Origin of the sequence: Rheinheimera sp. MM224, assembly GCF_947090785.1 — a bacterium.
GTDB lineage: Bacteria > Pseudomonadota > Gammaproteobacteria > Enterobacterales > Alteromonadaceae > Pararheinheimera.
Window position 1 is genome coordinate 2,594,788 of sequence record NZ_OX352320.1, and the last position, 55,213, is coordinate 2,650,000.

At 46.8% G+C, this 55,213-nt stretch carries 52 protein-coding genes and 2 rRNA genes (1 of these 54 cut by a window edge); 22 read left to right on the plus strand and 32 right to left on the minus strand.

Annotation, left to right across the window (positions count from 1 at the left end; genetic code table 11):
* The first annotated feature begins 18 nt into the window (after window positions 1-18).
* Entirely contained in the window at window positions 19-612 is a 594-nt protein-coding gene (locus OM978_RS12235) for a Maf family protein (RefSeq protein WP_264342492.1), read from the plus strand.
* A gap of 68 nt (window positions 613-680) precedes the next feature.
* Here the strand turns inward: OM978_RS12235 and OM978_RS12240 are convergent, their stop codons facing one another.
* Both OM978_RS12240 and rluC read right to left on the minus strand, forming a co-directional pair.
* The gene (locus tag OM978_RS12240; protein ID WP_233007384.1) at window positions 681-1,328 is read right to left on the minus strand and encodes an HAD family hydrolase; all 648 of its coding nucleotides are present in this window, start codon (window positions 1,326-1,328) and stop codon (window positions 681-683) included.
* Window positions 1,328-2,287 carry a 23S rRNA pseudouridine(955/2504/2580) synthase RluC gene (rluC, locus tag OM978_RS12245; RefSeq protein WP_264342493.1) on the minus strand — a complete coding sequence of 320 codons (960 nt, stop codon included), beginning with the start codon at window positions 2,285-2,287 and terminating at the stop codon, window positions 1,328-1,330. The genes OM978_RS12240 and rluC overlap by 1 nt, the downstream gene beginning before the upstream one ends.
* 617 nt (window positions 2,288-2,904) lie before the next feature.
* On the opposite strand from rluC, the gene rne reads away from it, so the two are divergent.
* Complete coding sequence (gene rne / locus OM978_RS12250; RefSeq protein WP_264342494.1) at window positions 2,905-6,045, plus strand: ribonuclease E; 3,141 nt, start codon at window positions 2,905-2,907, stop codon at window positions 6,043-6,045.
* An 86-nt stretch (window positions 6,046-6,131) separates the two neighbouring features.
* On the opposite strand, the gene OM978_RS12255 is transcribed toward rne, so the two are convergent.
* The 3 genes from OM978_RS12255 to OM978_RS12265 all read right to left on the minus strand — a co-directional run bounded on the left by OM978_RS12255 (window position 6,132) and on the right by OM978_RS12265 (window position 9,296).
* Window positions 6,132-7,175, minus strand: coding sequence for an alpha/beta fold hydrolase (locus tag OM978_RS12255; protein ID WP_264342495.1), 1,044 nt, complete (start codon window positions 7,173-7,175; stop codon window positions 6,132-6,134).
* Window positions 7,176-7,184: 9 nt separating this feature from the next.
* Window positions 7,185-8,195, minus strand: coding sequence for a serine hydrolase domain-containing protein (locus tag OM978_RS12260; RefSeq protein ID WP_264342496.1), 1,011 nt, complete (start codon window positions 8,193-8,195; stop codon window positions 7,185-7,187).
* A gap of 81 nt (window positions 8,196-8,276) precedes the next feature.
* Window positions 8,277-9,296, minus strand: coding sequence for an alpha/beta fold hydrolase (locus tag OM978_RS12265; RefSeq protein WP_264342497.1), 1,020 nt, complete (start codon window positions 9,294-9,296; stop codon window positions 8,277-8,279).
* A gap of 127 nt (window positions 9,297-9,423) precedes the next feature.
* On the opposite strand from OM978_RS12265, the gene OM978_RS12270 reads away from it, so the two are divergent.
* Window positions 9,424-11,541 (plus strand): winged helix-turn-helix domain-containing protein, encoded by a 2,118-nt coding sequence (locus tag OM978_RS12270; protein ID WP_264342498.1) that lies wholly within the window; start codon window positions 9,424-9,426, stop codon window positions 11,539-11,541.
* A 43-nt stretch (window positions 11,542-11,584) separates the two neighbouring features.
* On the opposite strand, the gene OM978_RS12275 is transcribed toward OM978_RS12270, so the two are convergent.
* From OM978_RS12275 to OM978_RS12295, 5 genes are all read right to left on the minus strand, one after another.
* The gene (locus OM978_RS12275; protein WP_264342499.1) at window positions 11,585-11,959 is read right to left on the minus strand and encodes a nuclear transport factor 2 family protein; all 375 of its coding nucleotides are present in this window, start codon (window positions 11,957-11,959) and stop codon (window positions 11,585-11,587) included.
* Window positions 11,960-12,041: 82 nt separating this feature from the next.
* Window positions 12,042-12,629, minus strand: a complete 588-nt coding sequence (locus OM978_RS12280; protein ID WP_264342500.1) for a flavodoxin family protein — start codon at window positions 12,627-12,629, stop codon at window positions 12,042-12,044.
* Entirely contained in the window at window positions 12,626-13,519 is an 894-nt protein-coding gene (locus tag OM978_RS12285) for a DMT family transporter (RefSeq protein ID WP_264342501.1), read from the minus strand. Before OM978_RS12285 ends, OM978_RS12280 begins: the two co-directional genes overlap by 4 nt.
* 110 nt (window positions 13,520-13,629) lie before the next feature.
* Window positions 13,630-14,142: a GNAT family N-acetyltransferase gene (locus OM978_RS12290; RefSeq protein ID WP_264342502.1), complete on the minus strand. Its 513-nt coding sequence runs from the start codon at window positions 14,140-14,142 to the stop codon at window positions 13,630-13,632.
* Complete coding sequence (locus tag OM978_RS12295) at window positions 14,143-14,538, minus strand: DUF4440 domain-containing protein (protein WP_264342503.1); 396 nt, start codon at window positions 14,536-14,538, stop codon at window positions 14,143-14,145.
* A 190-nt stretch (window positions 14,539-14,728) separates the two neighbouring features.
* Here OM978_RS12295 and OM978_RS12300 point away from each other — a divergent pair, with 190 nt between their 5' ends.
* Window positions 14,729-15,100, plus strand: coding sequence for a BON domain-containing protein (locus OM978_RS12300; RefSeq protein ID WP_264342504.1), 372 nt, complete (start codon window positions 14,729-14,731; stop codon window positions 15,098-15,100).
* Between the two features lie 65 nt (window positions 15,101-15,165).
* Here OM978_RS12300 and OM978_RS12305 read toward each other — a convergent pair whose 3' ends face one another.
* From OM978_RS12305 to OM978_RS12320, 4 genes are all read right to left on the minus strand, one after another.
* Entirely contained in the window at window positions 15,166-16,257 is a 1,092-nt protein-coding gene (locus OM978_RS12305; RefSeq protein WP_264342505.1) for a phospholipase A, read from the minus strand.
* A gap of 169 nt (window positions 16,258-16,426) precedes the next feature.
* Window positions 16,427-16,873: a GFA family protein gene (locus OM978_RS12310; protein WP_264342506.1), complete on the minus strand. Its 447-nt coding sequence runs from the start codon at window positions 16,871-16,873 to the stop codon at window positions 16,427-16,429.
* Between the two features lie 54 nt (window positions 16,874-16,927).
* Window positions 16,928-17,722: a PhzF family phenazine biosynthesis protein gene (locus tag OM978_RS12315; RefSeq protein WP_264342507.1), complete on the minus strand. Its 795-nt coding sequence runs from the start codon at window positions 17,720-17,722 to the stop codon at window positions 16,928-16,930.
* A 38-nt stretch (window positions 17,723-17,760) separates the two neighbouring features.
* Window positions 17,761-18,231 carry a DUF1456 family protein gene (locus OM978_RS12320; protein WP_264342508.1) on the minus strand — a complete coding sequence of 157 codons (471 nt, stop codon included), beginning with the start codon at window positions 18,229-18,231 and terminating at the stop codon, window positions 17,761-17,763.
* A 135-nt stretch (window positions 18,232-18,366) separates the two neighbouring features.
* Between OM978_RS12320 and OM978_RS12325 the strand changes: the two genes are divergently transcribed.
* Together OM978_RS12325 and OM978_RS12330 are read left to right on the plus strand one after the other, a co-directional pair.
* Window positions 18,367-18,840 (plus strand): NYN domain-containing protein, encoded by a 474-nt coding sequence (locus tag OM978_RS12325; protein ID WP_264342509.1) that lies wholly within the window; start codon window positions 18,367-18,369, stop codon window positions 18,838-18,840.
* Between the two features lie 94 nt (window positions 18,841-18,934).
* Window positions 18,935-19,276, plus strand: a complete 342-nt coding sequence (locus OM978_RS12330; RefSeq protein WP_264342510.1) for a zinc ribbon domain-containing protein YjdM — start codon at window positions 18,935-18,937, stop codon at window positions 19,274-19,276.
* Between the two features lie 61 nt (window positions 19,277-19,337).
* On the opposite strand, the gene OM978_RS12335 is transcribed toward OM978_RS12330, so the two are convergent.
* Window positions 19,338-19,685 (minus strand): GFA family protein, encoded by a 348-nt coding sequence (locus OM978_RS12335; protein WP_264342511.1) that lies wholly within the window; start codon window positions 19,683-19,685, stop codon window positions 19,338-19,340.
* A 175-nt stretch (window positions 19,686-19,860) separates the two neighbouring features.
* Here OM978_RS12335 and OM978_RS12340 point away from each other — a divergent pair, with 175 nt between their 5' ends.
* A complete protein-coding gene (locus tag OM978_RS12340; protein WP_264342512.1) occupies window positions 19,861-21,603 on the plus strand; it encodes a DUF4153 domain-containing protein in 1,743 nt (580 codons plus the stop codon).
* 33 nt (window positions 21,604-21,636) lie between these two features.
* On the opposite strand, the gene OM978_RS12345 is transcribed toward OM978_RS12340, so the two are convergent.
* From OM978_RS12345 to OM978_RS12395, 11 genes are all read right to left on the minus strand, one after another.
* Window positions 21,637-22,341 carry a polysaccharide deacetylase family protein gene (locus OM978_RS12345; RefSeq protein WP_264342513.1) on the minus strand — a complete coding sequence of 235 codons (705 nt, stop codon included), beginning with the start codon at window positions 22,339-22,341 and terminating at the stop codon, window positions 21,637-21,639.
* A complete protein-coding gene (locus tag OM978_RS12350) occupies window positions 22,334-23,209 on the minus strand; it encodes a sterol desaturase family protein (RefSeq protein ID WP_264342514.1) in 876 nt (291 codons plus the stop codon). The genes OM978_RS12345 and OM978_RS12350 overlap by 8 nt, the downstream gene beginning before the upstream one ends.
* Window positions 23,210-23,233: 24 nt before the next feature.
* Window positions 23,234-23,761 (minus strand): GNAT family N-acetyltransferase, encoded by a 528-nt coding sequence (locus OM978_RS12355; RefSeq protein WP_264342515.1) that lies wholly within the window; start codon window positions 23,759-23,761, stop codon window positions 23,234-23,236.
* Window positions 23,758-24,183 carry a hypothetical protein gene (locus OM978_RS12360; RefSeq protein WP_264342516.1) on the minus strand — a complete coding sequence of 142 codons (426 nt, stop codon included), beginning with the start codon at window positions 24,181-24,183 and terminating at the stop codon, window positions 23,758-23,760. The genes OM978_RS12355 and OM978_RS12360 overlap by 4 nt, the downstream gene beginning before the upstream one ends.
* A gap of 68 nt (window positions 24,184-24,251) precedes the next feature.
* Window positions 24,252-25,013, minus strand: a complete 762-nt coding sequence (locus OM978_RS12365; protein WP_264342517.1) for an SDR family oxidoreductase — start codon at window positions 25,011-25,013, stop codon at window positions 24,252-24,254.
* 38 nt (window positions 25,014-25,051) lie between these two features.
* Window positions 25,052-25,942, minus strand: a complete 891-nt coding sequence (mmsB, locus tag OM978_RS12370) for a 3-hydroxyisobutyrate dehydrogenase (RefSeq protein ID WP_264342518.1) — start codon at window positions 25,940-25,942, stop codon at window positions 25,052-25,054.
* A gap of 1 nt (window position 25,943) precedes the next feature.
* Window positions 25,944-27,095: an enoyl-CoA hydratase/isomerase family protein gene (locus OM978_RS12375; protein ID WP_264342519.1), complete on the minus strand. Its 1,152-nt coding sequence runs from the start codon at window positions 27,093-27,095 to the stop codon at window positions 25,944-25,946.
* 10 nt (window positions 27,096-27,105) lie between these two features.
* On the minus strand, window positions 27,106-27,879 hold the full coding sequence (locus OM978_RS12380) for an enoyl-CoA hydratase (protein WP_264342520.1): 774 nt from the start codon (window positions 27,877-27,879) through the stop codon (window positions 27,106-27,108).
* A 202-nt stretch (window positions 27,880-28,081) separates the two neighbouring features.
* Entirely contained in the window at window positions 28,082-29,239 is a 1,158-nt protein-coding gene (locus OM978_RS12385; protein WP_264342521.1) for an acyl-CoA dehydrogenase family protein, read from the minus strand.
* Between the two features lie 181 nt (window positions 29,240-29,420).
* Complete coding sequence (locus OM978_RS12390) at window positions 29,421-30,917, minus strand: CoA-acylating methylmalonate-semialdehyde dehydrogenase (RefSeq protein ID WP_264342522.1); 1,497 nt, start codon at window positions 30,915-30,917, stop codon at window positions 29,421-29,423.
* A 250-nt stretch (window positions 30,918-31,167) separates the two neighbouring features.
* Window positions 31,168-32,352 carry a thiolase family protein gene (locus OM978_RS12395; protein ID WP_264342523.1) on the minus strand — a complete coding sequence of 395 codons (1,185 nt, stop codon included), beginning with the start codon at window positions 32,350-32,352 and terminating at the stop codon, window positions 31,168-31,170.
* Between the two features lie 269 nt (window positions 32,353-32,621).
* On the opposite strand from OM978_RS12395, the gene OM978_RS12400 reads away from it, so the two are divergent.
* The 8 genes from OM978_RS12400 to OM978_RS12435 all read left to right on the plus strand — a co-directional run bounded on the left by OM978_RS12400 (window position 32,622) and on the right by OM978_RS12435 (window position 41,271).
* Window positions 32,622-33,041 carry a MerR family transcriptional regulator gene (locus tag OM978_RS12400; RefSeq protein WP_269822751.1) on the plus strand — a complete coding sequence of 140 codons (420 nt, stop codon included), beginning with the start codon at window positions 32,622-32,624 and terminating at the stop codon, window positions 33,039-33,041.
* 175 nt (window positions 33,042-33,216) lie between these two features.
* Complete coding sequence (locus tag OM978_RS12405; RefSeq protein WP_127687413.1) at window positions 33,217-34,386, plus strand: isovaleryl-CoA dehydrogenase; 1,170 nt, start codon at window positions 33,217-33,219, stop codon at window positions 34,384-34,386.
* A gap of 101 nt (window positions 34,387-34,487) precedes the next feature.
* Window positions 34,488-36,101 carry a carboxyl transferase domain-containing protein gene (locus tag OM978_RS12410; protein WP_413690683.1) on the plus strand — a complete coding sequence of 538 codons (1,614 nt, stop codon included), beginning with the start codon at window positions 34,488-34,490 and terminating at the stop codon, window positions 36,099-36,101.
* An 18-nt stretch (window positions 36,102-36,119) separates the two neighbouring features.
* On the plus strand, window positions 36,120-36,917 hold the full coding sequence (locus tag OM978_RS12415; protein ID WP_264342525.1) for an enoyl-CoA hydratase-related protein: 798 nt from the start codon (window positions 36,120-36,122) through the stop codon (window positions 36,915-36,917).
* Between the two features lie 14 nt (window positions 36,918-36,931).
* Window positions 36,932-38,908, plus strand: coding sequence for an acetyl/propionyl/methylcrotonyl-CoA carboxylase subunit alpha (locus OM978_RS12420; RefSeq protein ID WP_264342526.1), 1,977 nt, complete (start codon window positions 36,932-36,934; stop codon window positions 38,906-38,908).
* A gap of 24 nt (window positions 38,909-38,932) precedes the next feature.
* On the plus strand, window positions 38,933-39,871 hold the full coding sequence (locus OM978_RS12425) for a hydroxymethylglutaryl-CoA lyase (RefSeq protein ID WP_264342527.1): 939 nt from the start codon (window positions 38,933-38,935) through the stop codon (window positions 39,869-39,871).
* A gap of 29 nt (window positions 39,872-39,900) precedes the next feature.
* Entirely contained in the window at window positions 39,901-40,602 is a 702-nt protein-coding gene (locus OM978_RS12430; protein ID WP_233007421.1) for a CoA transferase subunit A, read from the plus strand.
* Between the two features lie 12 nt (window positions 40,603-40,614).
* The gene (locus OM978_RS12435) at window positions 40,615-41,271 is read left to right on the plus strand and encodes a CoA transferase subunit B (protein ID WP_233080310.1); all 657 of its coding nucleotides are present in this window, start codon (window positions 40,615-40,617) and stop codon (window positions 41,269-41,271) included.
* Window positions 41,272-41,309: 38 nt separating this feature from the next.
* Here the strand turns inward: OM978_RS12435 and OM978_RS12440 are convergent, their stop codons facing one another.
* Entirely contained in the window at window positions 41,310-41,825 is a 516-nt protein-coding gene (locus tag OM978_RS12440) for a hypothetical protein (RefSeq protein WP_264342528.1), read from the minus strand.
* A 102-nt stretch (window positions 41,826-41,927) separates the two neighbouring features.
* A complete protein-coding gene (locus tag OM978_RS12445; RefSeq protein WP_264342529.1) occupies window positions 41,928-42,953 on the minus strand; it encodes a GlxA family transcriptional regulator in 1,026 nt (341 codons plus the stop codon).
* A gap of 93 nt (window positions 42,954-43,046) precedes the next feature.
* On the opposite strand from OM978_RS12445, the gene OM978_RS12450 reads away from it, so the two are divergent.
* Complete coding sequence (locus OM978_RS12450) at window positions 43,047-43,217, plus strand: hypothetical protein (protein ID WP_233007425.1); 171 nt, start codon at window positions 43,047-43,049, stop codon at window positions 43,215-43,217.
* A gap of 8 nt (window positions 43,218-43,225) precedes the next feature.
* Here OM978_RS12450 and OM978_RS12455 read toward each other — a convergent pair whose 3' ends face one another.
* On the minus strand, window positions 43,226-44,113 hold the full coding sequence (locus OM978_RS12455; RefSeq protein ID WP_264342530.1) for an NAD(P)-dependent oxidoreductase: 888 nt from the start codon (window positions 44,111-44,113) through the stop codon (window positions 43,226-43,228).
* Between the two features lie 101 nt (window positions 44,114-44,214).
* On the opposite strand from OM978_RS12455, the gene OM978_RS12460 reads away from it, so the two are divergent.
* Window positions 44,215-44,700 carry a glutathione peroxidase gene (locus tag OM978_RS12460; RefSeq protein WP_264342531.1) on the plus strand — a complete coding sequence of 162 codons (486 nt, stop codon included), beginning with the start codon at window positions 44,215-44,217 and terminating at the stop codon, window positions 44,698-44,700.
* An 88-nt stretch (window positions 44,701-44,788) separates the two neighbouring features.
* Complete coding sequence (locus tag OM978_RS12465; RefSeq protein ID WP_264342532.1) at window positions 44,789-45,772, plus strand: 2-hydroxyacid dehydrogenase; 984 nt, start codon at window positions 44,789-44,791, stop codon at window positions 45,770-45,772.
* A 33-nt stretch (window positions 45,773-45,805) separates the two neighbouring features.
* Here OM978_RS12465 and OM978_RS12470 read toward each other — a convergent pair whose 3' ends face one another.
* Window positions 45,806-48,022: a S9 family peptidase gene (locus OM978_RS12470; protein WP_264342533.1), complete on the minus strand. Its 2,217-nt coding sequence runs from the start codon at window positions 48,020-48,022 to the stop codon at window positions 45,806-45,808.
* A gap of 292 nt (window positions 48,023-48,314) precedes the next feature.
* Here OM978_RS12470 and OM978_RS12475 point away from each other — a divergent pair, with 292 nt between their 5' ends.
* The 4 genes from OM978_RS12475 (at window position 48,315) to OM978_RS12490 (ending at window position 53,085) form a co-directional block, all read left to right on the plus strand.
* Complete coding sequence (locus OM978_RS12475) at window positions 48,315-50,900, plus strand: TonB-dependent receptor plug domain-containing protein (protein WP_264342534.1); 2,586 nt, start codon at window positions 48,315-48,317, stop codon at window positions 50,898-50,900.
* Window positions 50,901-51,004: 104 nt separating this feature from the next.
* Complete coding sequence (locus tag OM978_RS12480) at window positions 51,005-51,472, plus strand: alpha/beta hydrolase (RefSeq protein WP_264342535.1); 468 nt, start codon at window positions 51,005-51,007, stop codon at window positions 51,470-51,472.
* Window positions 51,466-51,897, plus strand: a complete 432-nt coding sequence (locus OM978_RS12485) for an alpha/beta fold hydrolase (protein WP_264342536.1) — start codon at window positions 51,466-51,468, stop codon at window positions 51,895-51,897. Before OM978_RS12480 ends, OM978_RS12485 begins: the two co-directional genes overlap by 7 nt.
* Window positions 51,898-51,972: 75 nt before the next feature.
* A complete protein-coding gene (locus tag OM978_RS12490) occupies window positions 51,973-53,085 on the plus strand; it encodes an META domain-containing protein (RefSeq protein ID WP_264342537.1) in 1,113 nt (370 codons plus the stop codon).
* A gap of 701 nt (window positions 53,086-53,786) precedes the next feature.
* On the opposite strand, the gene rrf is transcribed toward OM978_RS12490, so the two are convergent.
* Both rrf and OM978_RS12500 read right to left on the minus strand, forming a co-directional pair.
* Window positions 53,787-53,901: ribosomal RNA gene (rrf, locus tag OM978_RS12495) — 5S ribosomal RNA — on the minus strand.
* A 79-nt stretch (window positions 53,902-53,980) separates the two neighbouring features.
* A 23S ribosomal RNA gene (locus OM978_RS12500) occupies window positions 53,981-55,213 on the minus strand; it runs 1,650 nt beyond the window's last position.

A 55,213-nucleotide genomic window follows, 5' to 3' on the forward strand; every position in this document is an offset into this window, starting at 1 on the left:
TCCCAACGAGGTGCTTTTATGTCAACTCAAGCTTTATATTTAGCCTCTACTTCTGTGTATCGTAAGGCTTTATTGGAAAAACTTACACCGAACTTTTCTACCGCAAAACCTGATGTAGACGAAACTGCTCTGCACGATGAAACACCGGAACAACTGGTTAGCCGCTTAGCTGTATTAAAAGCACAAGCTGTGGCCAATAACCTGACTGAAGGTTTAGTTATAGGTTCAGACCAGGTGGCTGTGTTTAACGGTCAAATCCTCGGTAAACCTCATACCGCTGAAAATGCCTATAAACAATTAAAAAGCTTCAGCGGCCATTGTGTCACCTTTTTAACCGGCCTGGCTCTGGTCAATGCACAAACCAAACAGCATCAGCTTTGTGTTGAGCCTTTTAAAGTGCATTTTCGTGAATTAACAGACGCCGAAATTCTTACCTATATAGAGAGAGAGCAACCACTGAACTCCGCTGGTAGTTTTAAAAGCGAAGGTTTGGGTATCAGTTTATTTGAAAAGCTCGAAGGCGACGACCCAAACAGCTTAATAGGCCTGCCGTTAATTCGTTTACTTGGCATGTTAAGAAATGAAGGGCGGGATTTGCTGACGCAACCTTGATTTGAGTCTGCGGTATCAATAGACGGGCGGGTACAAGACCCGCCCCTACAATTTACTATAAACAGAAATCAGAGTGCTGTTAACAGCTCTGGCAGCGAATCAATTATCGCTTTAGGCTGATAACGGCTTAGCTCTTCCCTGCCGTGCACACCATGAGTAACCCCAATACGTGGCATCTCTATAGCTTGCGCCATCGCCATATCGTGAATAGTGTCTCCGACCATAATAGCGCGGTGAGCGGGTAAGTTCAGTTCAGCCAGAATTTGCTTTAGCATATCAGGGCTGGGTTTAGATTCTGCTTCATCGGCGCAGCGGCTGGTGGTGAAGTACGGTTCTAATCCGGTTTCTTCAAACATCCGCTTTAAGCCTTTGCGTGCTTTGCCTGTCGCTACAGCTAACAACATGCCTTGTTGTTTCAGCTCCTGCATCACCTGCTCTGCACCTTCGAATAAAGGTGTCGGCGGATGTTCATGCGATAAATACTGGTCGCGGTAATGTTCAAACACAGTCTGGCGCTGCGTGCCATTGATACCAGGAAATAAAATATCAAACACAGGGTCCAGGCTCAGACCAATAATTTGTTTCACCTGATGTTCTGTTGGCACCACTAACCCAGACAGCTCTGCAGCAGAACGCATCGAAGACACAATACGGCCCACTGAGTCCATCACTGTGCCGTCCCAGTCAAATACTACTAAAGCGATATCCGAACTCATTATTTTCTCTTTAACTTTTCCAGCACGCTGCTTAACGCCTTATCCAAAGGCGCTTCGCAGGTTAATAAATTGCCAGTGCCCGGATGGGTAAAGGTCAGGGTTTTAGCATGCAAATACAAACGGTTTAAACCAAGTTTCTGCATTTGTGAGGTAAATTCGTTATCACCGTATTTATCATCACAGGCAATGGCATGACCTTTACAGGCGGTATGTACACGAATTTGGTGAGTACGGCCTGTGACAGGGAAAGCTTCAACTAAAGTGCCTTCCTCATAGCGCTGCAAAATTTTAAAGCGGGTTTCTGAAGGTTTACCTAAAGCTTCGTCCACTTTCACCACACGCTCGCCACTTTGTAAGGTGTTTTTACGCAGCGGATCTGTGACTTTTTTGATTTTGCTGTCCCACTGACCTGCCACTAAAGCCCAGTATTTTTTTTCCACTGTTTTTAAGCGCAGCTGTTCGTGCAGATTGGTCAGCACAGAACGTTTTTTTGCAATCAATAAACAACCTGACGTATCACGGTCTAACCTGTGTACCAGTTCAAGATGACGGGCGGTTGGACGTAAAGCCCGTAAAGCCTCAATCACACCAAAAGATAAACCGCTACCGCCATGCACAGCCATGCCTGTAGGTTTGTTCAGTACAATTAAATCGTTGTCTTCAAAAAGAATATGGCTTTCGAGGTTTTTCACCATCGCAAGACCAGTCGACACCGGTTCTTTTTCTGGCTCGTCATGAACCACCAGTGGCGGTACCCGCACCTGATCACCGGCTTGCAGTTTGTACTCAGGTTTTATTCTTTTTTTATTAACCCGCACTTCACCTTTGCGCAAAACCCGATAAATCACACTCTTTGGTACGCTCTTCAGCCGTGCCATTAAGAAGTTATCTATGCGTTGACCGGAATAATCGTCTTCTACATCAATATATTGCACCGGAGTTTTGATATTTTCAGTCATGCGTTTCAGTTACTCTGCTAAGCTTAAATTAAGTTGCTATTGGTCGCTAATTAGTGGGATAATTATCGGGCTAATTATGCCAAAAATGGCAATTAGGGCGCTCAAAGTGACGTAAGAGAAAATGTGAGGCACCGTTCGGGAGGCAGATCATACCGAATTCGTTGGGAAAACCAACGTATTTATACTCTGCGGGCGAGAATAACGCTAATTTGTCTGAAGTAATGCTGCGTAATTTATTACTGACAGAGACAAAACACAGCTTCCGGTCACTTAGGCAAAAAAAAATTGCGACAACGCAGCGCGGTATCGCGCGATCTCTGTGTCAGATCACAGCAAAAAACATTTAAGTGCGGCCCTGACAAGGCGGTACAAAATATACTGAAGCAGGTTTAAGTTAGAGTAAGTCGACAAGCGCGCAAACCAGGTTGGGCCTAGATCCAGCTAAATATGGCAGAGCAAATGCAGTCAACTCCAGGTAATGGTAGCCAGCAAAAGTATAAAATGAGTTAGCTCAAGCATTCCCAGTCGAGAGACTGCAGCATTGATATGTTTGACCATCTGAAACGCGGACGCAGGATGTCGTTGCGTTGTGGCCTATGTAATAGAGTCACAAAACAATGAAAAGAATGTTAATTAACGCCACGCAGGAAGAAGAAATCCGCGTAGCACTTGTCGATGGACAAAAATTATACGACCTGGATATTGAAAGCCCAGGACACGAACAGAAAAAAGCAAACATCTACAAAGGAAGAATCACCCGGGTTGAGCCCAGTCTGGAAGCCGCTTTTGTTGATTATGGCTCTGAACGCCATGGCTTTTTACCTCTGAAAGAAATCTCCCGCGAATATTTCCCTGCCGGTTATACCTTTGATGGTCGCCCAAATATTAAAGAAGTGGTCAAAGAAGGTCAGGAAGTTATTATCCAGATCGACAAAGAAGAACGTGGTCAAAAAGGCGCAGCCTTAACGACGTTTATCTCTTTAGCTGGTTCTTATTTAGTACTGATGCCTAACAATCCTCGCGCCGGTGGTATTTCCCGTCGTATTGAAGGTGACGAGCGTCAGGATTTAAAAGACTCGCTGGATCAATTACAACTGCCAGACGGCATGGGTTTAATAGTTCGTACCGCTGGTGTGGGTAAATCTCACGAAGAGCTGGATTACGACTTAAAAGCCTTATTAAAGCACTGGTCTGCTATTACTCACGAAGCCCAAAACCGCCCTGCTCCATTCCTGATCCATCAGGAAAGCAACGTGGTCTTCCGTGCTATTCGTGATTACCTGCGCCGTGACGTCGGTGAAATACTGATCGACAACCCACGTATTTTCGAAGAAGCCAAAGTTTATATTCAACAGTTCCGTCCTGATTTTGCCCACCGCGTCAAAATGTATCAGGGCGAAGTGCCGCTGTTTATGCACTTCCAGATTGAAACTCAGATTGAATCCGCCTTCCGCCGTGAAGTGCGTTTACCTTCTGGTGGCTCTATCGTCATCGACAGCACTGAAGCCTTAACTGCTATTGACATCAACTCGTCAAAAGCAACTAAAGGCGGTGACATCGAAGAAACAGCCTTTAACACCAACTTAGAAGCAGCCGATGAAATTGCCCGTCAGTTACGTTTACGTGACTTAGGTGGTTTGATTGTGATCGACTTCATCGATATGACGCCAGTGCGTCATCAACGTGAAGTAGAAAACCGCTTAAAAGACGCCGTAAAACAAGACCGTGCCCGCGTTCAGATTGGCCGTATTTCACGTTTTGGTTTACTGGAAATGTCACGTCAGCGTTTACGTCCTTCGTTGGGCGAATCTGCTACTCACGTTTGTCCACGTTGTCATGGCCGCGGCACTATCCGCAGCACTGAGTCTTCAGCTCTGTCGATTTTACGTTTAATCGAAGAAGAAGCCATTAAAGACAACACCAGTCAAATTCATGCTCAGGTGCCGGTTTCTGTAGCCACTTACCTGATGAATGAAAAACGTGATTCAGTACGCCGTATTGAAAGCCGTCATGGTATCCGGATTTACATCATTCCTAACGAGCATATGGAAACGCCAAACTATGAAGTGACGCGCATCCGTATCGACGAAGAGATTGAAGAGTCCAGCTACAACATGGTGAAAGCTCCTGCTATCGGCAGTGCTGTCTATCACCCAATCGGCGAAAACGTCAAAGAAAAACCAGCAGTATCCGCCATTAATATGGCTGAAGCTTCTGCCTCTGCGGCTGCATCACCAGCTCCAACAGCCCGTAAAGTTGAAGTAGCTGAAGTAAAAGATGCAGGCCCTGGTCTGGTCGATTCTGTGGTTGGTTGGTTTAAATCCCTATTCGCTGCTGCACCTGCGCCAGAGAAAAAAGTGGAAGAAGCGCCACGCCGCACGAATAACCGTGATAACAACAGACGTCGTAACAACAAGAATCGCCGCCGTCAGGAAGGGGATGAAAAAGTTGCAAAAGACGACAACGCAGCTCCAGCGAAAGCTGAGCGCACTACTGAGCGTAACCAGGAACAACGAGCTCCAAGACAGGATAAACCTCGTCAGGAACGTGGTGAACGCCCGGAACGTGGAGAGCGCACAGAGCGAGCTGAACGTGGTGAACGACCAGAGCGCACTGAAAGACCAGAACGTACTGAACGTCCGGAACAGAAGAAACCTGTATCAGAACGTCCAGCTCCGGTCAAAGCCGTAGAACAAGACGAAGAGCACAGCACTAAGATTGTTGAACGCCGTCAACGCCGTCAGATGCGCAAGTCTGTACGTCATGAAAAAGAAGGCGTTGAAGCAGTTGCAGTTGAAGTCGCTGTTGTAGCTACACCTGTTATTGAAACCGCTGTAGTTGCACCTGTCGCCATCGACACTGCTGTAGCGGAAATTGCCGCAACAGTACCAGTCAACGAAGCTGTTGCTGTCACTGAAGCGCCTGTTCAGACAGATGCTGTTGAAGCTGAAACTGTTGATACTGATGCTGTTGAAAGCACTGATGCGGAAAAAGAAGCAGCTGAAGGCCGTAGCCGCAGCCGTCGTTCTCCTCGTCATTTACGTGCTGCTGGTCAGAAACGTAAAAAAGAGCAACAGGACCAGGAAGCTGAAGAAGCTTTAGCTGCCCGTTACCCTGAAGATCAGGACACTGCGGTCAGCACTGAACAGCAACTGGATCTGCCTATCGCAGAAGAAGTGAAAGAAGCTGCTGTTGTTGAAGCTAAACCAGCTCCAGTCGTTGAAGCTGCACCTGTTGCTGTTGAAGCAGCTCCGGTCGCTGAAGCTGCACCTGTTGCTGTTGAACCAGCTCCGGTCGTTGAAACTGCACCTGTTGCTGTTGAACCAGCCCCGGTCGTTGAAGCTGCACCTGTTGCTGCTGAACCAACTCCGGTCGTTGAAGCTGCACCTGTTGCTGAAGAAGCTCCTGTAGTGGAAGCTGCATCAGTTGCTGTTGAACCAGCTCCTGCCGTTGAAACTGCTCCAGTTGCTGAAGAAGCTCCAAAAGCCAAAACACGTAAAGCGCCTGCGAAAAAAGTAGTAGCTGAAGTGAAAGCTCCGGTTGCTGCTGGTAACAGATACGCAAAAATGGTGACTGCGGATATGACTAAACCTGTGGCCAAAGCTGAAGCTCCGGCTACTGTTGAAGCAGCACCTCAGACAACCAGCATGGATAACAGCGAACGACCACTGGTCATCAGCTCTGAACGTCCTGGTGGCTCTGCCTCTGCCCGTCAGATGAGTGTTGCTCCTATGACCAAACCTGGTTCAGCTGAATAAGCTGGTTTAAAACCCAAAAGAAAGGCCACCGCAAGGTGGCCTTTTTGTTTAGATTGTCGCAGCGATAGCTCAATCGCTAAGCGTTTTTACTCCGATGCAAAATGCGTCAGTACCTTCTCAAGCACCTGCTGACGAATTTCATCCTGCTCAAACAAGAGTTCATGTTTTGCGCCTTTAATGACCTGCAAACCACCCACACAACCTGAGTTTGGATTATTTGCCAGTACAGTACAAAACTCTTGCTGCGCTGTAGCTGACACTAGCGTATCCAGCTCTGCCTGCATCACCAGCACAGGCATTTTGATCTTGTCTGACTGTTGTTGCATATCAGGTAATACGGCGCAAGCCTGATCCAACCAGCCCCAGGTTGCGCCACCTAATTGCAGCTGCGGATTGTCCTGATACAAAGTTTGCATCCACTGATAACGCTCTCTCGATCCGGTCAGCTCATTACCTTCAAAAGGCCCTGCGGCATAAGGCTTGTCCGCAAAACCTGCGTAACCTTCTGTGGAAAACAGTGTCACTGTTGATGCCAGACGACAGGCATCCCACTCGTCATAGGCCAGCTTGCCATTGATGCCATGCATAGGTGCAGACAAAGCGGCTTTTTGAAATACATCAGGGTGCTGCTGCAAATACAAGGTACTGATAGCTCCACCCATAGAATGGCCTAGCAGATACAAAGGCAGCTTCTGATCAGCCTGCACTTTTTCAGCCAGTACAACCCGACTTATCAACTGATGCATATCGTCAATATACTGTTGGAAATCTTCGATATGACCTTTGTGTGGATTCTCTGTTAAACGAGTCGACAGCCCCTGGCCTCTGTGATCAAACATCAGCACCTGATAGCCCTGCTGCGTCAGCTCATAAGCGAGTTCCTGATACTTCAGATAAGATTCAGTGCGGCCATTAACCACTACTACAGTGGCTTTCACCACAGTGGGTGTGATGACTACATAATGTAAGGTGTTGCCATCTGACAACTTCAGTTGCTGTGGTACAACGCCTCGCCAGAAAGGCGCAATCTGCTGTTGATACAAAACAGCGAAGTTATCTGTGGCCTTTGCCGGGGCTGTATACACGCCACAGAAGAGTGCGGCAGTCAGCAGTGAATAACTCAATTTCATAAATGGTCCTTATTTGTTCCTGCTCAGCAAGCCGATCACTGAATATCTTATTTTGTCATGGTAATACATTGCTCTGGCTAAATCCTTTGGATCCAGCGATTGATTTTCCAGCACAACTAAGGTCAGTTGATGCTGAGGGAAATGATTAAAAACTGAGACATAACCAGGAATATAACCGCTATGATTCCATTCAACTCCTGCTGCAGTTTGCGAAATTTGCAGCCCATAACTGTAATAGACTTCACCCCATCGGTGCGGACGTAACAGCCGTGGTGTTGTCATTTGTTGCAGGCTGGTTTTATTCAGCTGTTGCTGCATGCATAAAGGCAATACTGCAACATCAGCGGCAGATGAAATTAAACCACCACTGGGTTCTGCTTCAACCGGCATAAAACCTTTAATGGCTTTTAGTTGCCCCTGCTCTTCATGCCAGCCCTGATTTACCACGTCAGCCTTGTTGGCAAAACCAGAGCTGTGCATCTGGCATTGCTGCAATAATTGCTCAGCCAACTCAGCATACGGGCGCTTTGTGACAGCAGTCAGAATTTGCCCCAACAACTGGAAATTTAAATTGTTATAACGAAACTGACCATAGCTCTGCTGGGTACTGATATCCACCAGTCCAGAACTATGGCTCAGCAAATCAGCAACTCGTACTGACGCAGTCCAAGGCTGTTTAAGTTCAGGTAAATAGCGTTTTACCTGTGCCTGTAAATCCAGAGTACCATTCTGCACCTGCTGCATCACTAACAGAGCAGCCAGAGTTTTACTGATGGAGCCAACAAAAAATGCGCTGTGTTGATCAAAAGGCTTACCCTGTGAAGTACTGCCTTGCTGATAGTGCCATAAAACTTCTGTCCCTTGCATCAGCAAGGCTGAGCCCTGAAACGCGGGGCGACCTTCCATTTTTTCTTGTATTTGTTTAGTTAAAATTTCTGCATCAGAGGCTGAAAGTGGCACATCTGCACCCACTGTATAACCGGAGAAAAATAAAAAAGGGATTAAGCTGGCCTTGAACATAAGCTATTGAACTCAAAAAAGATCATAAAGACAAATGCCAAGTTTACCTTGAGCCTTTGACCTTGTAACCAGAGTCAGAGGTTATTTATTCACAGGGAACGCTATTAACCAATCCACAGCCTCTGTGATCGCAGCAGGCTGCTGAAAAAGCACCAGATGGTCAGACTGTTTAAGCTCTATATACTGACCACCAGAGCGCTCTGCTTGCTGTTTACTCCAACCATCCCCCTCCTGTTGCCAGGCCAGCAACTGCGTTTTTTGCTCAGGGTTTTGGTTGATTTTTTGTAGCTCAAAATCTGAATTGATCACAGACACTGGCCGCTTAGTGTAGAAAGGCTGAGCCTGATAGGCATCCAAATCGTCAGCGTAGCTGGCAATTTCTTTCGCCCTGTTTTGTTGACGTTCAATCCGAAGTCGCTGCTGTGCCATAAAATCAAAATAGGCCCAGTCCATTTGGTCGGCATAGTCTGTCGGAACCAGCTTTTGCACCAGTTGGCGTTCTTGCTGCAGCTTTTTAGCAGTACGATCTGTCCAGACACCCGTTTTTAACTCAGGTAGAAGTTGTGCCAGATTCGCCTTATACCAGTCGGCTGGATAACCTTTGTACAAAGTAATGAAACCTGGCAGAGGAATATCCGGGTCAATCAGCAGCAGCCCCTGGAGCTTTAGTGCAGAATTCTGATGAGCAAATAACAAACTGGATACAGAACTACTGGCAAAACTTAGCAGCAGGATTTCCGTTTCATTCAACTCAGTCAAAACTAAGGTTAAGTCTTCTGCAAAACGCCTATAGGACGGATTATTTACCTCTGAACTCAGGCCCTGACCCAATCTGTCTATGGCATAAGTTCGGTATTTTGCGGCCAACACCGGTTGCAGTAAAGCAAACCAGCCACTGTCACTATGCCAGTGCTCATTGGGGCCAGACAGCAATACGACGGCTGGCCCTTTGTGTTCCAGCCCTGCAGAGCGCAGCTGAAACTCTGCGCCGTCAGCTTTAATGATCCTCACGCCTTCAGGTAAGGTTTCTGCAGCTTTTACTTCTGCCGTGTTTATCCAGCCTATCACAGCGTAAAACAACAGCCACTTCAACAGTGTCATTAGGGTGCTCCATCTATAAAACTCTGATGTTGCATCAGAAAAAGACAGTAAGAACACAAGTGTGAAGGACATTTTTATGATAAAAAGCTTACCCTTGGCCAAAGCATCTTTCCGGACTTTTTGATCTATGCCTGCACACCACACTCATCAGCGATTTTTGATTGGTCAACTGACCTTTGACTCCGGCAGCCGGGAGCTAAGCTCTGCGACAGAAACCTTGTATCTGGAGCCTCAGGCCTATCAGCTGTTATCTCTTTTTATAGCAGCCGAACAAGGCCAACTGAGCCGCGACCAAATGATTGAGCAGCTGTGGGCTGGTCGGGTGGTCAGCGAAAGTGCGATTAATAAATCAGTGTCTTTATTACGCAAAGCCTTTGCTCAGTTAGACCCGGCAACGACTTATATTGAAACTCTGCCTAAAGTCGGTTATCGGCTTTGCCAGAGTGTGACGCCAGAAGTGACAGAGATGTCTGAAAAGGCAGAGACTGTACAACAAGAAATAAATTCACCAGCCGAACCTGCCATAGCGGTTGAGACCACCACTGCAGTGCACACAGCTGTAGTAAAAAGCTCTGGCCTCAAAACCAAACTGATACTGGGTGTGCTCTGGACTGCCCCTCTGCTGTTTTTTGTGTTGTGGTTTTTTATTACGCTGGCACCCGAACCAGAAAAACTGCCAACGCCTTATATCAATGAACCCGTGCCCGTCAGTCATGCCCAAGGGGTCGAATATAATTTAAGCCTGAGTAAAGATGGCTCTAAGTTACTGTATTTCTCTGCAGAAGCTGAAAAGCTCCAGCTAATTTTGCAGCAACAGGCAGGCAAAAAGCAGTTGTTGTCCGAAGACAAAAACCTTATAACAGCGGCCTTAAGCCCGGATGGTTTACAAATACTGTGGGCAAAACAACAGCAGCAAGGCTGTGTTGTTGAGTGGTTTTTAATCGAAGCACCGGATCAGAAGAAAACAGTGGCACAGTGCAACACTGATTCAGTGATGAAAGTCGGCTGGCAAAATGATAGCAAAGGCTTTTACCTACGAGACAGAGCAGACAAAACCCAGCCTTATGCCTTAAGCCGTTACCGTTTGGATACTATGGCCAAAGAGCAGATCACCAACCCACTTACCGCAGAAAGTCCGACCGGAGAGCTGGCTTTTGCCGAATCTGATGACGGTAAAAAACTGGCCGTATTGCGTTATCTGGAAAACCAACAAACGCTGTTATTAATACTCGATAGCAGCAGCTTTGCCGTTTTAAAGCAGAAGACCTTGCCACTGCAGGCAACGAATATCGACTGGTTAGCCGGTCAGTTACTGCTAAGTAAAGGTGCAGAACTGCTGCAATACAATGCTGACACAGATCAGCTGGAGTTCTTGTTTTACACAGGCCGCTTTGTGCAATCGCTTGCTGTGGTGAATCAACAAATTTATTACGCGGACTATGAACTGGACGCAGATATCTGGCAGCACGATTTAAACGCCAATACCGCCAGAATTCGTATAGGCAGCAGTAAGGTCGACCGCATGCCACGCGTGAACCATAAAGGCGACCTGGCTTTTTTAAGCCAGCGCAGTGATAAAGAGCAAATTTGGTTACAACCTGCAGGTCAAAACGAGTACCAACTGGCTGACTTACCAGGTACCCCTGCTTTTGTGCGACTGCAATGGTCACCGGATGGCGAGTCGCTGCTTTTTAGCAAAGACGGTGCTTTATGGCAGCTGATGGTCGCTTCAGGTCAAAGCAGAGTGTTAGTTGCGCCGGATAAACAGGTGGAAGTGGCCAACTGGATGGAAGATGGCACAGGCATTATTTACAGCAGTAAACAAAGCGGCGACTGGCAGTTGTGGCAACTGGATTTGAAAACAACAGCAAGCAAGCAACTGACACAACAAGGTGGCTACAGCGGTTATCTGGTGAAGGACCAGCTGTATTTCAGCAAGTTTCATCAGGATGGCTTATTTGTACTGAATCTAACCTCTGGCGAGGAACAGCAGCTGATCACTGATTTTAACAAAATCAACTGGCTGAACTGGAGCTTGTCCGACGGCCAGATTTATTACTATCAGCCTGATCAGGGTATCCGTCAGTATCAGCTACAAAACAAAGACAACAGTCTGCTGCTGGCCACGCCGGAGCGTTTTGTTCATCATTACGATATTCAGAACCAGCAGCTGTTTTATGTCAAAGCAGGTGTGCCTAAAGGCGATATTTATAAGCTGGAACCTGTCATCGACAAAACAAAGTGACAGCCATGCCAACGAAGAACAATGCTCCTTCGAACTGCATTGGCTAAAACAGCACTGGCTCCCCCAACTGAAACAGGGCTTTGACAATCAGGCCCTGTTTCACCTGATAACTACATAACATCTCCACCTGACCACGGCCTTGTGGGAAGTTACGCTGGATCATTTCATGGTCTATCACCCAATCCCCCATCACCATGCGGTTTAATAGTTTTGCATGCAGGTCAGGTTCGGAAAAACGCAGACTGATACGCTGCTGCATTTCATCGTGGCCTCTGGCTAATACAGCACCGTGAAAATCCAGCTGTACCGCATCCGGATGGTAACAAGAGAGCCAAGCTGTGATGTTTTTACTGTTGTACGCATCCAGTTGCTGCTGGACCAGCTGCACTGGCTCCATCTGTTTTATTGTGTTTGTCATCAGAGTTTTACCTTGTGATAAAACTCTGATGATCGGCAAAAGCCGTGCAAAACACCAGCTCTGCTTTGGAAACTCAGAGTTGCTAGATTAGCTCTGTTTTATGCTCCGCCCGTTTTAATAGACCGGCGACACGAACAACACGCTGCCCCAGATAAAAAGCGGTCTGCAAATCAGGTTCTTCTATAGCACCATCCACGGCTCTGACTATCACGCCGGCCTGAGCTCCAAGCCGGTTGGGCGCCTTCACATCACCAGCTCCAGCTAAATCCAGACCTGCCCAGAGCATACCGTGCTGTGCCGCCAGAATTTGTAAGTAATGCAGGCTATGTAATGTATCTCCACAGTAGCCCGTGCCTACAGTAAAACCAGCAGCCACTTTATCGGACCAGAGCTGTTCACCCCAGTGATCGCCCGCCGTGGCATCAGCAAAGGCTTTAAACTGCGCCGATACGGAACCCATAAAAGTAGGAGAGCCAAAAATCACTGCATCCGCCTGATCGATGGCCTCAAGCACGGCGCTATTTTTGTAACGCCCTTGTGTTATGTCTTCCCCTTCAATTCGAAGTAACTGCAGATCAACCGCAGTTACTGAACGACAACCTGCGGCTATAGCTTTAGCCAACTGCGCTGTAGTGCCTGTGACTGAGTGATACACAATGACAATCTTCATTGGCTGGCCTCCGCTTTTACTGGCATCACAGCTGCTGCGGTTTTATGTTGGCCTAGCCAGACGCCAGTCAGCACCAATACCATGCCCAGGCTTTGCACCAAGGTCAGATGCTGGTCCAACACCACCAAACCAAGCACTGTGGCACTTAATGGGCTTAGCAAGCTAAAACCTGTGACTGCACTAGCCGACATTCGCATCACGCCTCGCAGCCAGAACACATAAGTCAGGCCGGTACCAATCAGACCCAGCCACAGATAACCCAGAATATGAGTCAGGCTGAGACTTTGCGGCAGAGTTTCCACACTAAAAGCGAGCGGTAATAAAAATAAGCCGCCGACACTAAGCTGCCAGCTGGTGAGCACCAGCGCACTGACCGGAGGTTGCCACCTTTTCGTTAATAAGGTGCCACAAGCCATTGCCAAAGCACCGGCCGCAGCCGCCATTACACCTATGCTATCCAATTGGGCGGCTGGCCCCAGCACCAACAGAGCAACCCCAAGCAAACCTGAGAAAGCTGCAATCCAGCTGAGCCACGAAGTGCGACCACCCAGCACTGCGCAGCTCAACATCACCACGACTAAAGGCTGAATAGCCCCCACTGTCGCTGCTACACCACCGGGTAAACGATAAGCGGCGACAAAGAGCAGTGCCTGAAATACACCAATATTTAAAAAACCTAACAAAAATATTTTCCCCCACCAGCCTGCTGCTGGTAACTGACGTAACCATAGCAACATCAAAAGTCCAACCGGCAAGGTACGTAAAGCAGCAGATAATAGAGGTACATCAGGAGGTAAAAACTCTGTGGTGACTAAGTAAGTACTGCCCCAAATCAGCGGGGCTAAAGCGGTTAACCAGGGATCATACCAACGGGATACAACTGAACTCATTACAGAACACTCCTTTTACAGTGCTTAGTGCACAGATTTAAAATCTGCCGCCACTGTAAAAGCTCAGGTTAACTTGAGGTCAAGAAGAATTTAAATGATTTTTTAATAGCTTAGAGTTTCAGCCACATCAGATAACCAGCAACAGCTTTGCCCTGCACTATGGCCACGTGCGGTATCGTTTCCATCTGTTGAAAACCAGCTTTTTTTAGCACCTGCATAGAGGCCTTATTTTCTGTCGCAACACAGGCAAACAAAATAGCTAATCCCATCTGCTTAGCCTGTTGGATTAACTCATACAAAGCGAAACTGGCGACGCCTTTGCCTGACCAATGTTCAGCGATGCGATAGCCGACATAAGCAGATTTTGTCACCTGGTCGATGTCTTTGATATTGGCTCGGCCAATCAGCTCCTTGTCTGTATTAAAAATCAGTGTCGGCAAGGCCAGAGCCTGCTGTTTTAACAGCAAAAACTCCGCAATATGCTGCCGTACGGCTTCTGGCTGATAAAATTCGTCCGGTCTTGCTTCAATTTTTTGTTCAAAAAAGCTTTTGTGGGTCAACTCAAATTGAAGCACAACCTCAACATCCTCTGGCTGTAAAGCCCGGATAGAATAACCAGACATTTAAACAGGCCCACTCGCTGGCAGCACCGCTGTACCCTGATGGAACACCATTTGCCAGCCCAAGCTATTGAGTTGCCATAAAGAGCTGCGCAGCGACAGTTTAGTTTGCATCTCGCCCGCTTTACGTAATTTGGCTTTGTAGAGCACCTGAGCCAAATCTTTAGATAATAAACGCACTTCAAAATCAAAGGCCTCTACCGAAGGAGCTTGTTCTTCCGGTAAGCGTTGCAACACATGGGCTTTACCAAAACGCACACCGGAGGCTGCGATCTCTTCAAAATCCTTGGCGATCAACAGATTTAACAGCGCTTTACTCCGTCTGGTTTCGGGTTGCTGTAACTGTAATTCCAGTGTAATCAGATGTTCTGTTAACGCTTTATATTGTTCGGATCTCACAATAGCCCATCCTGTCATTGATGCGAATTCGCCGTTTTACCTTAGTTGGCCGAACAGACGCAAGTAACAGCTGCAAGTTTTTCTGAAAACATGACAAATCAGGTTCGGTAGCGCACAGACCCCAAAGCGAGGCAAGTTCAGTATCAAGCTATCCGACCTCCACACAGTTCGGCCCAACGGAGACTTTGTTATGCGCTTATCTACTGGTTTTACATCATCTTTGATACTGCTTGCGGTTTTTACATTGGCCGCCTGTGATAAATCAACACCAACCTATCCTACCTCTACTACAGCGGAGGATGACAAAAGTGCAGTCGCAACAGTAGCCGACAGCCCGGTTCCGGTCGCCATTTCAGACGCAAACATCAGTAATGATGTCAAAACAGCTTTATTGCGTGATGAAGATTTAAAGAACTTCGTAATTACTGTGGTATCCACCAAAGGTGATGTGCTTTTGACTGGTGTCTTAAACAGTCAAAGCCAAATAAATCAGGCCATCCTGATCACCGAGGGTGTTATTGGGGTTAAAACTGTCCATGACGAATTAACAATACGCCCTTAACTTAAGCGGTGTTTTTAAGCAAAGCCCGCTAACGCGGGCTTTTGTGTTCAGCAGGTCCTGTTTTATCAGAAGTTAAACAACATCACCCCTATACCCATACTATTTTGCCTGAAGTTATAATCCAGTAAGGTTTCACCATAACCGGAAAACATCTGCAAGTGCCAGCGCAGGCCATCCATCTTAGTGCTGTCAACCGGATAGGTTAGATCCAGTTGCCATGACCCACGGCTTAAATATGAAAAATCGTTGCGCCAGGTCAACATCGCAGTTGCATCTCCGGGTAACCAGTTGGCGCTGATTTCATGGCTGCCGATATAGTCTATTAAATCCGGGTTATCGTCTTCATCGCCATTTTCTGAGATGCGCTGGTTATAACGCCAGTTCAGGCCAAACTCGCCTTTGTCGATTGCTAAACCTGCGTACACTTTATTCCAGCTCCGCGACAACGGCTTCGCCTGGCCATTGGACTGATGGGCTATACCAAACTGCAACATACGGACTTGCCAGTCGCCAGGTAAATCGCCCCATTGTTCAGTCACGGGTACTACATAAATCAGCTCGGGCTGATAATCTGTATTTCGAAAAGGGGCCGAATCCTGATTATTCCACAATTGCCACATAGAGCGTTGGCTAAAAGCAAACCATAAGTCAGCACCAGGCAATAAAAACTCTGTCATCAGCTTGGCCCGTAACGAAATTTGCAGCTTACTTTCCATCTGCTTGTAGTTTTCGCTGGCTTCAGCCTGACCCCGGGTTGGACTTTGGGGCGCTTTATTTATATTGGACGTGATATGAGCAGGCAAAAAGAAGTTAGGCTGGTAGGTGCGAAAGATAAACCGATCGCGTTTTTCTTCTGGAGTTAACTCCCAGTATTTTTGCATCACAGTCGCCACAGCGACAGGCTCTGACACCACATCGGTTTCAGCCACGACCGCAGGTTTGACTTCAACATCAGCCTCCACAGCAGCTTTTGTTGTCGTTTTAGTCTCTGTTAGCACCGTTGCTGTAGTGCCAAAGATCCGGTCATAACACGCCAAACGCTCGTTGTTATCAAGAGTGCCCTGACAAACGCTGACATCCTGGGCTGAGACAGCAGCACTGACCGAACTCAGCAGTAGAAATCCAGTCAGTTTTGATTTTTTGTGTCCTTTATTCACGCCAACTCCCGTAGCCAAAAATGATGTTCCACTAGTATAAGACTTAAATATAAACAAGGACTTAATGACAAAGCTTTTATCGTCGAACCTTGAACAAAATTCCGGCATGGATCAGGCCCTATCTGCAGACTGGGCCACAAAAATCTATGCCACTATTTTTTGCTGAGTTCTATTCGGAGCCAAACAAAGCAAAGACCTCAGCCCCTGTCAGTTCCGTTGTCTTATTGGCAAAACAATACCAACCAGGTTTTTGTTCAATAAAAATCTGATGATCGAACATCACATCCTTTAACTGCTCAAATAAACCCACGGGCATAAAATACTGGCTATTTTGTTTCAACCGGTAAAACAGATGGGTACCGCAGTTATTGCAAAAACCTCGTTCGGCCCAGTCCGATGAGTTAAAAGTGGAGACAAAACAGGCACCATCCAATTTGACTTCAGTACCGCAATCCACAGTAAAAAGTGGTCCGCCAGACCATTTTTGACAATGCTGGCAATGGCAAACGCCTGCCCTCAGTGCCACGTGTTCTGCTTTAACTTTGACTTTTCCGCATAAACAACGGCCATGAACTACATGCTGAGTGAGCTGAACTTGCGGGCTTGACGCTGACATAAGAAGGCTCCTTATGGATACACAATCCCAGCCTACTGGATTTAACTTTAGATGTTAAGCAATTGTTGCGTTAACTCTGGTCAGATGCGGTAAATAAACAGCCTGCGTCTTTAGATGCAGTTGTTGCGCTTTAATCACTACTGAAAAACTGGCTGGTGTTGCAGAAAGTTGTTTCACTTTAAGCTCTGTAAGACCGCTTTTTGCGGCCCAATAAGGTGCCAGCGAACACTGTGCAGAACCTGTGGCTATGTCTTCGTCTATAGAAATAGCAGGAGCAAAATAACGCAGCACATAAGTATCAGGAGCGCAGAAGGCGGTAATAATTAACGCATGTTGAGACAACTGGCGTATCAAGTCAAAATCAGGCTGATACTGCTGCACGGCCTGCTCATCGGCCAGCACCAGCACTAAATCGCGGGTTTGAAAATATTCGACAGGCTGACAAGCCAATAATGCTGTGGGTAATTCAACGAGAGTTTCAACATCAGAAGGCCATTGCGGCAGGCTCATTTGTAGATAGTGAGTATTGGCTTGTACTGTTAACTCACCATACTCACTTAAAAAGCTATAACTGCCCTCACCTTTTAACTGACGCACTAAAGCTGCTGCAGCTAAAGTGCCATGACCACATAAGTTGATTTCCTGTGTACGGGAAAACCAGCGAATATGGTACTGATAAGGACTATCTGCAGCGGGTATGATAAAAGCCGTTACCACTTGATCAGCTTCGCGGGCTATATGCTGCAACACCTTGCTGTCAGGCCATTGACTGAATAAGGCGCAGGCTGCGGGATTTCCGCTTTTTGCTTCATCGGTAAAGACTTTAAAAAAATACAGCGGCGCTTCCATGCCTTTCACCCTGTCCGTAGCTTTTAACTTTGAGAGCTTTAGTCTTCAGAGCTTTCGCGGTATTTGATCTGCACAGCTTTAATAAAATTACGCAGAATTTGATCCTGACACTGACGGAAATGGTGGTGATCAGCACGGCGGAAAAATGCACTTAATTCAGGTTTACTGATACGAAAGCCAATATCCGTCATCATTTGCACTATGTCATCGTCTTTTAAATCCAGCGCAATTTTTAACTTACGGAAAATAATATTGTTGTTTAAACGGCTTTCCGGCACTGGCTGCTCGCCATCTTTACGACCACGTTTTTCAATGATCAGGCCATTCAAGAAATTGGCTAACGTCTCGTCATCACAAGGCTGGAAGGCTTCGTCTTCATCTTTTTTCAGCCAGTCACTGACCTGGGCCCGGCTGGCAGTTAAACCGGCATGGGCAAATAAATTCATCATTTGTTGATCGCCAAAATCAAAGGCGTAACGTAAACGGCGTAAAACATCGTTGTTATTCATAAAAATTCGCAAAGCGCTCCAGTCAAGTTGCAGACATTTTAACAGACACAAAGCGATGCCTGCTGATTTTCTTTCGCGGTTTCAAACAGATGCCATGCTATAGTCCATTCAGTCTTCATTTTGGCTTTGCTTTCTATGGAAAAAATCGCAGTTTTTGTCGATGTACAAAACATCTACTACACCACCAAACAGGCCTATGGCCGCTCTTTTAACTACCGTAAGTTCTGGCAACTGCTGCAGCTTAGGGGCGAGATTAGTTACGCCTACGCTTATGCCATTGATAAAAAAGATGATCAGCAGATTAAATTTCAGGATGCTTTGCGCCATATAGGTTTTGAAGTGAAACTCAAACCTTTTATTCAACGCGCCGATGGCTCAGCTAAAGGCGACTGGGATGTAGGTATAACCATTGATGTGCTGACTTTAGCCGCAGAAGTTGACACTGTGGTACTGCTGTCTGGCGATGGCGATTTTGATTTACTGTTGCAGGCTGTTTACAAGCAACATGGTGTCGATACTGTGGTCTATAGCGTACCAGGTTTAACTGCTCAATCCTTGCAACAAAGCTGTGCAGTATGGCGACCTATTGAAACGGACTTATTACTCTAAGCCCTATAAAACCCATCAAAACCCTGTAAAAAGTAGGGCCTTTCGGCTACAATGCCGGCCTTTTCAAGCCCTACAGCAATTAATCAGGAACACCATGAGCCAGTTACCCGCCTGCCCACAATGCAGCTCTGCATACGCCTACGAAGACAATAACCTGTTGATATGCCCTGAATGTGGTCATGAATGGTCAGCAAACGCCAGCACAGATGCAACAGAAGGCGACAAAGTGATCCGTGATTCAGCAGGCAATGTATTGCAGGATGGCGACACAGTGACTGTCATTAAAGACTTAAAAGTCAAAGGCTCTTCTTTGGTAGTCAAAATTGGCACTAAGGTGAAAGGCATACGTCTGGTCGAAGGCGATCATGATATCGATTGTAAAATTGATGGTTTTGGCGCTATGAAGTTAAAGTCTGAATTTGTCAAAAAGCAGTGATTTAACCACCAAAGGGGCCGAATCCGGCCCCTGACTCTTAGTTTTGAAGCCTTACCATTGTTTAGCTATGCTTACCATCGTGTTTATGGATCTCTAATGCATCCAAATCTATATCCTCCAAACAACGCAGATTAATAGCGGCCACTTCATTGCCTTCAGGATCTGTGCCTAAAGCAAAAGGTGAACAACCGCAGACAGGACAAGTCTGGTGTTTGATGGTATGAGTATGAAAGGTGTAAACGGTGAGTGGATGATCGGTTTTAAGCATAGTCAGATTGCTGCCTGGCACAAAGCTCAACAAATAGCCTTTTCTGCTGCAAATCGAACAGTTACAGCTTAAAGCGGAGCTGATCTCTGCTTCCACCTGATAAGCTACAGCACCACAATGACAACTGCCCTGATAAAGCATAATGATCCCTTGTTTGTGTGTTTTACTCTGTACACTATGACGCAATTCATTTATTTTTCAACCTGTAGCCGGGCGGGATCTGACGCAGTATTTGTTTTAAATTTATTCAAAATAACAACAGGCTAAACTAACCTCGGCGCACTCGGCCCTTTGCGCCTAACTTCAGGGACGATTTATGTCAAACCCACACCAATTGCCAACTCCTATTATGCTGTTGCTTGCTTTAGTGCAAGGCTTGTCACTTTATCTTTTGCATCAATCGATCAGCTTTGATTTTTGGCCATCGAACCAGCCGCAGTGGCTATTTTGTTTTTATACTCTGGTTGTCGTGGCGCCTGTGACTTTATTACTATCACTGGAAAAAGGACATGAGCTAAAGTTAGCCCTACGCTTAGGTGCTTTTGCACTTGTTGCTGCTGTTTTGGGTTTTTATGCCGGTTTACAGGCGATACCACTGGAACAGATCAGTTATCAGCCTGTGCTTTTTGCCTTTATTTTCTCTATGTTACTCGCCAGTTTTAAAGCCTTGTTGTATATCCAGCAACTGAGTTCTGGCTCCGCTCTGAGCTACAGCGCGCTATTCCTGTATTCATGGCGTAATTTTTTAACCCTGAGCTTATCCTTACTTTTCACCCTGGCCCTATGGGCAGTTTTAATGCTGTGGGCAGCGTTGTTTGAAGTGATCCAAATCGACTTTTTTGACGATTTATTTGCAAAACAATGGTTTTACTACCCTACGCTCAGTCTAGCCTTTGCTTTTGGCATTATTATTTTCCGCAATCAGGCTGGGGTCATTGACACCATTACCCGAATTCAGCAGGCGCTGATGAAGTTTTTACTGGTGATCCTGGCTCTGGTTTCCGTGCTCTTTATGCTGGCTTTGCCTTTTACCGGTTTAACACCGCTGTGGAAAACAGGGCACGGTAGTTTACTGATTTTATGCCTGCAGGCATTGATGCTGTTTTTCCTCAATGCCGTGTATCAGGCCGACGCCGATAGCCGCCCTTACCCACTCTGGTTACATAGAGCCATTTATGCAGCTGTCGCCTTATTGCCTGTGTATAGCCTGATCGCCTGTTATGGCCTGATGCTGCGGGTAGAACAATATGGTTGGAGTGTCAGTCGCTGCTGGGGCTTGGTGTTATGGGCAATACTGGCTTTGTTTTCTGTAGGTTACCTCTGGGGTATTCTGAAAAAACGCGATTTGTGGCTACAACATTTAAGTTGGATCAATGTTCGAATGGGATTGGTGTTGCTGGCCGTGATGCTGCTGGTGAACTCCCCTCTGATAGATTTTCGCAAAATCACAGTACAAAGCCAGCTGGCGCGGCTTGAAGATGGCAGAACTCTTTTGGCCGATTTTGACCTTCACTATTTCCGTTACGAACTGGCTAAACCCGGCTACGACGCTTTGCAGCAGTTAAAAGCTCAATATGGTGAAAGAAACCCGGCTTTGACCCTGCGTATTGATGCTCTGTATCGCAAAGATATGCATAACGAAACCACGGAGCAAAACAGCAAGGACCAACTGCAGCAACTGCTGGTCGCGTTGAAGTTACCGGATCATGTCATTTTGCCTCCGGCATTAAAACAAGCCTTAGCAGATTGGCAAAAAGATCATCACTGGCAGTTAAGTTATATCAGCCAGTATCATTTGCGTCCTATCGACTTAAATACAGATGGGGTGCAGGACTATGTGCTTCTGACTTACTCCCATGACTCTATTGACGCAACCTTGTTTAGTTTAGAGGGTGAAAAATGGCAACGTTCAGTACTGAGCCAACAGTTTTCCGAGGCTAAATCTACCCCACAGGCGGAGCCACGACTTGAGACATTGGAGTTAAAAGCTATTCCTCCGCAATGGCCTTTGCTTCAAATTGGCGGGAAAAAGTTTCAGGTTCAGGCAGTACAAAACTAATCTGACGCAGCATTAGCGCAGAATGAGCGTAGTTTATTGCGCAGCCAATAGTTCTGACAGGGTGACCATACGGTAACCCTTTTCTTTTAAGCCTTTGATGATTAGAGGCAAAGCCGCGCGGGAAGCTTCGCGGTTTTTGTACATTAAATGCAGTAACACAATGGAGCCGGGTTTTACCTGCTCCAGCACCTCTGTCGCCATAGTCTGAGGATCTTCAGAGTCTTCATCAAAAGTCTCTGGCGCTACATCCCAGGTAATACTGGTTCTGTGGGTGTTTGCCAGATACCAGGGCAGCAACACCAGTTTCTTACCATATGGGGGCCGGAACAAAATCTCACCTTCAAAACCTGCGGTACGAATTTGTTGATCTGTGCCTTCAAGTTCACGGTTAATCTCGTCCAACGACATAAAGACCATGCGCTGATGAGACCAGCTGTGATTACCAAGCTGATGACCTGCCGCAACAATTTGTTTGGCCTGCGTCATATAACGCTGAGTATCAGCCCCAGTGACAAAAAAGGTGGCTTTGACCTGATACAAATCCAACAGCTGCAAAACACCAGCAGTGTAATGTGGCGTTGGGCCATCATCAAAAGTTAAAGCCACCAGTTTTTGTTCTGTGTCCACTTGGTATATCAGCTCACCAAACAGCTGAAACTTCACGCTGGAAGAAAGTTTCCAGATAACAAAGAACAGGACTGCTAACACCAACAATAGCTTTAGCACCAGCTTATTCATTGCCTTCCTGCTCCTTTCCTTGTTTTTTGTTGTTCGATACACACAATTCAGAAAATGCCTCTGGTGGACCAAACAGCAGTTTATGTTTATTACGCCAGCCTTTGAGCTGTGGCCATAACATCAGAATTTTGCGCCATTCATAAAAAGTGATAGTGATGGGATTATTCGACTGAAAATCGTCGGTAATGCCATAACGACAGGCTTCGTGTTCTGGTACAAAAGTACCAAAAAGTCTGTCCCAGATCACTAAAACACCGGCATAGTTGCGGTCTATATACTGAGGGTTGCAGGCATGATGCACGCGATGCCAGGCTGGCGTATTTAACACCCAGCCCAACATGCCCCAGTGTTTACCTGACTGGGTATGAACAAAAAACTGAAAAGCTAAATTGATGGCCACTACAGCCAGTACCAACTGCACTTCAAACCCCAGCAGCACCAGTGGTAACCAAAATAACCACATGCCAGAAATCGGGTAAGTTAAGGACTGGCGAAAGGCCGTGCTGAAATTCATTAAACGTGAGCTGTGATGCGCCACATGAGAAGCCCATAACCAGCGCACACGATGGGAGCAGCGGTGAAACCAGTAATACAAAAAGTCCTGGGCGATAAAAAGTAAAAACAAATTCAGCGCTGAAAACTCAATAGAAAACAAGGCGAACTGCGATAACCATAACATTAGAGGCAACAGCACCAGCAAAGCAATAAAATCGCCAGCCTGATGCAAAGCGGCTAAACCAAAGTTAGCTGCTGTATCACGCCATTGGTACAGCGTCTTGCCACGTTTTTCGCTATAAAGCCATTCAAAGGCAATAAAGATGAAAAAAACCGGGCTCAGTAGCAACAAAATAAATTCAACTGGGATCACACTGTTACTCCTGTGCCGTCATTTTTAAGCTGTTTTTTTGTAAATTAAATCTGCAAAAAACTTATCACCTATCTGATAGCCATTATGCTGACGTTCAATCAGGCTAAAACCACATTTTTCCAGCACGCGGCCTGAACCAACATTGCCTTCGGTGACCACCGCCTGCCACTGCTTTATACCCAGTGTAGTTCCATAATCCAGGCAAGCTTTTAACGCCAAAGTCGCATAACCTTTGCCAAAAAACTCTGGTAAAAACAGATAACCCACTTCGGCGGTTAAAGGCACGTCAACGTCCAAATCCAGGCAATGAAAACCACAGACACCTGTCGCAGCGCCACTTTGCTTTTCAACAACCACCAGACTCAACCAATGCAGATCACCGGCTTGCCAGGGTTGTAACCGTTCATCAAAGCGCTGACGAATTTGCGCATCAGATAACGGATCTGCCACATACTGCAGCACTTGTTCATGGCGATGCAGCTCAAGGAATAAAGGCCAGTCTGTTTCAGTCAGCAAACGAAGTCGTAAACTGCCAGCATCCAGAGGTTTCATGGTTGACCCTGTACTTCTGTTTTAGTGCTATGGTCTGGATTCTCTTGCTGACTGTCTTTTTGACTACCTTGTTGATAGTCCCAGATTCCATGCTCTTCCAGCAATACTTTGCCAGAGCTACCCATCACCTGTAACAACCCCGACTCATGCACCAGATAACGAATACGACCATTCTTGAACTGATAACCTAAAAAACGGCATGGCGTGACCCCATCAGCACAAAGACTATGCCAGGCCGTACCTTTTAATTCGATGCTGGCCCCCGATACTTTAGAAGTGCCTTTGTACAGCACCTGTTGACACTGCACTTCACCTTCAGGACAGAGTTGCTGAATTTCGACTTTGTAATTCGGAGTATCCAGTTGCTGTGCAGAGGTAAAAGCGGAAAGAACAAGCAGCAACAGAAAAAGCATAAGTTTCATCAGAAAGGTTCCTGTAGATAATTCGGGTCAGAGTAAAGGCTTAATTTTACTCTGACCCGAATGAAAAGCTACATACTAATACCGCCATCCACTTCAACTACGCGGCCGGTAAAGAAGTCATTTTCAAAAATGTATTTGGCCGTATGAGCAATTTCTGTTGCTTCGCCTAAACGCCCTACCGGCTTCATGGCGACTAAACGATCACGGGCTTCAGGTTTCATCGCATCTGTCATAGCAGTGCGGATCACTCCTGGTGCTATAGCGCCAACACGAATGCCGTAACGACCTAATTCACGAGCCCAGGTCACAGTCATAGCGACTACACCAGCTTTGGAGGCTGCGTAGTTGGTTTGGCCCATATTGCCTGAACGGGCTACGCTCGACATATTGATAATCACACCTTTACGGCCTGATTTCACCATTAAAGCCGCCGCTTCACGGCCACACAAAAATACACCTGTTAAGTTCACATCAATGACAGACTGAAACTGTTGATGCGACATTTTGCTAACCAGTTCACCATCTTTAAATTTCAGCAATAAACCGTCACGCAAAATACCGGCATTGTTGATCAGGCCATCAATAGCGCCAAAATCTGTGGCAATAGCGGCAAAAGTCGTTTCGACACTTTCTTCATTGGCGACGTTACAGACATAAGTACGCACAGTTACACCAGTGGCTGACAACTCATCTTTAGCTGATGCCAGTTGCTCTGCATTCATATCCAGCAAAGCTAAATGAGCGCCTTCAGCAGACAACATACGGGCCATTTCTAAACCCAGGCCCTGAGCTCCACCTGTCACTACTATGATTTTGTCTTTTAAATTCATTATCTTATTACCTGCAAAAACGGCTAGCCTCAGAACTCTTAGTTCTTTTTGGCAAACATCTTAAAAATACCGGAGAAATCTTCTTTGCCGTGGCCCTGACGCTGATGCGCTACATAGAGGCTACGGGCTAAAGTGCCCATAGGGGTACTGGATTGGCTGGACAATGCTGTTTCTGTGGCTAAAGACAAATCTTTTGCCATTAAATCCACCATAAAGCCGCCCTGATAACCATTACTCGACGGTACATTGGGCATCACATCAGGGCATGGATTATACAGCTCTAAAGTCCAGTTGCGGCCAGAACTTTTCAGCATAATATCGGATAAAACTTTTGGATCCAGACCATTGTCTATGCCCATTTGCAGTGCTTCACTGGTGCCAAGCATTAACACAGACAACAGCATATTGTTGCAAATTTTCGCAACCTGGCCTGCGCCCACATCTCCGGCATGAAACAGGTTTTTGCCCATCACAGACAACACAGGTTCGGCACGGTTAAAGTTTTGCTCTGAACCACCGACGATAAAAGTCAGAGTACCGGCTTTCGCACCGCCTACCCCACCTGATACAGGCGCATCGATAAAAGCTATACCCTGCTCTGCCAGTTCAGCACCTACTTTGCGGGCTGTGGTTGCATCAATAGTAGAGCAATCAATCACCAGCGTATCTTTGCCAAGCACTGAAGCTATGCCTGTCTCGCCTGTGTACACCATAGCGACATGCTTACCAGCGGGCAGCATAGAAATAACAAAATCAGCCCCTGTGGCCGCTTCGGCTGCAGAAGTGCAGGCTTTAGCGCCTTCAGCTGCCAGTTGAGCTAAAGCAGTTTCGGATAAATCAAAAGCCTGAACCTTAAAACCTGCTTTTAATACATTGCTGGCCATTGGGCCGCCCATATTGCCTAAACCAATAAATGCAACTGTACTCATATTAATGCTCCAATGAACCTAAGTGTTGTAATGGATGTAAGTCAGCGGCCCATGGGGAATGAAACAGCTGATTAATCACATCAGCAGGCACGTCAGACACAGTTTTATAACGCCAGTTTGGCTTTTGATCTTTGTCGATCAGCAGTGCCCGCACCCCTTCGGTAAATTCGCCCAGTTTGCCGCACTGCACACTTAAGCCCAGCTCCAGCCGGAACGAATCTGCCAGAATTTTGCTTTGGCCCAGTTGTAATAAGCGATAGACAATATGAGCGGTGATAGGGCTGCCGTAATTCAACGAGGCTTTAGCTTTGGTTAGCCAGGCGTCTTCGTTAGGCATGGCAAGAATAAGCTCAACGGCCTGTTGCAACGAGGTAGCACGACCTACAGCACTGATAGAAGCCTGATGTAAACGAATTTGACTCGGTGGCATCTGACTGCGGCACATATCTTCCATGCCAAGTAATAAGTCAGTTAGCTTTTGATGATTCAGCGCTATGGTATTGCCCCATTTCACCTGGGTTAATTTATCCAGCACAGCGGCTTTTTTATCATGAGTTAAAAAATGGTCGGCTAAATCGATGAGTTTGGCATCGGCTGAATTGATGGATGCGCCCGTTAGGCCGAGGAATAAACCACAGCCTTCCGGCATACGGTTTAAAAACCAGCTGCCACCCACATCAGGGTACAAACCTATGGCCATCTCTGGCATCGCAATACGGCTGCTGGCCGTGACTATACGATGTGACGCCCCCGCCATCAGGCCTAAACCGCCGCCCATCACTATGCCATTGCCCCAGACCAGCACAGGCTTGTCGAAGGTATGGATTAAATAATCAAGATTGTATTCTTTAGTGAAAAAGTCTTCGACATAAGGCTGGTAGGTATCAGGGGCTGCTTTCATCGCCTGATACAAATCGCGGATATCGCCACCAGCGCAAAAGGCTTTATCGCCAGTGCCCTGCAGCACAACCAAGGCTATATTTTTGTCGTTTTTCCATTGTTGCATTTGCGGTAGCAACAACTCAACCATAGGCAAACTCAGCGCATTCAGCGATTTCTCTGAGTTTAACGTGGCGATACCAATAATTTTTCCGCCGACACAGGCGACTTCTTCAAACAGCACAACGTCCTGCTGGATTGTGGTTTCTGTCATTCTATTTACCTTATCCGTTAATCCAGCTGGCTTTACGTTTTTGTAAAAAAGCCTGCACCCCTTCGACTTGATCTTTGGTATCAAATAACTTTACAAACAGCTCCCGCTCTAAAGGCAAGGCGGTTTGTATTGGCGCGCTACGACCTTTTTGGATCAGTTGTTTACAGGCGGCCACTGCAGGAGGGCTTTGTTCTGCGACTTTATCAGCCAGCAGTAAAGCCGCTTCCAGTGCCATGCCGGTGCCGACCACTTCTTCGACTAAACCTATCTGTAAGGCTTTGTCGGCGCCAATTCGTTCCCCACAGAGGATCATACGTTTAGCCCAACCTTCGCCGACCAAAATCGCCAGATTCTGAGTACCACCGGCACAAGGCAATAAACCTACTTTGGCTTCAGGTAAAGCCATTTGCGCCTGAGTTTCAGCAATACGGATATCACAAGCTAAGGCGACTTCGAGGCCACCGCCCATAGCATAACCATTGATCGCAGCAATAGAGACGCCACGAAAAGCTGTTAAGGTTTCAAAAGCTTCACCAAAAATGGCTGACATATCAGCAGCCACAGCTTTGTCACCAGAGGCAAACAGATTTAAATCAGCACCAGCAGAGAAGAATTTCTCACCTTCACCTGTGATCACTAGGGCATAAATATTTTTATCCTGGTCCAAAGATTTCACCGCATCACGCAATTGCGTCAGAGTGTCTTTGGTCCAGGTATTGGCAGGAGGATTTGCCATGGTAATTAAAGCGGTATGGCCGCGTTTTTCGAGTTTGAGTTGTGCCATAAAATCTCCTTTTAAACCGGGCTTCACCGGTTAGCTTTTTACCGAAAGTCCCGCGCACTGCAACCCTAAGTAATTGGAGTTGTAGCGCGGCGGCAAGCGCACGAGCCCCCAGGAGCATAGTAGTCCTATGTGACTGGGGCGTGCTTTTATCTATAATCAGGCAGCCAACAAAGCTGCGGCTTCAAGTACGACGGGCTTAGACTTACAGTATGTCGTTTGCTGCTTCGTCCAATAACCGACGACCAATAATCAACCGCATAATTTCATTGGTGCCTTCCAGGATCTGATGCACCCGAACATCACGGAAATGCCGTTCCAGCGGGTATTCTTTGATATAACCATAACCGCCATGAAGTTGCAGCGCCTGATCACACACCTGGAAACCTACATCTGTGGCAAAACGTTTGGCCATAGCGCAATAGGCTGTTTTTTCCGGGTCGTCCGCATCCAGTTTAAATGCGGCTAAACGCACCAACTGACGGGCAGCTACCAGCTCTGTTGCCATATCAGCCAGTTTAAACTGCAATGCCTGAAACGCAGCTAACGGCTTACCAAACTGCTGACGTTCCAGCATATAGTTTCGGGCGGTATTTAAGGCTTGCTGCGCTGTACCGATAGAGCAAGTCGCTATATTAATACGGCCGCCGTCTAAACCTTTCATGGCAAAACCAAAACCTTCACCTTCGTTGCCGAGCAGGTAATGAGCCGGGATACGCACATTATCAAAAGTGATTAAACGGGTTGGCTGCGCATTCCAACCCATTTTCTCTTCAGCTTTACCGTAAATAACGCCTTGCGCGTCCGCTGGTACTATAAAAGCGGAAATGCCTTTAGGACCTGCTTCACCAGTACGTGCCATCACCACTAAAACTTCAGTTTCGCCAGCTCCCGAGATAAACATCTTAGAGCCGTTTAATACATAGTGATCACCGTCTTTTTTTGCGCTGGTGCGTAAAGAAGCTGCATCAGAACCTGAACCTGGCTCAGTTAAACAATAAGAAGCCAGCTTTTCGCCTGTGACTAACTCCGGGCACCACTGGGCTTTCGCATCTTCAGTGCCCCAGCTTGCGATCATCCAGGTCGCCATATTATGGATGGTTAACATGGCAGTTGTTGCAGTGCAGCCCATCGACAGCTGTTCAAAAATAATGCTGGAATCTAAACGGGATAAACCCAGGCCACCTTGATCTTCAGGTGTGTATAAAGAACAAAAACCCAGCTCACCTGCTTTTTGGATCACGTCTTTTGGAAAATGATGATCCCGATCCCAAGCTGCTGCATGCGGTGCCAGCTCTTGTTCAGCGAATTGTTTGGCGACCTCAACAAAGGCCTTTTGATCGTCTGTTAAATTAAAATTCATCACATCACCCTGAGGTTGGCAGCAGAGCAGTGTCTATTGCACTTTGATAGGTCTGCCGCTTTGGTCTTCATGCGTTTATACGCATTTAATCTGGCTTGGTTGTTTGCCTTAAGGTTTTTTCCCCAGGCTTTTTTTAAAGAAGCGCCCTGCTTTAACACAGAACGCTTTTATCCTGCACTAATTAACGCAGGTTAATTGACATATTTGGGCCTGACACCGGAATGGAGTCATCAAACCAACGCGCCGTAATAGTTTTGGTTTCTGTGTAGAAACGTACCGCTTGTTTACCATAAGCATGTTGATCGCCGTAGAACGAGCCTTTCCAGCCAGTGAAAGAGAAAAATGGCAGAGGCACAGGAATTGGAATATTAATACCGACCTGACCTACTTCAATTTCATGCTGATATTTACGCGCTGCAGCACCGCTGGCGGTGAAAATAGAAGTGCCGTTGCCGTATGGGCTGTTGTTGACAAGCTCTATGGCTTCATCCAAAGAGGCAGCGTTAACAGTCGCCAGCACTGGACCAAAAATTTCTTCTTTGTAGATGGTCATCTCTGGTGTGACATCACTAAACACTGTGGGGCCAACCCAGTTGCCGTTTGGATAACCAGCGACTTTGACGTCTGAGCCATCCACTAAACAAGTGGCGCCTTCTACTTTTCCTTGTTCGATTAAAGACAAAATACGGGCCTTAGCCTGAGGACTGATTTGTGGACCGTAAGCAGCTTCAGGATCTGTATACACACCAGGGCGAACTTTGGCGATAGCAGCAGCCACTTCAGGGATCCACTGCTGCGAATCACCAACAAAAACAGCCACAGAAATAGCCATACAACGCTGACCTGCAGCGCCAACTGAAGCACCAACCAAGGCATTGATCACTTGTTGTTTATTGGCATCTGGCATCACCACCATATGGTTTTTGGCACCAGCAAAAGCCTGCACACGTTTTAAATGATCAGTACCAGTTTTATAGATGTACTGACCCACATTGACAGAGCCAACAAAAGAAATAGCTTTGATGTCCGGGTGACGTAATAACACATCGACCTGTTCTTTATTGCCATGCACCACCTGTAACACGCCTTTTGGTGCACCAGCTAACGCAAAGAGCTCAGCGATTTTATTCACTGTCATTGGATCTTGTTCAGAGGGTTTCAGAATAAAAGTATTACCGCAGGCAATAGCCATTGGGAACATCCACAGCGGGATCATAGCCGGGAAGTTAAATGGCGTAATACCAGCACAAACGCCTAAAGGCTGAATGTAGCTGTAAGTGTCAATGCTGCGCGCTACGTTTTCAACCGTCTCGCCCATCATTAAAGAAGGAATATTGGCGGCTTGTTCCACCACTTCAATACCACGCCAGACGTCGCCTTTGGCATCTTCCACTGTTTTGCCTAATTCACGGCAAATAATGTCAGCAATTTCAGCCTGATGTTCTTTTAACAAATGCGCAAAACGCATCATTAAACGTGCACGTTCTGACACCGGCACTTCTTTCCAGCTTTTAAAAGCTTCTTTGGCTGATGCGATGGCAAAAGCCATTTCTTCTGCAGTAGTGCAAGGCACCTGCGCTATCACGTCCTGAGTCGCAGGATCTGTAACCGGAATAAAACGTTCGGACTTGGACGGGACAAATTCACCGTTGATAAATAACTGAACCTGATGGGCCATAATACTTCTCTCCCCTTTATAGCCTTCGTACTTGACGCCACAGCGGCGTTGACTGCGCTGCTCGCCCCAGTCACCCATCCCTCATTGAAAAGGGACAACTATGCTCCTGGGGTCTCGCTCGCTTGCCGCCTTGCTGCAACACCAATTACTTTGGCTATCTGTTGTTAAATTAAACCTGTTGATTTGAATGTATTTTTTATTAAATTCTTCTAAGCAAAAGGCGCAGTCTGTACCGCGCCTTTTTAATTTATTACGGCAGTTCTACCGCTAAAGCCACAGCTTCGCCGCCACCTATACACAAAGTAGCGATACCACGTTTTAAACCACGGGCTTTTAACGCATGAATTAACGTCACTAATAAACGGGCACCTGAAGCGCCTATAGGATGACCTAAAGCACAAGCACCGCCGTTGACGTTGACCTTGTTTACATCCAGCTTCAGCTCTTTAATCGCCAGCATAGTCACCATGGCAAAAGCTTCGTTAATTTCCCACAGATCCACATCGGAAGTTGTCCAGCCTAATTTGGCTAACAGCTTAGTTACTGCACCCACTGGCGCTACAGTGAAAAGCTCTGGTTCCTGCGAATGCGTGGCGTGACCAACAACATGAGCTAATACGGTTTTGTTTTGCGCTTTGGCTTCATCAGCACGCATCAGCACTAAAGCTGCAGCACCATCAGAAATAGAACTGGAGTTGGCCGCTGTAATAGTGCCATCTTTAGCAAAAGCTGGTTTTAACGTAGGAATTTTGTCGACTTTGGCATTGCCTGGCTGCTCATCCGTGGCAAAAGTCACTTCACCTTTGCGGGTCTGGAAAGTCACAGGGGTAATTTCTTCAACAAAAGCACCAGAATTGATGGCTTGCTGAGCACGGGTTAAAGACAACACAGCGTAGTCGTCCATCTGAGTGCGGCTGAAATCATGCTCGTCGGCAGTTTTCTGGGCAAAACAGCCCATGGCTTTGCCATCGTAGGCATTTTCCAGACCATCCAGCATCATATGATCTTTCACTTCGCCATGACCCATCCGCATACCGGCACGGGCTTTTGGCAGAATATAAGGTGCGTTCGACATCGACTCCATGCCACCAGCTACAACCACATCAGCAGAACCAGCACGCAATAAATCAGTCGCTAACATCACAGACTTTAAACCTGAACCACAGACCTTATTGATAGTTGTAGCACCGGCAGATAGAGGTAAACCTGCTTTTAACGTCGCCTGACGGGCTGGCGCCTGACCTAAACCAGCAGGTAAAACACAACCCATAATGACTTCGCTGATCTTGGTGCCATCTATAGCAGCTTGCTCTAATGCTGCTTTAATAGCTTGTGCGCCTAAATCAGTGCTGCTGACGTCAGATAATCCACCTAAAAATCCACCCATTGCCGTTCTTTTGGCTGCCACTATGGCAATTTTTTCGTGCTGCGCCATGTTCATTTCTCCGTCGTTCAGAAGCATGATGAAAAAGTTGGGCCTGAGACTACACCAAATTTACGTTTACGCCAACGTCAACCACCTAACACTATGGTCCTATGACCAGTGAAAGGTTCAGAAAAATGCACGCTCTGTAGCCATCTTTTGGCACCTTAACTTTACAAAGCTCTGGTCCAACCTGCCGCCAGCCCTTATTTGACGCGAACACAGCTTTACCTTTACGTAAACTTCACTTATAGTTGTCGCCACTTTACCGGAAGGCCAAAATGACTGCCCAAATGATAGAAAAAGACGACAAAACCTACAGCATCAGCGAGCTGGCAAAAGAGTTTGATATCACCACCCGTAGTATTCGTTTCTACGAAGACCAGGGGTTATTAACGCCTTTACGGCAGGGTCAAACCCGTATTTACAGCCGCAGAGACAGGGTGAGACTGAAACTCATTTTGCGTGGCAAACGTCTGGGCTTTAGCTTGTCAGAAACAGGCCAGTTATTTGAGCTGTACGATGCAGATAAAAGCAGCGTGACTCAATTGAGCACCATGCTGAAACTGATAGAACATAAAAAAGCTGAACTGCACCAGCAGATGGATGACATCAAAGTGGTGCTGATGGAATTAGTGACAGTCGAAAAACGCTGCCGCGAAACCCTGGATCAGGCCAAGCAAGTAAAAGAACCGAATTAAAAAACACATTTAAAAAAAATCAAATCAAACAAACAAAAACCAAAGTAGTTGGCGTTGCAGCTAGGCGACAAGTGAGCGAGACCCCATGAACATAGTTGTCCTATGTGATTGGGGCGAGAGAGCGCAGTCAACAACACTGCGGCGTCAAATACGAAGGGAAAAACGGGGTTGTCACATGATTAGCACATACAAAACATTAAACTACGATCTGGGCGAAACCGTCGACATGATCCGTGAGCAGGTCAACAGCTTTGCCCGTGACGAAATAGCACCACGTGCAGCACAAATCGACCATGACAACGAATTCCCAAATGACTTATGGCGTAAATTTGGCGACCTGGGTTTATTAGGCATCACTGTCGATGAGCAATATGGTGGTTCAGGTATGGGTTACCTGGAACATATAGTAGCAATGGAAGAAATCAGCCGCGCTTCTGCTTCTGTGGCTTTATCTTACGGTGCGCATTCGAATTTATGTGTCAATCAAATCGCCCGTAACGGCAACGAAGCGCAAAAACAAAAGTACCTGCCAAAGTTATGTTCTGGTGAACATATTGGCGCTCTGGCGATGTCTGAGCCAAACGCTGGTTCAGATGTAGTGTCGATGAAGTTACGCGCTGATAAACAAGGTGACCGTTATATTTTAAACGGTAACAAAATGTGGATCACCAACGGCCCTGACGCCCATACCTATGTGATTTACGCCAAAACTGACATCAATGCCGGCTCTAAAGGCATGACAGCTTTTATTGTTGAGCGTGGTTTTAAAGGTTTCAGCCAGGCGCAGAAACTCGACAAGCTGGGTATGCGTGGTTCAAACACTTGTGAACTGGTATTTGAAGACTGTGAAGTGCCGGAAGAAAACGTATTAGGCACCATAGGCACAGGCGCCCGTGTACTGATGTCAGGTCTGGACTATGAACGTGTGGTGTTATCCGGCGGTCCGCTGGGCATTATGCAAGCCTGTATGGATGTAGTAGTTCCTTATATCCACGACCGTAAGCAGTTTGGTCAGTCTATTGGTGAGTTCCAACTGGTACAGGGCAAAGTAGCTGACATGTACACCAAAATGAATGCGGCCCGCGCCTATGTTTATACAGTGGCCAAGGCCTGTGACCGCGGTGAAACCACCCGTAAAGATGCAGCTGGCGCGATTTTATACAGCGCTGAGCTGGCCACCCAAATGGCATTGGATGCCATCCAGCTGTTAGGTGGTAATGGTTATATCAATGAATACCCTACAGGGCGTTTGTTACGTGATGCCAAGCTGTACGAAATCGGCGCAGGCACCTCAGAAATTCGCCGTATGTTAATTGGTCGCGAGTTATTTAACGAATCGAACTAAATACAACCTGTGTAGGCTCAAAAACAATAAAAAAGCCGGACTCCTGTCCGGTTTTTCCTAAAGAGCCTCTATTGAACACTCAATCCCGATAGCCAAAGGTGGTGAACGTGGCCAGACTGAATAGCAAAATTAATCCACGCAGTGACGAATTTATCCAGAACGCCCAGGCGATGCAGCTGCTGGTGGATGATTTAGAGCAAAAAGTACAACAGATCAAATTAGGTGGCGGCGAAGCATTGATTGCCCGTCATACCTCACGCGGCAAGCTGTTTGTCCGTGATCGTATTCAGAAACTGCTGGACCCGGGTTCACCCTTTTTAGAAGTAGGCCAGTTTGCTGGCTGGCAATGTTATGACGATTATGTGCCAGCTGCGGGTGTGGTTGCAGGTATAGGCCGGGTGAATGGTGTCGAGTGCATGATTGTGGCGAACGATGCCACGGTGAAAGGCGGTACTTATTATCCGCTTACGGTAAAAAAACACTTACGTGCGCAGGAAATTGCCGAAACCTGCATGTTGCCTTGTATTTATCTGGTCGACTCAGGTGGCGCTAACCTGCCCCGTCAGGACGATGTATTCCCTGACAAACTGCACTTTGGCCGTATCTTCTTTAATCAGGCGCGTATGTCAGCCAAGGGTATTCCACAAATTGCTGTGGTGATGGGCCTTTGTACCGCAGGTGGTGCTTATGTGCCGGCTATGGCGGATGAAAGTATTATCGTTAAAGATCAGGGCACGATCTTCTTGGCAGGCCCGCCATTGGTCAAAGCCGCTACAGGCGAAGAAGTGACAGCAGAAGAGTTAGGTGGTGCTGATGTGCACTGTAAAATCTCTGGTGTGGCCGATCACTATGCACTCAATGATGAACATGCGCTGCAACTGGCGCGTAATGCCGTCAGCCGTCTGAATCATCAAAAACCAGTACAAGGCGATGTACGCCCTGTCGAAGCACCACTTTATGATGCCAGCGAGCTGTACGGCATAGTGGGCACCGATCTGAAAAAACCTTTTGATGTACGTGAAGTGATAGCCCGACTTGTCGATGCATCCGACTTTGATGAATTTAAACAGTTTTATGGCGCGACTTTGGTGTGTGGTTTTGCCCGAATTTTCGGCCAGCCTATTGGCATAGTAGCCAATAACGGCATTCTGTTTTCTGAGTCGGCGCAAAAAGGCGCGCACTTTATTGAGCTCTGTGCCCAGCGCAAAATTCCATTGTTGTTCCTGCAAAACATCACCGGCTTTATGGTCGGGAAAAAATACGAAGCTGAAGGCATCGCCAAACACGGCGCCAAAATGGTGATGGCGGTGTCTTGTGCCAATGTGCCGAAATTTACTGTGCTGATTGGTGGCTCTTATGGCGCTGGGAACTACGGTATGTGTGGCCGTGCTTATGACCCAACCATGATGTGGATGTGGCCCAACGCCCGTATTTCTGTGATGGGTGGCGAGCAGGCCGCTGGTGTAATGGCGACTGTGACTAAAGATGCGTTGGCACGTAAAGGCGAAAGCTTAACAGCTGAAGCTGAACAAGCTATACGTCAGCCTATTGTCGCCCAATACGAACAACAAGGTCACCCTTATTACGCCAGTGCGCGGTTATGGGATGACGGCATTATCGACCCGGCACAAACCCGCATGGTGGTTGGCCTGGCACTGACCGCAGCGCTGAATGCGCCTGTCGCCGAATCCAAATTTGGCGTGTTCCGGATGTAATGGCAAGGAGTAAACAAAATGCAAAACTATAAAACTATTACTACCTCGTTAAATGCAGCTGGTGTTGCAGAATTAGTGCTGAACCGCGCCGAAGTGCATAACGCCTTTGACGACAGCATGATTGGCGAATTAATTGACGCCTTAAAAAGCCTGGCCGCTAACCCTGCTGTGCGGGTGCTGCTGCTGAAATCCTTGGGTAAAAACTTCAGTGCAGGTGCCGATCTGAACTGGATGCGCTCTATGGCAGAGAAAAACTACCAGCAGAACTTAGAAGATGCAGGTCAGTTAGCGGAGCTGATGCGCCAACTGGATTGCTTCCCTGCTCCCACCATAGCTTTGGTACAAGGTGCAGCTTTTGGTGGTGCTTTGGGTTTAGTCTCCTGCTGCGATATAGCCCTTGCCGAAGAAGGCGCCAGCTTTTGTTTAAGTGAAGTAAAAATTGGTTTAATACCGGCCGTGATCAGCCCCTACGTGATGCGCTCTATTGGCGAACGTGCCAGCCGCCGTTATTTCTTAACGGCAGAACGTTTTGATGCATCTACTGCGCTGAATTTAGGTTTAGTACATCAATTAGTGGACGCTGGTGGTCTTAGTGGCGCAGCAGAACATTTTGTTGGCATCTTACTGAATAACAGCCCTGCAGCTTTGCGCTGCGCTAAAGAGTTAATGGCCGCTGTAAATCATCAACCTATTAATCAGCAGCTTATAGACAGCACTTCAGCCCGTATTGCCGCTATTCGGGTCTCGGCTGAAGGTCAGGAAGGCTTAACTGCCTTTTTACAAAAACGTACTCCGGCATGGATCCGGTCAGAATAAGGAAAAACAGACTGATGTTTCGCAAAATTTTGATCGCTAACCGGGGCGAAATCGCCTGCCGTGTGATAGAAACCGCCCATAAACTGGGTATTCGTTGTGTGGCTGTGTATTCAGAAGCTGACGCCAATGCCCGTCATGTGCATATGGCCGATGAAGCTTTTTTATTAGGCCCTGCGCCTAGTAAGGAATCTTATTTACGCGCTGATAAAATTCTGGAAATTGCCAAATTAAGTGGCGCCGAAGCTGTGCACCCTGGTTATGGCTTTTTATCTGAAAACGAAGGATTTGCGCAAGCCTGTGCGGAGGCTGGTGTGGTTTTTATTGGCCCGCCAGTGCCTGCCATAGCCGCTATGGGTAGCAAAAGCGCAGCCAAAGAGATTATGACCAAAGCCGGTGTGCCTTTAGTGCCGGGTTATCATGGCGATAATCAGGACCCAGCCTTTTTACAGCAGCAAGCTGATCTGGTGGGCTACCCGCTGTTATTGAAAGCTGCATATGGCGGTGGTGGCAAAGGTATGCGTGTGGTATGGAACAGTGGCGAATTTGCTGAAGCTTTGGCTGGCGCCAAACGTGAAGCCTTAAACGGCTTTGGCAATGACAAAGTGCTGATGGAACGTTATCTGACCAAACCTCGCCATGTCGAAATTCAGGTGTTCGCCGACAGTTTTGGTAATGCGGTGTATTTAGCTGAGCGGGACTGCTCTATTCAGCGCCGTCACCAGAAAGTGATTGAAGAAGCACCAGCACCGAATTTCAGCGCAGAGCAGCGCAAAGCAATGGGTGAAGCTGCCGTCAAAGCCGCTCAGGCTATTGCGTATCAGGGCGCTGGAACAGTTGAATTCTTATTTGATGAAGACGGTTCCTTCTACTTTATGGAAATGAACACCCGCCTGCAGGTTGAACATCCAGTCACTGAAATGATCACAGGTCAGGATCTGGTGAAATGGCAGCTGTTGGTCGCCAGTGGTCAGCCTTTGCCTTTAACTCAGGATCAAATCACTATTGATGGCCATGCCATTGAGGTGCGGGTTTATGCTGAAGATCCGGATCACGATTTCCTGCCAGCCACAGGCAAACTGACTTATTTGCGCCAGCCTGAAGCCAGTCGCTATGTGCGGGTCGATACAGGCGTGGTAGAAAACGACGAAGTCTCGCCTTTTTACGATCCTATGATTGCCAAACTCATTGTCTGGGATGAAAACCGTGACCGCGCCATAGCTCGTATGTTGCGTGCTTTAGATGATTACCGTGTTGCTGGCGTGAAAAACAACCTGAATTTCTTAACCCGTTTAGTGGAGCAACCTGCTTTTGCCAAAGCTGAGCTGGATACGCATTTTATTGAACGGCATAAAGAATCCTTGTTTGCGCCAGGTCAGTCTGAAACCGAACAAGCCAGCTTATTGGCTGCCTTGTATCTGTTATTGAAGGAGCGTTCAGACAATGTGGACGACCAAAGTCCTTGGGCTTTGTGTTCTGGCTGGCGTTTAAATGAAGTTCCAACTGTGTCTTTCCCGCTGATTTATCAGGATGAAACCCGCCTGATCAGCATCAGCTCTGAAGGTAAACAGCTTAGTTTAACGCAACAAGGCGTGATCACCCCTGCTACAGCCAGCTTAAAAGGCGATGAACTGCAAGCCAATTTAAATGGCCATCAGGTGAAAGTACGGGTCAGCCAATATCAGGATACGGTGTCGGTTTTTATTAAACATCAACGTTATGACTTTATTTACCAGACTCAAGTGCAAATTGTGGTCGACGACAGCGCAGCAGCTGGCAGCCTGACGGCTCCCATGAACGGCACTATAGTCGCTGTGATGATAGAAAAAGGTGCGCTCGTCAGTGCAGGCCAGACGCTTTTGGTGATGGAAGCGATGAAAATGGAATACAGCATCAAAGCGCCGAAAGATGGTGTGGTGAATCAGCTTTTTTATGCCGCTGGTGATCTGGTGAAAGACGGCGCTCAGCTGCTGGATTTTACAGCCGCTGACTAATACAGCCCATTTTTGGAGACTTTTATGTCATTGATGTTAAACCCTCACCATACAGCTGGTTTGCCCAAAGCCGTGCGTATTGTTGAAGTAGGCCCACGCGATGGCCTGCAAAATGAAAAAGCTGTATCGCTTGAAGCGAAAGTCGAGCTGGTCAATCGCTTAGCTGAAACGGGTCTTGTCACCATTGAAACCGGTGCTTTTGTCTCCCCTAAGTGGGTACCACAAATGGCTGATTCTGCTGCTGTATTTGCGCAAATCAGCCGTAAAGCAGGTATTCAGTACACAGCGTTGACACCCAATCTGCAAGGCTATGAAGCAGCGAAAGCAGCAGGAGCTACTGAAGTTGCGGTGTTTGGTGCTGCATCAGAGGCTTTTACCCAGAAAAATATCAACTGCAGCATAGCGGAAAGTCTTGAGCGTTTTGCTCCTGTGATGGCGCAAGCCAAACTTGATGGTATTAAAGTACGGGGTTATGTCTCTTGTGTGGTCGGCTGTCCTTATCAGGGCGACGTTGCCCCGCAAGAAGTAGCACGGGTTGCTAAAGCACTTTTAGATATGGGCTGCTACGAAATTTCTTTAGGTGACACCATAGGCGTTGGCACTCCCTTCAAAGTCAATGCAATGCTCGATGCTGTACTTGAAGTTGTACCAGTCGAGCAACTGGCTGTGCATTTTCACGACACTTATGGCCAGGCGTTAAGTAATATTTACGCAGCGCTACAACGTGGTATTGCTGTGGTGGACAGTTCAGTATCAGGTTTAGGCGGCTGTCCATACGCTGCCGGTGCGTCAGGCAATGTTGCCACTGAGGAAGTGGTGTATTTACTGAACGGCCTTGGCATCCATAGCGGTGTTGATTTACAACGGCTGGCGCCTATTGGCTGGTTTATCAGCGAACAGCTGGGGAAAGCTCCTAGTTCTAAAGTAGGATTGGCGCTGAAGGCCAAATGCCAGCAGAATTAATGATTGATAGCATCTTTTAAGGATACAAAATGGCAGGGTTTAATAAAGTTGTGACCAGCTATGAAGAAGCGCTGGCAGGCCTGACCAACGGTATGACAGTCATAGCCGGTGGTTTTGGTTTATGTGGTATTCCGGAAGGCCTGATTGCTCAGATCAAAAAAATGGGCACCCGTGATTTAACAGTAGTGTCCAACAACTGTGGTGTCGATGGTTTTGGTTTAGGTGTTTTATTAGAAGACCGCCAAATCAAAAAAATGGTCGCCTCTTATGTTGGCGAAAACGCCTTGTTTGAAAAGCAGCTGTTATCAGGTGAACTCGAAGTGGTGTTAACACCTCAAGGCACGCTGGCTGAAAAAATCCGCGCTGGCGGCGCTGGTATTCCGGCTTTTTTCACCGCTACGGGTTACGGTACTCCTGTGGCTGACGGTAAAGAAACCCGTGAAATTAATGGCCGCAATTATGTGCTGGAAGAAGCCATTACCGGTGACTTTGCCATAGTACGAGCCTGGAAAGCCGACCGTTACGGCAATCTGGTGTTCCGTCATACCTCAATGAACTTCAACCCTATGGCGGCTACTGCTGGCAAAATCACTGTGGCTGAAGTGGAAGAAATCGTCGAGCCGGGTGAACTGGAGCCAAGCCAGATTCACACACCAGGTATTTATGTGCAACGTGTGATCAAAGCCAGCTTTGAGAAACGCATTGAACGTCGTATGGTCCGTCAGGCATAAGGAGCACAGCAAATGGCATTATCACGTGAACAGGTCGCTATGCGGGTGGCTCAGGAATTACAGGACGGCTATTACGTCAATTTAGGCATTGGTATCCCTACCTTAGTGGCCAACTATGTGCCTGCAGGTATTGAAGTAATGCTGCAATCGGAAAACGGTTTATTAGGTATGGGCCCCTACCCAACCGAAGCTGAATTGGATGCCGATATGATCAACGCAGGCAAAGAAACAGTGACAGCCATTAAAGGTGCTGCCATTTTCAGTTCCGCTGAAAGTTTTGCCATGATCCGCGGCGGCCATGTGGATTTAACAGTACTGGGCGCTTTTGAAGTGGATCAAAATGGCAATATCGCCAGTTGGATGATCCCGGGAAAACTGGTCAAAGGCATGGGCGGCGCTATGGATTTAGTGGCTGGCGCGCAAAATATCATTGTCACCATGACCCACGCCGACAAATACGGTAGTTCCAAGTTACTGGATAGCTGTACTTTACCTTTGACTGGTGTGAACTGTGTGAAAAAGATTGTAACGGATTTAGCTGTGCTGGAAGTTCGGGACGGCGCTTTCCATTTACTGGAGCGCGCGCCTGGCATCAGCGTGGAAGAAATTCAGCAAAAAACTGCGGGTAAGTTAGTTGTCTCTGGTGATATTCCGGAAATGCAGTTCTGATGTAAAACATGAAAGGGTCAGAGGCAAGGCTTCTGACCCTATCGAAACGCCTTAGCCTGCAAACCAGCTCCAGCATTGTCTCTGTTAATATCGCCGCTAATTAACGCTATCGCATTTTTAGTACTGACCACTGTCACTTTGTCTATATCACCAATTAGCATTACAAAAGCAGTCTGCTGATTCGCCAACCTGTACCAGCCTACTTTGTAGTTAGGCAGATGAATCGCGTTTACCGCAACTACAGGTTTGAACTCACCCAATTCATCACAAAATACCACTGACACTTTACTTTGCGCTGAGTGAATATCATCAATCTTCGTCTGATATAAACCCGCTTTCAGCTCCAGCGAGTTCTCAGTCATTAACAAGGTGTTATCACTAAACTTCAGACTGAGTAGTAAGAAGCACAAACTGCAAAAGCTGAATACCCACAAGGATTGTCTTAACCAAAGAGGTTTAAAATACACCAGAGCCCATAAAATAAGCGCCGGAAGCAGAATGCAGACAATAAAAAGCAGTGCATAAAGATGCCAGCCGATCTCAGATAAATACATTTAATTTACTTTCATCAATGAATTGGCCACATCATAATAGCACAAAACAAACTTTTCCTGATTCATTTGTTAAATTTTGTTAAATAACCTCAGTAGGTTCAATTAAGCCGCCGACTCCCGCTCCCTGCCACTGACAGGACAGCAGTCAATTTGTGGTTCAAACATAAACTTTTGCCGATACGCTTTGGGCGTCAGGCTGGTGTAATGCACAAATAGCTTACGAAAAGACGAAATATCCTCATACCCAACTTGCTGCATGATGTCTTCTGCGGTCCACAAGGTATTTTCCAGTAAAGACTTTGCTCTCTCGATACGCAAACGCTGCAGATAGGCCATAGGGGTTTCGTCCAGATGTTGCTTAAAACGCCGGATCAAAGTGCGGGGAGTCATCGCAAAAGTTTCCGCTAATTGCTCCAGACTAACAGGCTCCGCCAGACGAGCCTGTAAGTACTGCTGAATTTCAGCTAACTTTGCATCTTTGTGTTGCGGCGCCAACTGCAAAGACAGATAAGGCAGCTGAGAGGTTCTATTGGGGTCAGTCAGCATAATTTTTGCCATTTGCTGAGCAAAAGCCGTATCCATACAAAGTTCGACAAACCGCAGGCATAAATTCAGGTAAGACGTTGTAGCCCCGCCCGTTAGAATGGTCTGCTGTTGCACCACAAGCTGCTGCAAATCCAGTTTGACCTGCGGAAACATCTGGCGGAAATAGTCTTTAAAAAACCAGACCGAAGTCGCCTGCAGGCCATTTAACAAGCCGGTTCCGGCCAAAGCAAAAGTACCATTACAAAAAGCGCCCAGCCACTTCCCCTGATGCAGCATCTGCTGTAACTCTGCCTTGTAAGGCAGCAATTCCTGACTGACACGCTGTAGGTCTTTTGAGTTATAGGCGTAAAAGCCAGGGATCAACAGAATATCAATCTGATTAAAATCAACAGCTTCAACCTGCAACGTAAAAGGCCCCTGTTGTAGGCGAGGATTAGGCCCCATCAATACAGTTTCAAATAACAGCTGATCACTTTGCTGTATCAGTTGCCAGTATTTATTGCAGTAGGTAAAAAAATCAGCCACCCCTGTCACACTGCTCATCACTACGTCTTGATCTACCCAAATACCGATGCGTTTCATATTGTCACTTTTAGCCACAATTGCGTCATTAGTGACACTTTAGACCTATTTAGTTGCAGAGTAAAGTAGCAGCATCAACAACAGGAGGTGGTTATGTTTCAACTGTCAAAACGCACAACAGTATGGGCTTTATTGGCTCTGGTCTGGGCTATGGTGGTAGGACTGGCGCTGCAGATAAGCCCGGACCCTATGCTGCATCTGGTACAAATTCCGCTATTACTGGTACTGACTTTAGGTTTGGCCAGCACCAGTTTAGATGATTAGTTTTAAACTCAGACTTTGCGCTGCAATACAGTCAGCAAACTGGACGTATCCCAACGCCCACCGCCCATGGCCTGCACCTGGGCATAAAACTGGTCGACTAAAGCAGTCAGTGGCAAAGTGGCTCCGTTATGACGGGCTTCGTTTAGCGTAATAGCTAAGTCCTTACGCATCCAGTCGACCGCAAAACCAAAGTCGTATTTACCTTGCAACATAGTGGAACCACGGTTTTCCATTTGCCAGGATTGCGCAGCACCTTTGCTGATGGTGTCCAACACGGCCTGACCATCCAGTCCGGCCTGCTGAGCAAAATGCATGGCCTCTGCAAGCCCTTGTACTACACCGGCAATACAAATCTGATTAACCATTTTGGCCAGTTGACCAGAACCTGCAGGCCCCAATAAACGGGCACTGCGGGCGTACTTCATTAATGTCGCTTCTGCTTTAGCAAAATCAGCTGCTTCCCCACCCAGCATAATGGTCAACAAGCCATTCTGAGCGCCTGCCTGGCCACCTGAGACTGGTGCATCCAAAAAGCCTATGCCTTTCTCCTTACAAGCTAATGCCAGTTCACGCGCCAAATCTGCAGAGGCTGTGGTGTGGTCTATTAATAAAGAGCCAGGTCGCATAGCGGCCAATACGCCCTGCTCACCATAGACCACTGAACGTACATCATCGTCATTGCCTACACATAACATCACCAAATCGGCACCAGCAGCTGCTTCTGCAGGAGTTGATGCGCAAGTACCACCATACTGTTGCACCCAATCCTGCGCTTTCAGGTAAGTTCTGTTATACACACAGACCTGCTCGCCTTTTTGCTGCAAATGACCCGCCATAGGAAAGCCCATAACACCCATACCTACAAAGGCAACTTTTTGTTGTGATAAATTTGACATAATTTTGACTTATTTCTGTGACAGACTTGAATGCCAAGAAGCTTACTAGAATCAGGGCCTCTGACGCAAAAGCATCAGACGAGTTGCACAAAAGGACAGTTATGCCAAAGGTTCACCATTTTAAAGTGAAGGACAGTCAGGATCAGGACGTGGATTTAGCCCAATACCGGGATAAAGTGGTGCTGATCGTTAATACCGCCAGCCAGTGTGGTTTTACCTCACAGTATCAGGAGCTGGAAGCTTTGTATCAGCACTACAAAGATCAGGGGTTTGTGGTACTGGCCTTTCCCTGTAATCAGTTTGGTGCGCAGGAACCTGGATCAAATGCAGAAATACAGCAGTTCTGCCAGTTGAATTACGGAGTCAGCTTTCCGGTCTTTGGCAAAGTACAGGTGAATGGTCTGGATTCAGAACCTTTGTTTGAATACTTAAAAGATCAGGCCCGTGGTTTGATGAAAACCCGCGCTATTAAATGGAACTTTACTAAGTTTTTGGTCAACCGCGAGGGGGATGTGGTGAAACGTTATGCGCCACGGACTAAACCCTCTAGCCTGCATCAGTCCATTGAAGAAGTACTGGCCAGTTGAATTAAAAATACTAGCTTGATTAAAAACAATAAAGCCTGCAGCCTTTTGCGTTACTCTGAGTTTCAGATATCCGGCAAGGAGCACAAAAATGAAAGTTGCAGTCTTTAGCGCAAAAAAATACGATCAGGACAGTTTTAAACAATGGGCAGATCCAGGCCTTAAGTTCAGCTTTTTTGATGTGCCACTGGATAAACATAGCGCTCAATTAACTAAGGGTTATACGGCTGTCTGTGTGTTTGTAAACGATGACTTGTCAAAACCCGTTCTGACACAACTCAAAGCCATGGGAGTGGGCATGATTGCCTTACGCTGCGCTGGCTTTAATAACGTCGATTTAACCGCAGCCAAAGAGCTTGGGCTGCGTGTCGCACGAGTCCCCGCCTATTCACCCGAAGCAGTTGCAGAGCATACGGTCGCGATGATCCTCTGTTTAAACCGCAAATTACACAAAGCCTACAACAGAGTACGGGATGATAACTTTGCGCTGGATGGCTTGTTGGGATTTAACCTGCATGGCAAAACTGCAGGCCTGATTGGCACTGGACGTATAGGTGTGGCGACAGCCAAAATTTTACTTGGTTTTGGTATGCAGCTGCTGTGTTATGACATCAAAATTGATGATGAGCTGGTGAAAGCTGGTGTACGGTATTTGCCTTTGGAAGATCTCTGGGCTCAGTCCGATATCATCAGCCTGCACTGCCCTCTGACTCCTCAAACCCAGCACCTGATTAACGACAACAGCCTTACACAAATGAAAGATGGTGTGATGTTAATCAACACCAGCAGGGGTGGCCTGATTGACACCAAGGCGGTAATCCAAGCATTGAAGAGTCGTAAGATTGGTTATTTAGGCCTGGATGTGTACGAGCAGGAAGCCGATCTGTTTTTTCAGGATTTATCAGGACAACTGATAGACGATGAGGTGTTTAAACGATTGCTGACTTTCCCTAATGTATTGATCACCGGACATCAGGCATTTTTCACCCAGGAAGCTTTGCAACAGATTTGTCAGGTGACCAGCGATAATCTGCTGGCGTTTAAAGCAAACAAATTAAGCGGCAACGAGCTCTGATTACGAGGGCGGGTCCAGGACCCGCCCCACAGTTTATTGTTTTAATTGACGATCAAAAAACGCTGTAATGGTTTTATGTAAATGGGTTTGCACTGGCTGGCCAAACATCGAGTGTTTACTGCCCGGGTAATCCATACTGTCGAATAATTTTCCCTGCTTTTGCAATTCAGAATACAACTTGGTGCTGTGGGTAAAAAGCACGTTGTCATCCGCCATGCCATGATAAATCATCAGGTTGCCCTGATAATCTTTCACGTAAGGGAATACCGAACTCTGTTCATAACCCGCTTTATTGCTTGCAGGGTGGCCTAAATAGCGCTCTGTGTAATGGGTATCATACAAAGCCCAGTCTGTGACAGGAGCACCGGCTACACCAGCTTTAAAATAGTCACCTGCTTTAAACATTGCCATAATGCTCATGTAGCCACCGTAGCTATGGCCATAAATGCCGATACGACCAGAGTCGACATAAGGCAAGCTGCGCAGGTACTCAACGCCGGTAATTTGATCGTCAAGCTCAACTACCGCCAGCTTTTTGTAGATAGGATCTTCAAAGGCTTTACCACGGTTTTCCGAACCTCTGTTATCCAACTGGAATACGATATAGCCGTTTTGTGCCAGGTACTGGAAATACAAGTCTTTCGCGCTCCAGCTATTAGTTACACGCTGTGCACCTGGCCCACCGTATACACCGACGATAACAGGATATTTTTTGCCTTTTTCAAGCTGTGCAGGTTCAAAGGCACGATAATGCAAGGTTTGGCCATCTTTGGCTTTTAAAGTGCCAAAACGTGGCTTCACCAGTTTATCTCTGTACTGCGCCAGCGGATGTGAACCAGACACATCATTCGACTCAAGCACAGTCAGCACTTTGCCTTCGACAGTCTTCAATTCCACTTTAGTCGGTTGTAACACGCTGGAGTAACTATCGATAAAGCTCTGGCCAGTTTCAGCCATCACCACAGCATGTGAAAACTCAGCCTGAGTTAACCTCTTGCTATCACCACCTTTAACAGGTACCGAATACAAATGACTTTCCAGCGGTGTGTCTTTACGGCCAGAGAAGTAAATGATGCCCTGATCTTCATTAATAGCTTCTATCTTATTCACTATCCAGTCGCCTTTGGTCAACTGTCGAACCAAAGTACCATCGAGTTTGTATAGATACAGATGCTTATAACCATCCCGCTCAGATGCCCAGACAAAATGCTGTTTATCTTTTAAGAAATGCAAATCGTCATTTAAATTTAACCAGGTGGGGCTCTGCTCTTTCAGCAGCACTTTGGTTTTGCCTGAGGGTAATTCCACAGAACGCAGTTCCAGATGCTGCTGATCACGACTTTGCCATTGATAAGTCAGCAAAGACGAGGACTTACTCCAGTTGACACGGGCCAGGTAAATATCCTGCTCTTTGCCTAAATCAAGCCATTGCACGGCCGGCTGTTGAACTCCCACAACACCCAGTTTCACTTTTACATTGGCGGTGCCGGTAAATGGGTAACGCTGATTAAAGAGCTTAATTTCATCGGCATAAATTTCATTGCGTACAGCTTCAGCCACTGGCGACTCGTCAATCTGACTAAAAGCAATTTTGCTGTCGTCAGGAGCCCACCAGTAGCCAGTCATTCTAGCCATCTCTTCCTGAGCAACAAATTCAGCCATACCGTTCTTAATCAGACCCTGACCATCTGTCGTTAACTGAGTCTCTTTGCCTGATTTCAGGTCCATAACAAAAATATTTTGTTCCCGAATAAAAGATACATACTGACCTTTGGGCGATATTTGTGCATCGGTTTCGAAGGCTTCGGTGTTGGTTAACTTGCGTGCTTTCTGGCTGGATAAGTCGTAATAATACAAGTCACCGTTCAGTGGAAACAGCAAAGCTTTACCATCTTTTGACCAGTTATAGCTGATAATGCCACTGGCAAATAAGCGTAACCGCTCTCGCCTTGCTTTCTCCTCATCTGACAGCATCTCTGGCCCGCTAAATAGTTGATTTGAATCAACTAAAATGCTGTGTTTATCTGTTTTAATCTGGTATTGCCACAGATCCAGCCTGTTCGCATCGGTTTCTTTGCCTTTCAGGTATGTAACACGGCTGCCGTCGGGAGAAAAGCTTAAAGAACGTGGCGCTGTACCGCTTAATGCAGGTTCTGCAAACAAACGTTCCAGAGGTAAATTGACGCTTGCCTGCGCTGTTGCAGAAAGTAATACCGTTGCTAAACCGGCCGGAGTCAGAAGTTTTTTCACTACTATAAATCCTTGATTAAATGAACCCTGCTATCTGAATCGACTTTCAATAAAACAGCAAGTCGGATCGGACATTTTTCAGTTATTTAGGTTCATTTTTTTAGTCATACTTCTGTAAAAAATCAGTCCCAAGCCCCGCAAAGCACCAGAATGGTGCGATGATTCACCAAAAATGAGCGATCAGACCACAGAAAATCACGATAGACAAAGCTGAACTTTTCAAATATGGTCATTACAGAGCTCGTAGATAAAAATGAGCCAAAACAAAAATCCAGATGAGAAGGCAACATCCATGAAGAAAGAATCAATCCACTACCATCCTGTTGCTGCCGCAATAAAAATCGCTTTATGCGGCAGTTTATTATTCAGCACTTCGTTAATGGCTCAGGAAACCCCTGACGCAGCAGAAAAGAAAGCCGAAGATGCATCAGTTGAAAAAATAGCAGTTATAGGCGCACGTGGCGCACCGCGCTCCGTAGGTGATTCAGCCGTTCCTGTTGATGTGATAGGTGGCGAAGAGTTTTCCAAGACTGGCACCAGCGATATGGTCAGTTTAATGACCGCAGCTGTACCATCATTTAACGTCAGTGCTCAACCAATTAACGATGCTTCCACTTTAATTCGTCCTGCTAACTTACGTGGCCTACCACCAGATAGCACATTGGTATTAGTGAACGGTAAAAGACGCCATCGTGCTGCTGTTATTACCTTCTTAGGAAGCGGTATTTCTGACGGCTCGCAAGGCCCGGATATCTCTGTTATCCCATCCATTGCACTAAAACAAGTCGAAATATTACGGGATGGTGCAGCAGCGCAATACGGTTCTGACGCTATAGCTGGTGTAATTAACTTCCGTTTAAAAGATGCTGCTGAAGGCGGTTCTTTTGAAGTGAAAAGCGGACAGTTTTATGAAGGCGACGGCGATCTGCGTCAGGTGTCGGGTAACATAGGTTTGCCATTCACAGACAATGGTTTTGCCAATATCAGCGGTGAATTTAAACAGGCAGACCCGACGAGTCGCTCTGTACAACGTGATGATGCAGCAGCTTCTGCAGCGGCGGGCAATCCATTTATTGAAAATCCTGCTCAGGTATGGGGTTCACCAGAATTTAAACGTGATGCCAAGTTATTTGCCAATATCGGTTTAGAAGTAGCAAAAGATCGTGAATTTTATTTATTCACTAACTGGGCAGAACGTGATGTAGAAGGTGGTTTTTATTACCGCCACCCAACCGGACGTAGTGGTGTGTACTCGAATGACGGCGGCGAAAGTTTGCTGATTGGTAATCTGGATGAAAGCTTAGGCGCTTGCCCAAGTATTTCAGCTATGACTGGTGACGACATCCGTGACCATGCAGCCATTCAGGCTGACGTAGATGCTCTGCCTGCCCACTGCTTCACCTATTACGGCATGTTGCCAGGTGGTTTTACACCTAAGTTTGGTGGTGTGATTACAGATACTGCTATTGCTTCTGGTGTAAAAGGTGAATTGGATTCAGGCTGGGCTTTTGATGCCAGTATGTCTGTTGGCCGAAGTGAAGTAGAGTTTTATATCAATAATACGCTAAACGCGTCGTTAGGTGCTGATACCCCGCGCTCCTTCAAGCCAGGTAAATATGTACAGCTGGAAAAAGCAGCCAACTTAGATTTCAACAAACCATTTGAAGTAGATGCATTGCCATATCCACTCAACGTGGCTGGTGGTGTGGAATACCGCGATGAAACCTTTGAAATTTATGCAGGTGACGCCGCATCTTTTGAAGTAGGTCCTTTGGCTTCACAAGGTTTTGGTATAGGTTCAAACGGCTTCCCTGGCTTTAAACCTGAAGATGCGGGTTCATTTAACCGTTATAGCTACGCTGCGTACACTGAGTTAGGTGCTGAATTCAGCGACAGTTTCCGCATGGACTTTGCGCTTCGCTTCGAAGACTTTGAAGACTTTGGTGATACCACCAATGGCAAAGTGACTGCCCGGTATCAGGCGACTGATGAAATTGCTTTCCGTTCTGCGGTAAGCACGGGCTTCCGTGCTCCAACTGTAGGTCAAAGTAACGTACGTAACGTCACTACATCATTCAGCCCTGCTGGTTTAGTGGATACTGCGACTTTACCGCCAACCCACCCTATCTCAATCCAAAAAGGTGGTAAGCCGTTAACTCCTGAAGAGTCGAAAAACTTCTCTATCGGTACAGTAGTTGAAGTCAACGATTGGTACGTCACTTTAGATTATTTCCATATCAAAGTAGAAGATCGTATCAGCCAAACTTCTTCTCTGGATTTAACTCCAGAAGATATCGAAGCGTTGTTAGCTTTAGGTGTTAAAGATGCCAGCAGCTTTACTGGCGTTAAGTACTTCACTAACGACTTTGATACTACAACCCAAGGTCTTGACTTAGTGGCTAACTACGGTTTTGATCTGTGGAATGGTCGCACTGGTTTAGCTTTTGCGTATAACTGGACTGATACGACTGTGGACAGTTACTCAAGCAATATCAGCGAAGCTAAAGTAGAGCAATTAGAACGTGGTTTACCCCGTGTTCGTGGCAGCTTTACTGTGAATCAAAATTATGGTGATTGGAAAGGTTATGTTCGTATCAATCATTTCGGATCCTTCTACGAAGACCACTTGGACAGCGGTGTGTTAACAGCTGCGGAGGGTGGTTTACCTATCGAAGTAGGTTCTGCTATCACTACAGATGCGGAAATCAGCTACAGCATCAATGACAGCTATGAAATCAGCGTAGGCGCTCAAAACTTATTTGACGAATACCCTGACGAACATGAATGGCAAGGTATAGCGGGTTCTAAATACCCAACAACTGCGGTTATGGGCATCAACGGCGGTTTCTACTACGTGCGTTTAAACTATAACTTCTGATAGACCTTAATAAACTCAAAAGCCCGGTCTAAAGCCGGGCTTTTGTATTTGCACATCTGGTATGACCATGGCAAAGTGCATTCAGATTCCCCCAATAAAGATAAATGATGGATTTAATTCCCTGGAGTTACTCTACTCAACACGGTTTTACCTTACGTGGATTTTATACTCCGCCAAGCGGCAAAGCAGTGCTGCATATTTTGCACGGCAACGGCTATTGCAGCCGAATATACCAACCTTTTTTAGCTCAGCTGCTTCCCCACTTTGATTTGTTTTTATCTGATGCCCAGGGTCATGGAGACAGCGACCATGGTGGCTTTTTTATTGGCTGGAACCAAAGTGCGGATCTGGCGCTTGAAGCCTGGCAGGCGCATCAGCAACTATTTCCTGATGTCCCCTGCTACGGTGTGGGTCATAGTTTTGGTGGCGTGTTAACGGCGCTTATCAATAGCAAAACCTCCAGCCCTTTCGACGCTGTGGTGTTACTTGATCCTGTTTTATTTACACCCGGCATGCTGACGGTAATGCAGGCTCTGGACTGGCTGGGGTTATACAAAAAAATCCCATGGTAAAAAAAGCATTAAACCGTCGTCAACATTGGCCAGATAAAGATTCTGCATACAGCTACCTACACCAGAGAGGTATGTTTAAAAACTGGCAAGATGATGCACTGGCAAGTTATATCGACCATGCGTTAGATCACAGCAACGAAGGCTTGACGTTAAAATGTAAGGCCGAGCGCGAAGCAGAAATATTTGCATCTTATCCGAAAAAACTATGGAAACAGCTTCAGCAGCCCTGTAGTCCAACTCTTCTCATCTATGGTGACAAGACCTATCCTTTTGTCAGTAAATCAGCAGAAAAGTGGCGCAAGTTAAATCATTCGGTGCAGTTGAACAAGGTTAAAGGTGGCCATTGTTTTATGCAGGAAAGCCCAAAGGACAGTGCATTAGTAGTGCTAGAGTTCTTACAACTCCAGACAGAGAATAAAATATGACAATTTTTAATCAGCAATACCATTCGACTGTCTGCGTAGTTGCTTTATAATGGCGCCAATTTTCTCCGGATCCAGATGAATATGAAGCAGAGTTTTATTTTAAGCGCTTTAGTCTTAGCTTTGGCTGGTTGTAGCCAGCTACCAGAGCAAGCGCCAGCCCCAATCAGTGAAGTCAGTGAGCCTGTAGTAGTGGCTGAACCTAAATTAGTTGAAAACGAAGTGTTGAATGATCATGTGGCTCAAGCTCAAGCCACCGATTTTGGTCATATCTTTATTGACCGCGATATGAGTTTTATCGGTACTTTACCTTGTGAAGGTTGTCCTGGCGTGAAATACCATGTCAATTTATTTCAGGACGGTAAGTTTGAAGCCCGTCAGGAGTTTATTGACAAGCATGAAGTGAATCTGGTGAAAGGTACCTGGTTGCTGGAAGGGCGGGTCATTCATCTGATGTCTCAGCAAACTAAAATTCCTTCATTTCAGTTTGTCAGCAATAACAAAGTGGTGCTGCTGGATGAAGCCGGTAAGCCTGTCGTCTCCAAAGACAACTATGAGTTAGTACGCTCAAATAACTTTATTAAACTGGATACCAGCATGCAGATGTTAGGTATGTATCAGGTTATTGATAATAATGCCGTTTTTACCTCATGTACTAACGGTGAAAAATCAACCATAGCCATGACTCAACATCATATTCCAATGCTGCGTAATTATCAGACAGACAAAAACCTGAATGGTAAGCCTGTGATCGCAACCATGATCGCCCGCCAGAGCCCAAAAGAAGACAAGATGCTGTTTGTTGAGAAATTTGAACAGTTTTGGCCTGGCGCCACCTGCCCTGATACTCTCAATGTTGCGAAGGTGCAAGGTATTGTCTGGCGGGTAGAACGTGTAAAGTTTATTCAGGTGCCACAACAATACAATTTACGCATGCTGTTTAACGACAATGCTAAATTGTACGGATTCTCTGGTTGTAACGTATTTAACGCCAGCTATAGCCAAAGTTCTAACTTATTGAAAGTGAACCCTTTGGTTAGCACTAAAAAATATTGTGCTCAGAGTAACTACTATGAATCGAACTTTACTCAGCACTTACAAATGGCTGATCGCATCGAATTAAACGGCGATAAATTACAATTATTCCACAACAATGAAGTCGTTGTGGAAATGAAACCTGCATTAAATTAATCCTACTTATGCCTTTGTGATGTCGCTTGATGTCACAAAGGCTCTGTTTTTATCACTTTGTCTTCTGCCACAGCTCTTATCGCCTGCTGGTTTCTGTCCGTATCCCATCGTATTGCCAACTCACAATGATCTCGTTGTAACCAGAACAGCCTGTTTATCAACCATCGCCGTTGTCTCCACTGCCCTTTTCTATAGTGCAGGCCAGCGCGAGCACTTAAAGTCAGGCTAGGATTGCCTCCCAGTATAGCGTTCAGTAACCGACTTATTGCAATGAGTACATTGTTGCTGTAATTGCGTAGTGGACTTGGCATGGAGTGGCCTTAGGATTTTGTATCTGTTTGAATTTGAGTACTTTTGCATAAATCTAAGTAGGGTGCAATCGCAAGTCGGGGCGTACTTTGTGGGCGGCCGTGTTTGATTTTTGTTGGATTGTTGAGCGGGTTTTTGTGTTGGTTTGAGCGGATTGGTTCTGAATTTGAGCAGAACGGTGCTGAATTCTGGTGCGGTGAACTACATTAGTGCGGGCGGTGAGGCGACAGCAGGCCGTCTTGTCCGGCCGCTCGCAGAGCTCGTGGCGTGAAACAGGCGTGACGCAAAACTAATTGCGTCCCGTTTTTCCTGTTTCACCCTGGCGACCGCCTGATTTCGAAGTAAATAAAAAAGCCCCTCGCTTGCGCGAAGGGCTTTTCCATTTATTGGGAGCCTGGCGGTGAACTACTCTCGCATGGCATCTGCCACACTACCATCGTCGCGGCTGCGTTTCACTTCTGAGTTCGGAATGGAGTCAGGTGGTTCCACAGCGCTATTGCCACCAGGCAAAAACTGTTTTTAGGTCTTTAACAAGCAAGCTAGATAGAATTCTTTTCACACCACACACAAACACCTTGGGCGTTGTATGGTTAAGCCTCTCGGGCAATTAGTATGAGTTAGCTTAACGTGTCACCACGCTTCCACACCTCACCTATCAACGTTGTGGTCTCCAACGACCCTTATGTGTACTCAAGGTACAAGGGATGACTCATCTCTTGGCCGGCTTCCCGCTTAGATGCTTTCAGCGGTTATCCGTTCCGAACGTAGCTACCGGGCAGTGCCATTGGCATGACAACCCGAACACCAGCGGTTCGTTCATTCCGGTCCTCTCGTACTAGGAACAACTCCAATCAATCATCCAACGCCCACGGCAGATAGGGACCGAACTGTCTCACGACGTTCTAAACCCAGCTCGCGTACCACTTTAAATGGCGAACAGCCATACCCTTGGGACCGACTTCAGCCCCAGGATGTGATGAGCCGACATCGAGGTGCCAAACACCGCCGTCGATATGAACTCTTGGGCGGTATCAGCCTGTTATCCCCGGAGTACCTTTTATCCGTTGAGCGATGGCCCTTCCATACAGAACCACCGGATCACTAAGACCTACTTTCGTACCTGCTCGACGTGTCTGTCTCGCAGTTAAGCTGGCTTCTGCCTTTGCACTAACCGTACGATGTCCGACCGTACTTAGCCAACCTTCGTGCTCCTCCGTTACTCTTTAGGAGGAGACCGCCCCAGTCAAACTACCCACCAGACACTGTCCGCAACCCCGATTAGGGGCCTACGTTAGAACATCAAACATACAAGGGTGGTATTTCAAGGACGACTCCATCACGACTGGCGTCGCAACTTCAATGTCTCCCACCTATCCTACACATGTAGGGTCAATGTTCAGTGCCAAGCTATAGTAAAGGTTCACGGGGTCTTTCCGTCTAGCCGCGGGTATACGGCATCTTCACCGCAATTTCAATTTCACTGAGTCTCTGGTGGAGACAGCCTGGCCATCATTACACCATTCGTGCAGGTCGGAACTTACCCGACAAGGAATTTCGCTACCTTAGGACCGTTATAGTTACGGCCGCCGTTTACCGGGGCTTCGATCAAGAGCTTCGCTTGCGCTAACCCCATCAATTAACCTTCCGGCACCGGGCAGGTGTCACACCCTATACGTCCTCTTACGAGTTTGCAGAGTGCTGTGTTTTTAATAAACAGTTGCAGCCAGCTGGTCACTGCGACTCTCACGTGCTTACGGAGCAAGTCCTTCACACACAAGAGCGTACCTTCTCCCGAAGTTACGGTACTATTTTGCCTAGT

Coding starts and splice junctions, on each gene's coding strand:
- OM978_RS12235 (WP_264342492.1), top strand. CDS start 19: ATGTCAACTCAAGCTTTATATTTAGCCTCTACTTCTGTGTATCGTAAG.
- OM978_RS12240 (WP_233007384.1), bottom strand. CDS start 1,328: ATGAGTTCGGATATCGCTTTAGTAGTATTTGACTGGGACGGCACAGTG.
- rluC (WP_264342493.1), bottom strand. CDS start 2,287: ATGACTGAAAATATCAAAACTCCGGTGCAATATATTGATGTAGAAGAC.
- rne (WP_264342494.1), top strand. CDS start 2,905: ATGAAAAGAATGTTAATTAACGCCACGCAGGAAGAAGAAATCCGCGTA.
- OM978_RS12255 (WP_264342495.1), bottom strand. CDS start 7,175: ATGAAATTGAGTTATTCACTGCTGACTGCCGCACTCTTCTGTGGCGTG.
- OM978_RS12260 (WP_264342496.1), bottom strand. CDS start 8,195: ATGTTCAAGGCCAGCTTAATCCCTTTTTTATTTTTCTCCGGTTATACA.
- OM978_RS12265 (WP_264342497.1), bottom strand. CDS start 9,296: ATGACACTGTTGAAGTGGCTGTTGTTTTACGCTGTGATAGGCTGGATA.
- OM978_RS12270 (WP_264342498.1), top strand. CDS start 9,424: ATGCCTGCACACCACACTCATCAGCGATTTTTGATTGGTCAACTGACC.
- OM978_RS12275 (WP_264342499.1), bottom strand. CDS start 11,959: ATGACAAACACAATAAAACAGATGGAGCCAGTGCAGCTGGTCCAGCAG.
- OM978_RS12280 (WP_264342500.1), bottom strand. CDS start 12,629: ATGAAGATTGTCATTGTGTATCACTCAGTCACAGGCACTACAGCGCAG.
- OM978_RS12285 (WP_264342501.1), bottom strand. CDS start 13,519: ATGAGTTCAGTTGTATCCCGTTGGTATGATCCCTGGTTAACCGCTTTA.
- OM978_RS12290 (WP_264342502.1), bottom strand. CDS start 14,142: ATGTCTGGTTATTCTATCCGGGCTTTACAGCCAGAGGATGTTGAGGTT.
- OM978_RS12300 (WP_264342504.1), top strand. CDS start 14,729: ATGCGCTTATCTACTGGTTTTACATCATCTTTGATACTGCTTGCGGTT.
- OM978_RS12310 (WP_264342506.1), bottom strand. CDS start 16,873: ATGTCAGCGTCAAGCCCGCAAGTTCAGCTCACTCAGCATGTAGTTCAT.
- OM978_RS12315 (WP_264342507.1), bottom strand. CDS start 17,722: ATGGAAGCGCCGCTGTATTTTTTTAAAGTCTTTACCGATGAAGCAAAA.
- OM978_RS12320 (WP_264342508.1), bottom strand. CDS start 18,231: ATGAATAACAACGATGTTTTACGCCGTTTACGTTACGCCTTTGATTTT.
- OM978_RS12325 (WP_264342509.1), top strand. CDS start 18,367: ATGGAAAAAATCGCAGTTTTTGTCGATGTACAAAACATCTACTACACC.
- OM978_RS12330 (WP_264342510.1), top strand. CDS start 18,935: ATGAGCCAGTTACCCGCCTGCCCACAATGCAGCTCTGCATACGCCTAC.
- OM978_RS12335 (WP_264342511.1), bottom strand. CDS start 19,685: ATGCTTTATCAGGGCAGTTGTCATTGTGGTGCTGTAGCTTATCAGGTG.
- OM978_RS12340 (WP_264342512.1), top strand. CDS start 19,861: ATGTCAAACCCACACCAATTGCCAACTCCTATTATGCTGTTGCTTGCT.
- OM978_RS12345 (WP_264342513.1), bottom strand. CDS start 22,341: ATGAATAAGCTGGTGCTAAAGCTATTGTTGGTGTTAGCAGTCCTGTTC.
- OM978_RS12355 (WP_264342515.1), bottom strand. CDS start 23,761: ATGAAACCTCTGGATGCTGGCAGTTTACGACTTCGTTTGCTGACTGAA.
- OM978_RS12360 (WP_264342516.1), bottom strand. CDS start 24,183: ATGAAACTTATGCTTTTTCTGTTGCTGCTTGTTCTTTCCGCTTTTACC.
- OM978_RS12365 (WP_264342517.1), bottom strand. CDS start 25,013: ATGAATTTAAAAGACAAAATCATAGTAGTGACAGGTGGAGCTCAGGGC.
- mmsB (WP_264342518.1), bottom strand. CDS start 25,942: ATGAGTACAGTTGCATTTATTGGTTTAGGCAATATGGGCGGCCCAATG.
- OM978_RS12375 (WP_264342519.1), bottom strand. CDS start 27,095: ATGACAGAAACCACAATCCAGCAGGACGTTGTGCTGTTTGAAGAAGTC.
- OM978_RS12380 (WP_264342520.1), bottom strand. CDS start 27,879: ATGGCACAACTCAAACTCGAAAAACGCGGCCATACCGCTTTAATTACC.
- OM978_RS12385 (WP_264342521.1), bottom strand. CDS start 29,239: ATGAATTTTAATTTAACAGACGATCAAAAGGCCTTTGTTGAGGTCGCC.
- OM978_RS12390 (WP_264342522.1), bottom strand. CDS start 30,917: ATGGCCCATCAGGTTCAGTTATTTATCAACGGTGAATTTGTCCCGTCC.
- OM978_RS12395 (WP_264342523.1), bottom strand. CDS start 32,352: ATGGCGCAGCACGAAAAAATTGCCATAGTGGCAGCCAAAAGAACGGCA.
- OM978_RS12400 (WP_269822751.1), top strand. CDS start 32,622: ATGACTGCCCAAATGATAGAAAAAGACGACAAAACCTACAGCATCAGC.
- OM978_RS12405 (WP_127687413.1), top strand. CDS start 33,217: ATGATTAGCACATACAAAACATTAAACTACGATCTGGGCGAAACCGTC.
- OM978_RS12415 (WP_264342525.1), top strand. CDS start 36,120: ATGCAAAACTATAAAACTATTACTACCTCGTTAAATGCAGCTGGTGTT.
- OM978_RS12420 (WP_264342526.1), top strand. CDS start 36,932: ATGTTTCGCAAAATTTTGATCGCTAACCGGGGCGAAATCGCCTGCCGT.
- OM978_RS12425 (WP_264342527.1), top strand. CDS start 38,933: ATGTCATTGATGTTAAACCCTCACCATACAGCTGGTTTGCCCAAAGCC.
- OM978_RS12430 (WP_233007421.1), top strand. CDS start 39,901: ATGGCAGGGTTTAATAAAGTTGTGACCAGCTATGAAGAAGCGCTGGCA.
- OM978_RS12435 (WP_233080310.1), top strand. CDS start 40,615: ATGGCATTATCACGTGAACAGGTCGCTATGCGGGTGGCTCAGGAATTA.
- OM978_RS12440 (WP_264342528.1), bottom strand. CDS start 41,825: ATGTATTTATCTGAGATCGGCTGGCATCTTTATGCACTGCTTTTTATT.
- OM978_RS12445 (WP_264342529.1), bottom strand. CDS start 42,953: ATGAAACGCATCGGTATTTGGGTAGATCAAGACGTAGTGATGAGCAGT.
- OM978_RS12450 (WP_233007425.1), top strand. CDS start 43,047: ATGTTTCAACTGTCAAAACGCACAACAGTATGGGCTTTATTGGCTCTG.
- OM978_RS12455 (WP_264342530.1), bottom strand. CDS start 44,113: ATGTCAAATTTATCACAACAAAAAGTTGCCTTTGTAGGTATGGGTGTT.
- OM978_RS12460 (WP_264342531.1), top strand. CDS start 44,215: ATGCCAAAGGTTCACCATTTTAAAGTGAAGGACAGTCAGGATCAGGAC.
- OM978_RS12465 (WP_264342532.1), top strand. CDS start 44,789: ATGAAAGTTGCAGTCTTTAGCGCAAAAAAATACGATCAGGACAGTTTT.
- OM978_RS12475 (WP_264342534.1), top strand. CDS start 48,315: ATGAAGAAAGAATCAATCCACTACCATCCTGTTGCTGCCGCAATAAAA.
- OM978_RS12480 (WP_264342535.1), top strand. CDS start 51,005: ATGATGGATTTAATTCCCTGGAGTTACTCTACTCAACACGGTTTTACC.
- OM978_RS12485 (WP_264342536.1), top strand. CDS start 51,466: ATGGTAAAAAAAGCATTAAACCGTCGTCAACATTGGCCAGATAAAGAT.
- OM978_RS12490 (WP_264342537.1), top strand. CDS start 51,973: ATGAATATGAAGCAGAGTTTTATTTTAAGCGCTTTAGTCTTAGCTTTG.